This window comes from Enterobacter cloacae complex sp. XAL002 (genome assembly GCF_049236805.1).
Classification (GTDB): Bacteria; Pseudomonadota; Gammaproteobacteria; order Enterobacterales; family Enterobacteriaceae; genus Enterobacter; species Enterobacter intestinihominis.
This window is the reverse complement of sequence record NZ_JBMKJN010000016.1, coordinates 57,672-114,726: the sequence shown is the minus strand read 5'-3', so window position 1 is coordinate 114,726 and position 57,055 is coordinate 57,672. Positions and strand designations below refer to the sequence as shown.

Annotated in this window: 55 protein-coding genes (2 of these 55 only partly in view); 40 read left to right on the top strand and 15 right to left on the bottom strand. The window is 56.0% G+C overall.

The window, feature by feature from the left end; all coding sequences use genetic code 11:
* Positions 1-412 carry the 5' portion of a thioredoxin TrxC gene (gene trxC, locus ACOT0L_RS16300; protein ID WP_003860733.1) on the bottom strand. It extends 8 nt beyond the left edge of the window, so the window shows 412 of its 420 coding nt (coding positions 1-412); it begins with the start codon at positions 410-412; its stop codon lies off the left edge, out of view.
* Between the two features lie 204 nt (positions 413-616).
* Between trxC and ACOT0L_RS16295 the strand changes: the two genes are divergently transcribed.
* Positions 617-1,702, top strand: a complete 1,086-nt coding sequence (locus tag ACOT0L_RS16295; protein WP_023300740.1) for a tRNA/rRNA methyltransferase — start codon at positions 617-619, stop codon at positions 1,700-1,702.
* 39 nt (positions 1,703-1,741) lie between these two features.
* Here ACOT0L_RS16295 and ung read toward each other — a convergent pair whose 3' ends face one another.
* On the bottom strand, positions 1,742-2,431 hold the full coding sequence (ung, locus tag ACOT0L_RS16290; RefSeq protein WP_038416527.1) for a uracil-DNA glycosylase: 690 nt from the start codon (positions 2,429-2,431) through the stop codon (positions 1,742-1,744).
* Positions 2,432-2,745: 314 nt separating this feature from the next.
* Here ung and grcA point away from each other — a divergent pair, with 314 nt between their 5' ends.
* Positions 2,746-3,129, top strand: a complete 384-nt coding sequence (gene grcA, locus ACOT0L_RS16285) for an autonomous glycyl radical cofactor GrcA (RefSeq protein ID WP_022649048.1) — start codon at positions 2,746-2,748, stop codon at positions 3,127-3,129.
* A 52-nt stretch (positions 3,130-3,181) separates the two neighbouring features.
* Here the strand turns inward: grcA and srmB are convergent, their stop codons facing one another.
* Complete coding sequence (gene srmB / locus ACOT0L_RS16280; protein WP_022649047.1) at positions 3,182-4,510, bottom strand: ATP-dependent RNA helicase SrmB; 1,329 nt, start codon at positions 4,508-4,510, stop codon at positions 3,182-3,184.
* Between the two features lie 132 nt (positions 4,511-4,642).
* On the opposite strand from srmB, the gene trmN reads away from it, so the two are divergent.
* A complete protein-coding gene (gene trmN / locus ACOT0L_RS16275; protein WP_058677483.1) occupies positions 4,643-5,380 on the top strand; it encodes a tRNA(1)(Val) (adenine(37)-N(6))-methyltransferase TrmN in 738 nt (245 codons plus the stop codon).
* Here trmN and nadB read toward each other — a convergent pair.
* Entirely contained in the window at positions 5,365-6,984 is a 1,620-nt protein-coding gene (nadB, locus tag ACOT0L_RS16270; protein WP_023300738.1) for an L-aspartate oxidase, read from the bottom strand. The genes trmN and nadB overlap by 16 nt on opposite strands.
* Before the next feature lie 425 nt (positions 6,985-7,409).
* Between nadB and rpoE the strand changes: the two genes are divergently transcribed.
* From rpoE to acpS, 11 genes are all read left to right on the top strand, one after another.
* A complete protein-coding gene (gene rpoE, locus ACOT0L_RS16265) occupies positions 7,410-7,985 on the top strand; it encodes an RNA polymerase sigma factor RpoE (protein ID WP_006176728.1) in 576 nt (191 codons plus the stop codon).
* Between the two features lie 31 nt (positions 7,986-8,016).
* Positions 8,017-8,667, top strand: a complete 651-nt coding sequence (gene rseA, locus ACOT0L_RS16260) for an anti-sigma-E factor RseA (RefSeq protein WP_022649044.1) — start codon at positions 8,017-8,019, stop codon at positions 8,665-8,667.
* Positions 8,667-9,620: a sigma-E factor regulatory protein RseB gene (gene rseB, locus ACOT0L_RS16255; protein ID WP_022649043.1), complete on the top strand. Its 954-nt coding sequence runs from the start codon at positions 8,667-8,669 to the stop codon at positions 9,618-9,620. Before rseA ends, rseB begins: the two co-directional genes overlap by 1 nt.
* Positions 9,617-10,093, top strand: a complete 477-nt coding sequence (rseC, locus tag ACOT0L_RS16250) for a SoxR-reducing system protein RseC (RefSeq protein WP_022649042.1) — start codon at positions 9,617-9,619, stop codon at positions 10,091-10,093. The genes rseB and rseC overlap by 4 nt, the downstream gene beginning before the upstream one ends.
* Before the next feature lie 185 nt (positions 10,094-10,278).
* Positions 10,279-12,084 carry a translation elongation factor 4 gene (gene lepA / locus ACOT0L_RS16245; protein ID WP_022649041.1) on the top strand — a complete coding sequence of 602 codons (1,806 nt, stop codon included), beginning with the start codon at positions 10,279-10,281 and terminating at the stop codon, positions 12,082-12,084.
* Between the two features lie 15 nt (positions 12,085-12,099).
* Entirely contained in the window at positions 12,100-13,074 is a 975-nt protein-coding gene (lepB, locus tag ACOT0L_RS16240) for a signal peptidase I (RefSeq protein ID WP_022649040.1), read from the top strand.
* Between the two features lie 223 nt (positions 13,075-13,297).
* Entirely contained in the window at positions 13,298-13,978 is a 681-nt protein-coding gene (gene rnc, locus ACOT0L_RS16235; protein WP_023300736.1) for a ribonuclease III, read from the top strand.
* The gene (gene era, locus ACOT0L_RS16230) at positions 13,975-14,880 is read left to right on the top strand and encodes a GTPase Era (protein WP_022649038.1); all 906 of its coding nucleotides are present in this window, start codon (positions 13,975-13,977) and stop codon (positions 14,878-14,880) included. Before rnc ends, era begins: the two co-directional genes overlap by 4 nt.
* A 17-nt stretch (positions 14,881-14,897) precedes the next feature.
* Positions 14,898-15,605 carry a DNA repair protein RecO gene (recO, locus tag ACOT0L_RS16225; protein ID WP_015572142.1) on the top strand — a complete coding sequence of 236 codons (708 nt, stop codon included), beginning with the start codon at positions 14,898-14,900 and terminating at the stop codon, positions 15,603-15,605.
* A 75-nt stretch (positions 15,606-15,680) separates the two neighbouring features.
* Positions 15,681-16,412 carry a pyridoxine 5'-phosphate synthase gene (gene pdxJ / locus ACOT0L_RS16220; RefSeq protein ID WP_015572143.1) on the top strand — a complete coding sequence of 244 codons (732 nt, stop codon included), beginning with the start codon at positions 15,681-15,683 and terminating at the stop codon, positions 16,410-16,412.
* Positions 16,412-16,792: a holo-ACP synthase gene (gene acpS, locus ACOT0L_RS16215; RefSeq protein WP_015572144.1), complete on the top strand. Its 381-nt coding sequence runs from the start codon at positions 16,412-16,414 to the stop codon at positions 16,790-16,792. Before pdxJ ends, acpS begins: the two co-directional genes overlap by 1 nt.
* Here acpS and ACOT0L_RS16210 read toward each other — a convergent pair.
* Both ACOT0L_RS16210 and ACOT0L_RS16205 read right to left on the bottom strand, forming a co-directional pair.
* Positions 16,789-17,049, bottom strand: a complete 261-nt coding sequence (locus ACOT0L_RS16210; RefSeq protein ID WP_023300734.1) for a YfhL family 4Fe-4S dicluster ferredoxin — start codon at positions 17,047-17,049, stop codon at positions 16,789-16,791. The two genes, acpS and ACOT0L_RS16210, sit on opposite strands and share 4 nt — an antisense overlap.
* Before the next feature lie 56 nt (positions 17,050-17,105).
* Positions 17,106-17,954, bottom strand: a complete 849-nt coding sequence (locus tag ACOT0L_RS16205; protein ID WP_023300733.1) for a MurR/RpiR family transcriptional regulator — start codon at positions 17,952-17,954, stop codon at positions 17,106-17,108.
* 118 nt (positions 17,955-18,072) lie between these two features.
* On the opposite strand from ACOT0L_RS16205, the gene murQ reads away from it, so the two are divergent.
* From murQ to tadA, 4 genes are read left to right on the top strand one after another with little or no spacing between them, the layout of a single operon-like run.
* Positions 18,073-18,969, top strand: a complete 897-nt coding sequence (gene murQ / locus ACOT0L_RS16200; protein WP_023306721.1) for an N-acetylmuramic acid 6-phosphate etherase — start codon at positions 18,073-18,075, stop codon at positions 18,967-18,969.
* Between the two features lie 9 nt (positions 18,970-18,978).
* Positions 18,979-20,343 carry a PTS transporter subunit EIIC gene (locus tag ACOT0L_RS16195; protein WP_023306720.1) on the top strand — a complete coding sequence of 455 codons (1,365 nt, stop codon included), beginning with the start codon at positions 18,979-18,981 and terminating at the stop codon, positions 20,341-20,343.
* A gap of 3 nt (positions 20,344-20,346) precedes the next feature.
* Positions 20,347-20,982, top strand: coding sequence for a phosphatidylglycerophosphatase C (yfhb, locus tag ACOT0L_RS16190; RefSeq protein WP_022649033.1), 636 nt, complete (start codon positions 20,347-20,349; stop codon positions 20,980-20,982).
* A 24-nt stretch (positions 20,983-21,006) separates the two neighbouring features.
* Positions 21,007-21,546, top strand: a complete 540-nt coding sequence (tadA, locus tag ACOT0L_RS16185) for a tRNA adenosine(34) deaminase TadA (protein ID WP_023300729.1) — start codon at positions 21,007-21,009, stop codon at positions 21,544-21,546.
* Here tadA and mltF read toward each other — a convergent pair.
* Entirely contained in the window at positions 21,434-22,984 is a 1,551-nt protein-coding gene (gene mltF, locus ACOT0L_RS16180) for a membrane-bound lytic murein transglycosylase MltF (protein WP_023300728.1), read from the bottom strand. The two genes, tadA and mltF, sit on opposite strands and share 113 nt — an antisense overlap.
* Before the next feature lie 267 nt (positions 22,985-23,251).
* Between mltF and purL the strand changes: the two genes are divergently transcribed.
* The 5 genes from purL to glnB all read left to right on the top strand — a co-directional run bounded on the left by purL (position 23,252) and on the right by glnB (position 31,607).
* Positions 23,252-27,139 carry a phosphoribosylformylglycinamidine synthase gene (gene purL, locus ACOT0L_RS16175; protein ID WP_126503534.1) on the top strand — a complete coding sequence of 1,296 codons (3,888 nt, stop codon included), beginning with the start codon at positions 23,252-23,254 and terminating at the stop codon, positions 27,137-27,139.
* 532 nt (positions 27,140-27,671) lie between these two features.
* Positions 27,672-29,105 (top strand): two component system sensor histidine kinase QseE/GlrK, encoded by a 1,434-nt coding sequence (qseE, locus tag ACOT0L_RS16170; RefSeq protein WP_113788122.1) that lies wholly within the window; start codon positions 27,672-27,674, stop codon positions 29,103-29,105.
* Positions 29,102-29,854 (top strand): two-component system QseEF-associated lipoprotein QseG, encoded by a 753-nt coding sequence (gene qseG, locus ACOT0L_RS16165; protein WP_023300725.1) that lies wholly within the window; start codon positions 29,102-29,104, stop codon positions 29,852-29,854. Before qseE ends, qseG begins: the two co-directional genes overlap by 4 nt.
* Positions 29,851-31,188: a two-component system response regulator GlrR gene (gene glrR, locus ACOT0L_RS16160; protein ID WP_015572150.1), complete on the top strand. Its 1,338-nt coding sequence runs from the start codon at positions 29,851-29,853 to the stop codon at positions 31,186-31,188. The genes qseG and glrR overlap by 4 nt, the downstream gene beginning before the upstream one ends.
* 80 nt (positions 31,189-31,268) lie before the next feature.
* The gene (gene glnB / locus ACOT0L_RS16155) at positions 31,269-31,607 is read left to right on the top strand and encodes a nitrogen regulatory protein P-II (protein ID WP_003860685.1); all 339 of its coding nucleotides are present in this window, start codon (positions 31,269-31,271) and stop codon (positions 31,605-31,607) included.
* 80 nt (positions 31,608-31,687) lie between these two features.
* Here glnB and hmpA read toward each other — a convergent pair whose 3' ends face one another.
* Positions 31,688-32,878 (bottom strand): NO-inducible flavohemoprotein, encoded by a 1,191-nt coding sequence (gene hmpA / locus ACOT0L_RS16150; protein ID WP_126503536.1) that lies wholly within the window; start codon positions 32,876-32,878, stop codon positions 31,688-31,690.
* Between the two features lie 87 nt (positions 32,879-32,965).
* Between hmpA and ACOT0L_RS16145 the strand changes: the two genes are divergently transcribed.
* Entirely contained in the window at positions 32,966-33,196 is a 231-nt protein-coding gene (locus ACOT0L_RS16145) for a hypothetical protein (protein ID WP_122974144.1), read from the top strand.
* Positions 33,183-34,436: a serine hydroxymethyltransferase gene (glyA, locus tag ACOT0L_RS16140; protein ID WP_003860678.1), complete on the top strand. Its 1,254-nt coding sequence runs from the start codon at positions 33,183-33,185 to the stop codon at positions 34,434-34,436. Before ACOT0L_RS16145 ends, glyA begins: the two co-directional genes overlap by 14 nt.
* 53 nt (positions 34,437-34,489) lie before the next feature.
* On the opposite strand, the gene ACOT0L_RS16135 is transcribed toward glyA, so the two are convergent.
* A complete protein-coding gene (locus ACOT0L_RS16135) occupies positions 34,490-34,912 on the bottom strand; it encodes a DoxX family protein (RefSeq protein ID WP_038416512.1) in 423 nt (140 codons plus the stop codon).
* 172 nt (positions 34,913-35,084) lie between these two features.
* On the opposite strand from ACOT0L_RS16135, the gene ACOT0L_RS16130 reads away from it, so the two are divergent.
* Entirely contained in the window at positions 35,085-36,224 is a 1,140-nt protein-coding gene (locus ACOT0L_RS16130) for a 3-phenylpropionate MFS transporter (protein WP_003860673.1), read from the top strand.
* Here the strand turns inward: ACOT0L_RS16130 and csiE are convergent, their stop codons facing one another.
* Positions 36,225-37,502 (bottom strand): stationary phase inducible protein CsiE, encoded by a 1,278-nt coding sequence (csiE, locus tag ACOT0L_RS16125; RefSeq protein WP_048966854.1) that lies wholly within the window; start codon positions 37,500-37,502, stop codon positions 36,225-36,227.
* 125 nt (positions 37,503-37,627) lie between these two features.
* Between csiE and ACOT0L_RS16120 the strand changes: the two genes are divergently transcribed.
* On the top strand, positions 37,628-38,266 hold the full coding sequence (locus ACOT0L_RS16120) for a DUF1007 family protein (protein ID WP_022649022.1): 639 nt from the start codon (positions 37,628-37,630) through the stop codon (positions 38,264-38,266).
* The gene (locus ACOT0L_RS16115; protein ID WP_063841727.1) at positions 38,257-39,237 is read left to right on the top strand and encodes a nickel/cobalt transporter; all 981 of its coding nucleotides are present in this window, start codon (positions 38,257-38,259) and stop codon (positions 39,235-39,237) included. The genes ACOT0L_RS16120 and ACOT0L_RS16115 overlap by 10 nt, the downstream gene beginning before the upstream one ends.
* 60 nt (positions 39,238-39,297) lie before the next feature.
* On the opposite strand, the gene suhB is transcribed toward ACOT0L_RS16115, so the two are convergent.
* On the bottom strand, positions 39,298-40,101 hold the full coding sequence (gene suhB, locus ACOT0L_RS16110) for an inositol-1-monophosphatase (RefSeq protein WP_022649020.1): 804 nt from the start codon (positions 40,099-40,101) through the stop codon (positions 39,298-39,300).
* 132 nt (positions 40,102-40,233) lie between these two features.
* Between suhB and trmJ the strand changes: the two genes are divergently transcribed.
* The 11 genes from trmJ (at position 40,234) to sseB (ending at position 49,098) form a co-directional block, all read left to right on the top strand.
* Positions 40,234-40,959, top strand: a complete 726-nt coding sequence (gene trmJ / locus ACOT0L_RS16105; protein ID WP_032622388.1) for a tRNA (cytosine(32)/uridine(32)-2'-O)-methyltransferase TrmJ — start codon at positions 40,234-40,236, stop codon at positions 40,957-40,959.
* A gap of 236 nt (positions 40,960-41,195) precedes the next feature.
* Complete coding sequence (gene iscR, locus ACOT0L_RS16100) at positions 41,196-41,687, top strand: Fe-S cluster assembly transcriptional regulator IscR (RefSeq protein ID WP_003860665.1); 492 nt, start codon at positions 41,196-41,198, stop codon at positions 41,685-41,687.
* A gap of 117 nt (positions 41,688-41,804) precedes the next feature.
* The gene (gene iscS, locus ACOT0L_RS16095) at positions 41,805-43,019 is read left to right on the top strand and encodes a cysteine desulfurase (protein WP_006176692.1); all 1,215 of its coding nucleotides are present in this window, start codon (positions 41,805-41,807) and stop codon (positions 43,017-43,019) included.
* Positions 43,020-43,043: 24 nt separating this feature from the next.
* Positions 43,044-43,430, top strand: coding sequence for a Fe-S cluster assembly scaffold IscU (gene iscU / locus ACOT0L_RS16090; protein ID WP_003860661.1), 387 nt, complete (start codon positions 43,044-43,046; stop codon positions 43,428-43,430).
* Positions 43,431-43,443: 13 nt separating this feature from the next.
* Positions 43,444-43,767 carry an iron-sulfur cluster assembly protein IscA gene (iscA, locus tag ACOT0L_RS16085; protein ID WP_003860659.1) on the top strand — a complete coding sequence of 108 codons (324 nt, stop codon included), beginning with the start codon at positions 43,444-43,446 and terminating at the stop codon, positions 43,765-43,767.
* 198 nt (positions 43,768-43,965) lie between these two features.
* Positions 43,966-44,481, top strand: a complete 516-nt coding sequence (hscB, locus tag ACOT0L_RS16080) for a co-chaperone HscB (RefSeq protein WP_022649017.1) — start codon at positions 43,966-43,968, stop codon at positions 44,479-44,481.
* A gap of 14 nt (positions 44,482-44,495) precedes the next feature.
* The gene (hscA, locus tag ACOT0L_RS16075; RefSeq protein WP_126503538.1) at positions 44,496-46,346 is read left to right on the top strand and encodes a Fe-S protein assembly chaperone HscA; all 1,851 of its coding nucleotides are present in this window, start codon (positions 44,496-44,498) and stop codon (positions 46,344-46,346) included.
* Between the two features lies 1 nt (position 46,347).
* A complete protein-coding gene (gene fdx / locus ACOT0L_RS16070; RefSeq protein ID WP_003860652.1) occupies positions 46,348-46,683 on the top strand; it encodes an ISC system 2Fe-2S type ferredoxin in 336 nt (111 codons plus the stop codon).
* Position 46,684: 1 nt separating this feature from the next.
* Positions 46,685-46,885 (top strand): Fe-S cluster assembly protein IscX, encoded by a 201-nt coding sequence (gene iscX / locus ACOT0L_RS16065; RefSeq protein ID WP_003860650.1) that lies wholly within the window; start codon positions 46,685-46,687, stop codon positions 46,883-46,885.
* A gap of 53 nt (positions 46,886-46,938) precedes the next feature.
* Positions 46,939-48,225 carry an aminopeptidase PepB gene (gene pepB, locus ACOT0L_RS16060; RefSeq protein WP_108367209.1) on the top strand — a complete coding sequence of 429 codons (1,287 nt, stop codon included), beginning with the start codon at positions 46,939-46,941 and terminating at the stop codon, positions 48,223-48,225.
* Positions 48,226-48,321: 96 nt separating this feature from the next.
* The gene (sseB, locus tag ACOT0L_RS16055) at positions 48,322-49,098 is read left to right on the top strand and encodes an enhanced serine sensitivity protein SseB (RefSeq protein WP_058646163.1); all 777 of its coding nucleotides are present in this window, start codon (positions 48,322-48,324) and stop codon (positions 49,096-49,098) included.
* 17 nt (positions 49,099-49,115) lie between these two features.
* Here the strand turns inward: sseB and ACOT0L_RS16050 are convergent, their stop codons facing one another.
* The 4 genes from ACOT0L_RS16050 to ACOT0L_RS16035 all read right to left on the bottom strand — a co-directional run bounded on the left by ACOT0L_RS16050 (position 49,116) and on the right by ACOT0L_RS16035 (position 53,745).
* Positions 49,116-49,886 carry a MurR/RpiR family transcriptional regulator gene (locus ACOT0L_RS16050; RefSeq protein WP_023306706.1) on the bottom strand — a complete coding sequence of 257 codons (771 nt, stop codon included), beginning with the start codon at positions 49,884-49,886 and terminating at the stop codon, positions 49,116-49,118.
* Complete coding sequence (gene sseA, locus ACOT0L_RS16045; protein ID WP_023300716.1) at positions 49,886-50,731, bottom strand: 3-mercaptopyruvate sulfurtransferase; 846 nt, start codon at positions 50,729-50,731, stop codon at positions 49,886-49,888. The genes ACOT0L_RS16050 and sseA overlap by 1 nt, the downstream gene beginning before the upstream one ends.
* An 89-nt stretch (positions 50,732-50,820) precedes the next feature.
* Entirely contained in the window at positions 50,821-52,188 is a 1,368-nt protein-coding gene (locus ACOT0L_RS16040; RefSeq protein ID WP_126503540.1) for a 6-phospho-alpha-glucosidase, read from the bottom strand.
* A 12-nt stretch (positions 52,189-52,200) separates the two neighbouring features.
* Positions 52,201-53,745, bottom strand: a complete 1,545-nt coding sequence (locus ACOT0L_RS16035) for a PTS transporter subunit EIIC (RefSeq protein WP_038416508.1) — start codon at positions 53,743-53,745, stop codon at positions 52,201-52,203.
* Between the two features lie 286 nt (positions 53,746-54,031).
* Here ACOT0L_RS16035 and ACOT0L_RS16030 point away from each other — a divergent pair, with 286 nt between their 5' ends.
* Positions 54,032-57,055, top strand: partial view of an alpha-2-macroglobulin family protein gene (locus ACOT0L_RS16030; RefSeq protein WP_126503542.1) — the 5' portion only. Its footprint extends 1,929 nt past the window's final position; only the first 3,024 of its 4,953 coding nucleotides appear in the window; it begins with the start codon at positions 54,032-54,034; the stop codon falls past the right edge of the window.

The window sequence follows — 57,055 nt, the reverse complement described above, 5'->3', positions numbered from 1 at the left end:
ATTCGTTTAACCAGCTGTCGAAAGGCGCCTTCGGTACTGCACCATTGAGCATGTCGATCACTTCCCCATTTTTGAAAATCATAATGGTTGGAATGCTGCGAATGCGAAAACGGGCGCTGAGTTCACGTTCCGCTTCGGTATTCACTTTAACAAAACGCATTTTCCCGCTGCGCTCTTCAGCCACGTCTTCGAAGATGGGCGCAAAGTTACGGCAGGGGCCGCACCACGGTGCCCAGAAATCGACCACAACCGGCAGATCGTCCTTGAGGAGTTTGTCCAGCGTAGCACCCGTCGCGTTAATGACATCGCCATCAAATAATTCGTGGCCACAACGCCCGCATTTCGCACCGTCATCCATCCGATCGTCCGGAATGCGGTTTAAAGCCTGACAGTTGGCACATACGGTATTCATAACTAACCTCTGATAGAGCCGTGGAACAACGGCAGAACGCCGATAATGTTTCTGATATGTTACATATTATCAGTGAGCCTGTATAAATCGACAACGCGTTTTATTCAATGGGAACAATAGTCACAGGCTTTTGTACGAAATTATGGCTATGAGCTTGCACATCGGGTAATCTGCGCGCTTCGCGCAGCGCTGGTGGAGAAAAGCATGAACGACGAAATGAAAAACAAAAGCGGCAAGGTCAAAGTGATGTATGTCCGCAGTGATGATGACTCTGATAAACGCACCCAAAATCCGCGTACCGGAAAAGGTGGCGGGCGTCCGGCGTCTTCTCGTGCAGACGGTGGCCGTCGCCCCGCCCGCGATGACAGAAATAACCGCGGCGATGACCGCAAACGTGATGACCGTAAGCGTGACGATCGCAAACGCGATGATTTTGTCCGCGACGGTGGATCGCCATGGCGTACCGTTTCGCGCGCGCCCGGTGAAGAGGCGACCGAAAAAGCCGATCACGGCGGTATCAGCGGAAAAAGCTTTATCGATCCGGAAGTGCTGCGTCGTCAGCGTGCGGAAGAGACCCGTGTCTACGGTGAGAACGCCTGTCAGGCCCTGTTCCAGAGCCGCCCGGAGTGTATCGTTCGCGCATGGTTTATCCAGAGCGTGACCCCGCGCTTTAAAGAAGCGCTGCGCTGGATGGCGGCGAACCGTAAAGCCTACCACGTGGTTGACGATGCCGAGCTGACAAAAGCGTCCGGGACTGAACACCACGGCGGCGTCTGCTTCCTGATCAAAAAACGTAACGGCACCACCGTGCAGCAGTGGGTCAGCCAGGCGGATGCCGATGACTGTGTGCTGGCGCTGGAAGATGTGGGTAACCCGCATAACCTGGGCGCTATGATGCGTAGCTGCGCGCACTTTGGCGTGAAAGGCGTTCTGTTGCAGGATGCCGCGCTGCTGGAATCCGGTGCGGCAATCCGTACCGCGGAAGGCGGTGCTGAGCATGTTCAGCCGATCACCGGCGACAGCGTGCTGGAGGCCCTTGAGCAATTCCGTAACGCGGGCTACACCATTGTCACCACCTCAAGCCGTGCCGCTACGCCGCTGTTTAAAGCGACGTTGCCGCGCAAAATGGTGCTGGTGTTAGGTCAGGAGCGCGATGGTCTGTCTGATGCGGCACTCTCCAGCGCTGACATGAGCGTTTCTATCGACGGCACTGGCAACGTTGAAAGCCTGAACGTATCCGTTGCGACCGGCGTGCTGCTGGCCGAATGGTGGCGTCAGAACAAGGCATAAGCCTTATATGTGCCGGGCCTGACCCGGCACATTCAAACCCTACTCACTCTCTGCCGGTAACACAGGCATCCAGTCAATCGGCTTTTCGCCACGCTTTTCCAGCCACTCATTCGTCAGAACAAAATGGTTACTGCCAAAGAAACCGCGATGCGCAGACAGCGGCGACGGGTGCGGTGCTTTCAGTACGTGATGGCGCTGACGATCGATAATCGCCCCTTTCTTTTGGGCATGTGAACCCCAGAGTAAAAACACGACGCCTTCACGATGCTCATTGATTAGGCTGATAACCTTATCGGTAAAGGTTTCCCATCCCAGACTGGCGTGGGAGTGTGCCTGACCCGCCCGGACGGTTAATACGGTATTCAGCAACAGCACGCCCTGGCGCGCCCAGCTTTCCAGATAACCGTGATTAGGGCGGGTGAAACCCGGAATCGTTCCTTCCAGCTCTTTATACATATTCAGCAGAGAAGGGGGAATGGCCACGCCCGGACGCACGGAAAATGCCAGTCCGTGAGCCTGCCCGGGACCATGGTACGGATCCTGCCCCAGTATAACCACCTTCACGTCGCTCAGTTCGGTGTAGCGAAAGGCGTTAAATACATCTTTCTGCGGTGGATAAATTATCTGGCCGGCCTGCCGTTCAGCCGCAACGGTACTGAGGGTATTAATAAAATAGGGCTGCTGCTTCTCTTCTGCCAGCACGTCATGCCAGGTTAAAGGTGTTGTCATCTCGCTCTCCTGCGAATTTCATTCTCTGCCTAGCTTACCTGCTAATGCCTGGTGAGCAAAATTACCCGCGGAAAAGCGGCTAAGTGTCTCAATTTATGTTGAAAACCAGGCAGGGTAAGTTGAATTGGTAAATCATTAAAATTGATTTAAAACAAAAAATTCAGACCACACTCTTTATGTGGTTAGTGATTTTGTTGATTTAAATCAATAAATCACCCGGGTCTGAATGTTATATATACACACAACAAACAATGGTTTTACCAATTGGCCGCAAAAGGCCAGCATCAGTTAATGTAGCCTAAGGGAGGCAACACATGATTACAGGTATCCAGATTACTAAAGCTGCAAATGACGATCTGCTGAACTCTTTCTGGCTGCTGGACAGCGAGAAAAACGAAGCGCGCTGTGTAGTAGCGAAAGCAGGTTTTGCGGAAGACGAAATCGTTCCGGTGAGCAAACTGGGCGAAATTGAATACCGTGAAATTCCAATGCAAGTGCAACCAGAAGTGCGCGTGGAAGGTGGTCAGCACCTGAACGTTAACGTCCTGCGTCGTGAAACGCTGATGGATGCTGTTGAGAACCCAGAAAAATACCCGCAGCTGACCATCCGTGTGTCTGGCTATGCGGTGCGTTTCAACTCTCTGACTCCGGAACAGCAGCGCGACGTTATCGCCCGTACCTTTACTGAAAGCCTGTAAGGTTTCAGCTTCGGGGGTGGAATAAAAAAGCCGGGAATGTCCCGGCTTTTTTTTACTCTTCAGTTTTTGTCTCTGGCGCAGCAGAACTTGGCTTACGGCGCTTACCAATATTTTTGGTATCGCGGTGGCGCTGCTTCACGCGCGGCTTCTCTTTTTCTTTCTCTTTTCTCTCAGCACGTTTCGCGAGCGCTTTCTTGGACGGTTTACCCGTCATTTTTTCACTCGGTGCACGTGTCGTCGGACGAAGTTCGTCAATCACACGAGCTTTTAGCGGCTCATCAACGTAGCGGCCAATTTTTTGGAGCAGCAGATGGTCGTGCGCTTCTACCAGAGAAATAGCAATCCCTTTGCGGCCCGCACGGCCGGTACGACCAATACGGTGCAGGTAAGTATCACCGCTGCGCGGCATATCAAAGTTGATCACATGGCTCACGTCCGGGATGTCGATCCCGCGCGCGGCAACGTCGGTTGCAACCAGCACATTCACGCGACCATCGGTCAGGCGCTTAATCCCTTCGGTACGCTTAACTTGTGCCATTTCACCTTCGAGATAGCAGTTGTTGATGCCAGCGTTGCGCAGCATTTCTGCCAGCTCATGCACGCGCTCGCGTTTACGTACGAAGACGATGGTACGGGTTGCTTCTTCCTGCTTCAGCAGATGTTTCAGCAACTCAACCTTATGCTCAAGGTTATCTGCTCGGTAGTACCACTGGTGGATCTTCTTACGCTCACGCGTCGATGGCGTAGCGGACACTTCCACCGGATCTTCCAGCAGACGTTCGGCGAAATCTTTAATGGCATCCCCTTCAAGGGTTGCCGAGAACAGCATTGTCTGGTTACGCCAGCGCGTTTCACCCGCGATGTGTTCGATATCCTGGGCAAAGCCCATGTCCAGCATGCGGTCAGCTTCATCGAGAATCAGCGTTTCCACCGCCCGGCAGTCGAAGTTCTCTTCTTTGATGTATTGCAGCAGACGGCCTGTCGTCGCGACAACGATATCCTGGTTTTCGCTGAACACTTCGGCGTGGTTCATATACGCTACGCCGCCAGTGATGGTCGCGATATCCAGATGGGTGTTCGCCGCCAGCTCACGCGCGTGTTCGGCAACCTGCATCGCCAGTTCACGGGTCGGGGTCAGGATCAAAATGCGCGGCGGCCCTGATTTTTTACGCGGAAAATCGAGCAAATGCTGCAACACAGGCAGCAAGTAGGCTGCTGTCTTCCCCGTGCCGGTTGGCGCAGAACCGAGCACATCGCGGCCCTCAAGCGCAGGCGGAATGGCCGCGGCCTGAATGGCGGTCGGGCGTGTAAAGCCTTTACTCTCAAGAGCATTGAGCAGGCTTTCATCGAGTTCAAGTTCGGAAAAAGTCGTTACAGTCATGTTCTACCTCTGTGTGGGGCGCTGATTATAGACGTTACGGCTGTAATCTTCATCTGTTTGTATGGATATCGCTTTTCGACCACTTCGCTTTCCCCTATGCTACTCCAGTTTCACACAGAAGGTTGCCCTGACATGTCTCAACTCAAAGCGCAGTTGCGCCGCGATGGTTTTACGTTTAAACAATTTTTTGTGGCGCACGATCGTTGCGCAATGAAAGTCGGTACAGACGGTATTTTACTGGGTGCATGGGCCCCTGTCGCAGGTGTAAAACGCATTCTGGATATTGGTACGGGCAGCGGACTTCAGGCGCTGATGCTGGCGCAGCGTACCGAAGAACACGTCACTATCGACGCCGTTGAGCTTGATCCTCAGGCGGCCCAGCAGGCAAGCGAAAACGCTGCCGATTCTCCGTGGGCAGAACGGATCAGGGTGGAATGTGCCGATGTCCTGACCTGGGCACTGGAGCAGACTGCGCGTTACGATTTGATCGTCAGCAATCCGCCGTATTTCACGCCAGGTGTGGAGTGTGGAACGCCGGAACGCGAGCAGGCACGTTACACCGGCTCGCTCGATCACAAGGCGCTACTGACCAGCGCGGCGGAACTCATCTCGGAAGAGGGATTTTTCTGCGTGGTCTTGCCCGAAAGCACGGGTAACACCTTCATTGAGATCGCTCGGGATATCGGCTGGAGTTTGCGTCTTCGTACCGATATTTCGGATACGGAAGGTCGCTTACCGCACCGTGTGTTGCTGGCGCTCTCGCCGAAAGAGGGGGAGTGCTTTACCGACAGGATGGTTATTCGCGGGCCAGACCAGCGTTATTCCGAAGATTACACTGCCCTGACCCAGGCCTTTTATCTGTTTATGTGAACCTGCGGCGTCAACACCGACGGGCCGGACGTTTCCAGCGGGTCGGGATAGTCCAGCGTATAATGCAGGCCACGACTCTCTTTGCGCATCATCGCACAGCGTACAATCAGCTCGGCAACCTGCACAAGGTTGCGCAGCTCCAGCAGATTATTGGAAACGCGGAAGTTGGCGTAATATTCATCAATTTCCTGCTGTAACATCATGATGCGGCGTAACGCGCGTTCCAGACGCTTCGTTGTGCGTACAATCCCGACATAATCCCACATGAGAAGCCGCAGCTCGTGCCAGTTATGCTGGATAACCACCAGTTCGTCCGGGTTCTCTACCCGACTTTCATCCCATGCTGGCAGGTGCGTTGTTGGACGTGCATAGGGCATGCGTTTGGTTATATCTTCCGCAGCCGACCACCCATACACAAGACACTCCAGCAATGAGTTTGATGCCATGCGATTCGCACCATGCAGGCCGGTGTAACTGACCTCGCCGATCGCATACAAACCATCCACGTCGGTACGACCATGATCGTCAACCATCACCCCGCCACAGGTATAGTGGGCGGCAGGCACAATCGGCACCGGATCGCGGGTTAAATCGATACCCAGACTCCGCAGCTTTTCATAAATCATCGGGAAGTGCTGGCGAATAAAGTCTGCCGGTTTATGGCTAATGTCCAGATACATACAGTCCACGCCAAGCCGCTTCATCTCGTGGTCAATGGCGCGGGCCACGATATCCCGCGGGGCAAGTTCACCTCGGGGGTCGAAGTCCGGCATAAACCTGGAACCGTCCGGTCGCTTGAGATACGCGCCTTCGCCGCGCAACGCTTCAGTTAACAGGAAGTTACGTGCCTGCGGGTGGAACAGGGCGGTAGGATGGAACTGATTAAACTCCATATTCGCTACGCGGCAGCCTGCGCGCCAGGCCATGGCGATACCGTCTCCGGAGGCGATATCCGGGTTAGTCGTGTACTGGTAAACCTTGGAGGCGCCGCCGGTCGCCAGCACAACGGCTTTAGCCTGGCAGGTTTCCACCTTCTCTTTATTCCGATTCCACACCCATGCGCCGACAACACGGCGCGTGCCGGGCAGGCCAATTTTATCGGAAATAATCAGGTCGACGGCGTTACTGCGCTCCAGCACCCGAATATTGGGATGGCTGAGGGCTTTGCTGACCAATGTGGTTTCAACCGCTTTTCCTGTTGCATCAGCAGCGTGCAGAATACGGCGATGGCTGTGCCCGCCTTCACGGGTCAGATGATAGCTCTCTTCACCATTAGGCTGAACCTGCGTATCAAACAGCACGCCCTGGTCGATAAGCCATTGCACGCAGTGGCGGGCATTGCTGGCGACAAACTCTGCGGCATGCTCATCCACGATCCCGGCACCGGCAATCAGAGTGTCTTCTACGTGTGAGGCAATGCTGTCCGTTTCATCAAACACGGCGGCAATACCGCCTTGTGCATAGAAGGTGGAACCTTCGCTCATCGGCCCTTTACTCAGCACGATTACGTTCTGATGTTCCGCCAGGCGCAGCGCGAGGGAGAGGCCAGCAGCACCGCTGCCGATAATCAGTACATCACAATGGAGTTCAGGCGTTGTATTCATGATGTTTGTTTAATTTACTAAACATGGTCTGGGCAGAATAGCATTGTGATGCGAGTTATCGCACGTTTTTTTTGAAGCGTGTTGCAATGACTAAACGGATGGCCGGAAGTTAAATCATCGCTAAATGACTGGAATTATTTTGCGAAGCAGATCGTTAGCTTCAGATTTTGTGGTGAAATAAAGCCTGTGTTGCGTTACTCTTCTGACGATAAAGTTAATGATTCTTGTCAGAAAGCGGGTGCGTATCGTGAACAGACTTATAATGAGAGAAAATGAACGGTCTGCGGCGCGATGAACAAAAACAAAGGCGTTACGGAACTTATTGAAGAACAGACGCTCTAATTCGGTGCTTGCTCAAAGTGCAATGTTGTTAGAGTGGCGTTTCGATAACGCGTGGAATTTGGTTTGGGGAGACATTACCTCGGATGAGCGAGCAGTTAACGGACCAGGTCCTGGTTGAACGGGTCCAGAAGGGAGATCAGAAAGCTTTTAACCTACTGGTGGTGCGCTACCAGCATAAGGTAGCGAGTCTGGTTTCCCGCTATGTACCGTCAGGCGATGTTCCTGATGTGGTACAAGAGTCTTTTATTAAGGCCTATCGCGCGCTGGATTCATTCCGGGGGGATAGTGCTTTTTATACCTGGCTGTATCGTATTGCAGTCAATACGGCTAAGAATTATTTGGTTGCTCAGGGGCGTCGTCCGCCTTCAAGTGATGTTGACGCTATCGATGCAGAAAACTTCGAAAGTGGCGGCGCGCTGAAAGAAATTTCGAACCCTGAGAACTTAATGTTGTCAGAAGAACTGAGACAAATCGTTTTTCGCACGATCGAGTCGCTCCCGGAAGATTTACGCATGGCAATTACGTTACGGGAGCTGGATGGCCTAAGCTATGAAGAGATAGCCGCCATCATGGATTGTCCGGTCGGCACGGTTCGTTCACGAATTTTCCGTGCGCGAGAAGCTATTGATAATAAAGTTCAACCGCTTATCAGGCGTTGACGATAGCGGGATACTGGAAAAGGTATTAGGCATGCAGAAAGAAAAACTTTCCGCTTTAATGGATGGTGAAATGCTGGATAGTGAGCTGCTCGATGAGTTGTCTCATTCTCCCGAAATGCAACAGACCTGGGAAAACTATCATCTTATCCGCGACACTCTGCGGGGTGATACCAGCGATGTTCTCCATTTCGATATCTCAGCACGCGTTATGGCGGCCATTGAGAACGAACCTGTTCATCAGACCACGCCGCTTATTCCTGAAGCGCAGCCTGCACCTCACCAATGGCAGAAAATGCCGTTCTGGCACAAGGTGCGTCCATGGGCCAGCCAGCTCACCCAGATGGGAGTCGCTGCGTGTGTATCGCTTGCAGTTATCGTTGGGGTCCAGCACTATAATACCCAGTCTGAAGCCAGTCAGCAGCCTGAAGCGCCAGTGTTCAATACGCTGCCGATGATGGGTAAAGCCAGTCCGGTTAGCCTGGGCGTACCGGCAGATGCCTCCGCAAGCGGCGGACAGCAACAGCAGGTACAGGAGCAGCGTCGTCGCATTAATGCGATGTTGCAGGATTACGAGTTGCAGCGTCGTCTGCACTCCGAGCAGCTTCAGTTTGAGCAGGCCCAAACCCAGCAGGCTGCTGTGCAGGTGCCAGGAAACCAAACTTTAGGAACGCAATCGCAGTAATGAAGCAACTTTGGTTCGCCATGTCTTTGATGGCGGGTAGCCTGTTCTTCTCTGCTAACGCCTCGGCTGATGTTTCATCCGGGGCGTTGTTGCAGCAAATGAATCTGGCCAGCCAGTCACTCAATTACGAGTTGGCATTTATTAGCATCAATAAGCAGGGTGTCGAATCGTTACGCTATCGCCACGCCCGCCTTGATAATCAGCCGCTCGCCCAGCTTTTACAGATGGATGGCCCGCGTCGGGAAGTGGTCCAGCGTGGGAACGAAATCAGCTATTTCGAGCCAGGCCTTGAGCCGTTTACGCTCAATGGTGACTACATCGTTGATTCCCTGCCATCGCTCATTTACACCGATTTTAAACGTCTCGCCCCCTACTATGATTTTATCTCGGTGGGGCGAACGCGTATTGCCGACAGGTTGTGCGAAGTGATCCGCGTAGTCGCGCGGGATGGGACACGTTACAGCTATATCGTCTGGATTGACGCAGAGACGAAGCTGCCGATGCGCGTTGATCTGCTCGATCGCGACGGTGAAACGCTGGAGCAGTTCCGCGTGATCTCCTTCGACGTGAACGGTCAGGTTGGCAACAGTATGCAGAATCTGGCCAAAGCCAGCCTGCCGCCTTTGCTTTCCGTACCTGCCGGCGATTCTGTCAATTTCAACTGGGTACCTTCCTGGATCCCGCAAGGATTCAGCGAAGTATCCAGCAGCCGTCGCCAGCTGCCGACTATCGAAACACCGGTTGAGTCGCGCCTCTATTCCGATGGGCTATTTAGCTTCTCGGTGAATATCAATCGCGCTACGGCGAACAGTTCCGAACAGATGCTCCGTACCGGTCGCCGGACGGTTAGCACGACGGTACGCGATAATGCGGAAATTACCATTGTTGGTGAATTACCGCCGCCAACAGCAAAACGTATTTCAGACAGCATTAAATTCAGGGCTGCGCAATGATTAAAGAGTGGGCGACGGTCGTATCCTGGCAGGATGGCGTAGCGCTTGTCAGCTGTGACGTTAAAGCATCATGCAGCAGCTGCGCTTCGCGAGCCGGTTGCGGCAGCCGCGTATTGAATAAGCTGGGGCCGCAAACGTCGCACACTATTGCTGTGTCGAGCGATCAGCCGCTGGTGGCAGGGCAAAAAGTGGAGCTCGGCATCGCTGAAGGCAGCCTGCTCACTTCCGCCATACTGGTTTACCTTTCTCCGCTCGCCGGACTTTTCGTGATGGGCGGGGTTTTCCAGATGCTGTTCGGCACAGATTTGGCCGCCATGTGCGGTGCCGCCTTGGGCGGTGTGGGCGGGTTCTGGCTTGCTAAAGGCGTTTCCCCAAGGCTTACCGCCCGGGAAGCCTGGCAGCCCGTCATTCTCAGCGTTGCACTGGCACCCGACCAACTTCGTGTTGAGACGCTCTCTTCTGAGGCCCGGTGATCTGCCGGGCTTTATTATTATTTACATCGCAATAAAGTAAACGCCGTCTCTTCGCGCTATACCTGACTCTAAGTGCATTTCCAGCAGACGAGGTTGTAGTGTAGAATGCTGCGTTTTCGCACTGAAAAACGTCAGGCTAAGAACAGCGGCCTCCAGGAATTCGTAAGGCATAATTATTTAACTATATGAAGAACATACGTAACTTTTCGATCATTGCTCACATTGACCACGGTAAGTCGACGCTGTCTGACCGTATTATCCAGATTTGCGGTGGCCTGTCTGATCGTGAAATGGCAGCCCAGGTTCTGGACTCCATGGACCTGGAACGCGAACGCGGTATTACCATTAAAGCCCAGAGCGTGACGCTCGACTATAAGGCTTCCGATGGTGAAACCTACCAGCTGAACTTTATCGACACCCCAGGGCACGTTGACTTCTCTTATGAAGTGTCACGCTCGCTGGCGGCCTGCGAAGGCGCGCTGCTGGTGGTGGATGCCGGGCAGGGCGTAGAGGCCCAGACGCTGGCAAACTGCTATACCGCCATGGAAATGGATCTCGAAGTGGTGCCGGTTCTGAATAAAATCGACCTGCCAGCCGCCGATCCTGAGCGCGTAGCGGAAGAAATTGAAGACATCGTCGGTATCGATGCGACCGATGCAGTGCGCTGCTCGGCAAAAACCGGCGTAGGTGTTCCGGATGTACTGGAACGTCTGGTGCGTGACATTCCGCCGCCGGAAGGTGACCCGGATGCGCCGCTCCAGGCGCTGATCATCGACTCCTGGTTTGATAACTACCTGGGCGTTGTCTCGCTGGTGCGTATTAAAAACGGCACCATGCGTAAAGGCGACAAAATCAAGGTCATGAGCACCGGGCAGGTCTACAACGCTGACCGCCTCGGCATCTTCACGCCAAAACAGGTTGACCGTACCGAACTGAAATGCGGCGAAGTGGGTTGGCTGGTCTGTGCAATTAAAGACATCCTCGGCGCGCCAGTGGGCGATACCCTGACCGGCGCACGTAACCCGGCAGATAAAGCGCTGCCAGGCTTCAAAAAGGTGAAACCGCAGGTTTATGCGGGTCTGTTCCCGGTCAGCTCCGACGATTACGAAAACTTCCGCGATGCGCTCGGAAAGCTGAGCCTCAACGATGCTTCCCTGTTCTATGAGCCAGAAAGCTCAACGGCGCTGGGCTTCGGCTTCCGCTGTGGCTTCCTCGGTCTGCTGCACATGGAGATCATTCAGGAACGTCTGGAGCGTGAATACGATCTGGATCTGATCACCACCGCCCCGACGGTTGTCTACGAAGTAGAAACCACGTCGAAAGAGGTGATCTACGTCGACAGCCCTTCCAAGCTCCCGCCGCTGAATAATATTCAGGAACTGCGCGAGCCTATCGCAGAGTGTCACATGCTGCTGCCGCAGGAGTTCCTCGGCAACGTGATCACCCTGTGTATTGAGAAGCGTGGCGTGCAGACCAACATGGTGTACCACGGTAACCAGGTGGCGCTGACCTATGAAATTCCGATGGCGGAAGTGGTGCTCGACTTCTTCGACCGTCTGAAGTCTACCTCCCGTGGCTATGCGTCACTGGACTACAACTTCAAACGCTTCCAGGCCTCCAACATGGTTCGCGTGGACGTGCTGATCAACGGCGAGCGTGTTGATGCCCTGGCGCTAATCACCCACAACGATAACGCACCGTACCGCGGTCGTGAGCTGGTTGAGAAGATGAAAGAGCTGATCCCGCGTCAGCAGTTTGACATTGCGATTCAGGCGGCCATTGGTAACCACATCATTGCCCGTTCAACCGTGAAGCAGCTGCGTAAAAACGTTCTGGCTAAGTGCTACGGCGGCGACGTCAGCCGTAAGAAAAAGCTGTTGCAGAAGCAGAAAGAAGGTAAGAAGCGTATGAAGCAGGTCGGTAACGTTGAGCTGCCGCAGGAAGCATTCCTTGCCATCCTTCATGTTGGTAAAGACGGAAACGGTAAATAACCTTAAGGAGTTGGCATGGCGAACATGTTTGCCCTGATCCTGGTCATCGCTACCCTGGTAACAGGTCTGTTATGGTGCCTGGATAAGTTTATCTTCGCCCCAAAACGCCGTGAACGTCAGGCTGCCGCGCAGGCAGCCACGGGCGATACGCTGGACGCGAAAACCCTGAAAAAAGTCGGCCCAAAACCGGGCTGGCTGGAAACAGGGGCATCGGTCTTCCCGGTGCTGGCGATTGTGCTGGTGGTGCGTTCATTTATTTATGAACCGTTCCAGATCCCGTCAGGATCGATGATGCCAACGCTGCTGATCGGTGATTTCATTCTGGTTGAGAAGTTTGCCTATGGCATCAAAGATCCGATCTACCAGAAAACGCTGATCGAAACGGGTCATCCGAAACGTGGCGACATCGTGGTGTTTAAATATCCGGAAGATCCACGGCTGGATTATATTAAACGCGCGGTAGGTCTGCCGGGCGATAAAGTAACCTACGATCCGATAGCGAAGGAAGTGAGGATTCAGCCAGGCTGTAGCTCTGGAACTGCATGTGAAAATGCGCTGCCAGTCACTTACTCCAACGTTGAGCCAGGTGATTTTGTGCAGACCTTCGCCCGCCGTAATGGCGGTGAAGCGACCAGCGGATTCTTCCAGGTGCCAAAAGGTGAAACCAAAGAGAACGGTATTCGTCTGGTTGAACGCAAAGAGACGCTGGGCGATGTCACTCACCGCATTCTGACCGTGCCAATTGCACAGGATCAACTGGCAATGTACTACCAGCAGCCAGGCCAGCAGCTGGCGACCTGGATTGTGCCGCCGGGACACTACTTCATGATGGGTGATAACCGCGATAACTCCGCGGACAGCCGTTACTGGGGCTTTGTGCCGGAAGCGAATCTGGTCGGTAAAGCAACCGCTATCTGGATGAGTTTCGAGAAGCAGGAAGGCGAGTGGCCGACCGGCGTTCGCCTGAATCGTATTGGCGGAATTCATTAATTTTCGTCAAAAATAACACGTAGCGGCTTTTATTCGCCGCTACGTGAATTATTTCAGCGATAAATCTCTTTGAACTAACGACATCCCCTGTCGTTGCGTATAGAATATTCCCCCGAAGTTTAAGGTTGGCCCTGCAAGGGTGCCACGGCACACGAAACCGCGTTGGTTTTCTCAGGTCGGTTTCGTGTGCTGCATTTTTGACGCATTCATTTATTGGTATCGCATGAACCCCATCGTAATTAATCGGCTTCAACGGAAGCTGGGCTACACTTTTCATCATCAGGAGTTGTTGCAACAGGCATTAACCCATCGCAGTGCCAGCAGCAAACATAATGAGCGTCTCGAGTTTTTAGGCGACTCTATTTTAAGTTTCGTGATTGCAAATGCGCTTTATCATCGTTTTCCGCGTGTGGACGAAGGTGATATGAGCCGCATGCGTGCCACGCTGGTGCGCGGCAACACCCTCGCTGAAATCGCACGCGAGTTTGAGCTGGGTGAGTGTCTGCGTCTGGGGCCGGGTGAGCTGAAAAGTGGTGGGTTCCGTCGTGAATCCATTCTTGCCGATACGGTCGAGGCTTTAATCGGTGGCGTGTTCCTGGACAGCGATATCCAGACCGTAGAAAAGATGATCCTGAACTGGTATCAGACCCGTCTGGACGAAATCAGCCCGGGCGATAAACAAAAAGATCCGAAAACGCGTCTGCAAGAATATTTGCAGGGTCGTCACCTCCCGCTGCCATCCTATCTGGTGGTGCAGGTACGTGGCGAAGCGCACGATCAGGAATTTACCATCCATTGCCAGGTCAGTGGCCTGAGTGAACCGGTGGTCGGCACGGGTTCAAGCCGTCGTAAGGCTGAACAGGCTGCCGCCGAACAGGCGTTAAAAATGCTGGAGCTGGAATGAGCGAAGAAAAAACGTATTGCGGATTTATTGCCATCGTCGGACGTCCGAACGTTGGTAAATCCACCCTGTTGAATAATCTGCTTGGACAGAAGATTTCCATTACCTCGCGTAAGGCGCAGACCACGCGTCACCGCATCGTCGGTATCCATACTGAAGGCGCTTATCAGGCGATCTACGTCGATACCCCGGGCCTGCACATGGAAGAGAAGCGTGCCATCAACCGTCTGATGAACAAGGCGGCGAGCAGCTCCATTGGCGATGTAGAGCTGGTGATTTTCGTTGTGGAAGGCACCCGCTGGACGCCGGACGACGAAATGGTCCTGAACAAGCTGCGTGACGGCAAAACGCCGGTGATCCTCGCGGTCAATAAAGTGGACAACGTGCAGGAAAAAGCCGATCTGCTGCCGCATCTGCAATGGTTGGGCAGCCAGATGAACTTCCTGGACATCGTCCCGCTGTCTGCGGAAACAGGTCTGAACGTCGATACCATCGCGGGTATCGTGCGTAAACATCTGCCGGAAGCGACTCATCACTTCCCGGAAGACTACATCACCGATCGCTCTCAGCGTTTTATGGCGTCTGAAATCATCCGTGAGAAGCTGATGCGTTTCCTGGGCGCTGAACTGCCGTACTCTGTGACGGTGGAGATCGAGCGTTTCCAGAGCAACGAGCGTGGCGGCTACGATATTAACGGTCTGATCCTCGTTGAGCGAGAAGGGCAGAAGAAGATGGTGATCGGCAATAAAGGTGCCAAGATCAAAACTATCGGAATCGAAGCCCGTAAAGACATGATGGACATGTTTGAAGCACCGGTTCACCTGGAACTGTGGGTGAAAGTGAAATCTGGCTGGGCCGATGATGAGCGTGCGCTGCGCAGCCTCGGTTACGGCGAAGATCAGTAACCTAAGACGACGAGCATATGGATGGATGGCAGCGCGCCTTTGTCCTGCATAGTCGTCCCTGGAGCGAAACCAGCCTGATGCTGGACGTCTTCACGGAAGAGTCCGGTCGCGTGCGCCTTGTTGCCAAAGGCGCACGTTCCAGACGTTCTAATCTGAAAGGTGCCTTGCAGCCTTTCACCCCGCTGCTGGTCCGCTTTGGCGGGCGAGGGGAAGTCAAAACCCTGCGCAGTGCTGAAGCCGTCTCCCTGGCGCTTCCTCTTTCTGGTATCACGCTCTACAGCGGTTTGTATGTCAACGAACTCATTTCACGGGTTCTTGAACATGAGACCCGCTTCTCTGAACTTTTCTTTGATTACCTGCACTGTATTCAGGCACTTGCTGGCGCAACCGGCACCCCTGAGCCTGTGCTGCGTCGTTTCGAACTGGCGCTGCTCGGGCACCTTGGTTACGGCGTTGATTTTCTGCACTGTGCGGGAAGCGGAGACGAGGTAGAAGACACCATGACCTATCGCTATCGTGAGGAAAAGGGCTTTATTGCCAGTGTCGTCGTCGATAACAGCACTTTTACCGGGCGCCAGCTCAGAGCACTGTATGAACGCGAGTTCCCGGACGCCGACACCCTGCGTGCGGCAAAACGCTTTACCCGAATCGCGCTCAAGCCGTATCTTGGGGGCAAACCTTTAAAGAGCCGCGAATTATTCAGGCAGTTTATGCCGAAACGCTAATGTTTTACCCCTCACCCCAGCCCTCTCCCGGAGGGAGAGGGAGAAGGTAAATGACCAAAAATACCGAGGATTGTCATGGCTGAATTACTGTTAGGCGTCAATATCGATCACATCGCCACGTTACGTAATGCACGCGGTACCGCGTATCCCGATCCGGTTCAGGCGGCATTTATCGCTGAGCAGGCTGGCGCCGACGGCATTACCGTCCACCTGCGTGAAGATCGTCGCCACATCACTGACCGCGACGTGCGCATCCTGCGTCAGACGCTGGATACCCGCATGAACCTGGAGATGGCGGTGACAGAAGAGATGCTGGCGATTGCCTGCGAGACTAAACCGCATTTCTGCTGCCTGGTGCCGGAAAAGCGTCAGGAAGTGACCACCGAAGGCGGTCTCGATGTGGCCGGGCAGCTCGACAAAATGCGCGATGCCTGCAAACGCCTGGCGGATGCCGGTATCCTGGTATCTTTATTTATCGACGCTGATTTCACCCAGATTAAAGCCGCTGCCGATGTGGGTGCGCCGTATATTGAAATTCACACCGGCTGCTATGCCGATGCCGAAAACGACGCAGCGCAGGCGAAAGAGCTGGAGCGAATCGCCAAAGCGGCAACCTACGCCGCGAGCCTGGGACTGAAGGTTAACGCCGGACACGGCCTGACCTATCACAACGTAAAAGCCATTGCTGCCCTGCCGGAAATGCATGAGCTGAACATTGGCCACGCCATTATTGGTCGTGCGGTGATGAGCGGCCTGAAAGAGGCGGTGTCCGAGATGAAGCGCCTGATGCTGGAAGCGCGTCAGTAATGGCTATTCTGGGCTTAGGCACCGACATCGTCGAAATAGCCCGCATTGAAGCGGTGATCGCCCGCAGCGGCGATCGCCTCGCAAGACGCGTGCTGAGCGATAACGAATGGGCTATCTGGGAGGCGCATCAACAGCCGGTGCGCTTTCTGGCAAAGCGCTTCGCGGTAAAAGAGGCGGCGGCGAAAGCGTTCGGCACGGGCATTCGTAACGGCCTGGCGTTCAACCAGTTTGAAGTGTTTAACGATGAGCTGGGTAAGCCACGTCTGCGTTTATGGGGCGAGGCGCTTAAGCTGGCGGAAAAGCTGGGCGTGGCGCACATGCACGTAACGCTTGCAGATGAACGCCACTATGCCTGTGCTACGGTGATTATTGAGAGTTAAATTTTGTCCGCATGGTGCATCAGGACAAACTTATCCCACAACTGTTCTTCGTTCTCGACGTGTGCCGGATCTTTTAAGATCGTATTGGGAATTGGGCACACCTTCTGGCAGGTCGGCGTTTCATAGTGGCCGATGCATTCGGTGCAGCGGTCGCTGTTAATCTCATAAATGCTGTCGCCCATCGAAATCGCCTGGTTCGGGCATTCGGGTTCGCACATATCGCAGTTGATGCATTTTTTGGTGATTAACAGCGCCATCAGGAAATTCTCAGAAACATCACAAACAGGGCGGGCATTATACGCTCATTCGTTGTTCAAACCAGTTTTTTTACCAGCTCTTCGCTGTGCCGAATACGTTCTGGCGCACGCTCCAGATCCTGCTGAACCAGCGCCATAAACAGCAGGTCCGTCAGCATCATCTGCGCACTCGTCGACGAAATCGCCGCGCTGCGAGTGGCCTGTTCCTCGGCAATGGTATACAGGCAGCGGGTTGCCCGTTGCTGGAGCGCATTCGGGCTAAATCCGGTAATCGCCAGAATTTTTCCCCCTACGCGCAGGGCTTCGTCGGTGGCCATATTAATTTCACGTCGCTCGCCGGAATAGGAGATGGCCAGCAGTAAATCGTCAGGATCCATGGCCTGCACGGTCGCCAGCAGCGCGTGCATATCCTGTTCAACGATGGCGTTATAGCCGATTTTTGTCAGCTTCCAGCCAAAGTTACGCGCAACCAGTCCGGAGGCGCCGATCCCGGTCAACACAATGCGCCGCGCGTCGCGAAGCATGGCTACGCTTTCCAGCAGCTTCTCTTCCGTGTTCACATCCAGCGTGGCATGCATTGCCGCCACGTTCTCCTTGATCAGCTTTTCGCCCACCAGACGCATCGGATCGTCGCCACGGATCTGGTTATGCACCGGCATTGACTGCGGATTCGGGTTGCTCACCAGTGCTTCACTGATCGCCAGCTTTAGCGCCGGAAAGCCCTTATAGCCTATTTTCTGGGCGAATTTCACCACGCTCGACTGACTCACTCCGGCTTCGCCTGCCAGCTGCTGGGAGCTGAGGTGTCGCGCGCGATCGGGCTGAGAAAGTAAAAAATCCGCCAGCTTTTTATCACTCTGGGCAAACCCTGCGTAGCGCTGACGAATACGAATTAAACAGTTCATACGGTCTCCTGGCGAAAATGTGATTACCCGCGCAAATACGAATTTTGCTCGCCTGAATGAATTTTATATTCCATTATAGTGCGTTTATTATGAATTAAAAATTCCAGAGGTAAATAACATGAATCTTGGCTCTCTTGTTTCTGAAACGCGTAACCCGCAAACCATGGATCTTGATGCACTGTCCACGCTGGAGCTGGTAAACCGCTTTAATCAACAGGATACCCTCGTCGCGCTGGCAGTCAAAGAGACATTGCCTGAGGTAGCAAAAGCCGTAGACGCCGCTGCCGACGCTCTCAAAGCAGGAGGACGCATTATTTATATGGGAGCGGGAACCAGCGGGCGCCTCGGGGTGCTGGATGCCTCAGAATGTCCGCCGACTTTTGGCGTTCCGCACGGGCTGGTCGTTGGCCTGATTGCCGGTGGCCCCGGCGCGCTGCTGAAAGCGGTAGAAGGGGCAGAAGACAATAAACAGCTTGGGGAAGATGATCTCAGGGCGCTAAACCTGACCGCGCAGGATCTGGTGGTCGGGCTGGCGGCTTCTGGTCGTACGCCGTACGTCATTGGTGGACTGGAATATGCCAGACAGACCGGGTGCACCACAGTGGCCATCTCCTGTAACCCGGGCTCGCCGATTGCGCAGGTGGCCGCCATTGCCATCTCTCCGGTCGTCGGGCCGGAAGCGCTCACCGGCTCCACACGGCTGAAGTCGGGTACCGCGCAGAAGCTGGTGCTCAATATGATCTCCACCGGCGCGATGGTGAAATTTGGCAAGGTCTACCAAAACCTGATGGTGGATATGCAGGCCACTAACATCAAGCTGGTGGACAGAGCGTGTCGCATGGTGATGGAAGCGACAGGCGCCAGTCGTGAAGAGGCGGAAAAGGTGCTTCAGCAGACCGATCACGATGTAAAACCCGCCATTCTGATGATATTAACCGGGCTGGATGCAGCCGCGGCCAGAGCCAGACTCGAAGCCCATCACGGGTTTTTACGGGCGGCATTAGAACACCAATAAGAGGCGTGTATGGACAAAACAGCAGCGCTCGCCAGCGACATCCTGCTCGGGATCGGTGGGGAAAAAAATATTCAGCGTCTTGAGAACTGTATGACGCGTGTTCGCGTCGAGGTGCATAACGACGAACAGCTTGATTTGACGCGCCTTAAGCAGCTTCCCGGCGTGAGCGGGTACGTTAAGCAGGGGCAACAGCACCAGTTGATTGTCGGTCCGGGCAAAGCGGCGCAGGTGGTAGATGCCATGCGCGCCCTGATGACGGGCGGTGAAACGGCTCCCGCCTTTGACGATGCGGAACGCACCAAAGCGCAGGCGAAAGCCAAATACAAAGCCCCTATGAGCGATGCGCTGCGCCAGCTGGCAAACGTCTTTATTCCGCTGATCCCGGCGTTTATCGCGTCGGGGCTGATCACCGGGATTATCAATATTCTTAAGCGTCCGGATATTGTCGGGGATTTTGCCACGCAGTATCCGAACCTGCTGGGTATTCTGGCGATTTTCGGCAGCGCGGTGTTTGCCATCATGAACATTCTGGTGGGGGTGAACACGGCCAAAGTGTTTGGCGGCTCGCTGGCGATGGGCGGCGTTATGGCGGGTATCCTCTCCAGCCCGCAGCTGGCGCAGATTACGCTGTTTGGCGAGGCGCTTCAGCCTGGCCGCGGCGGGGTGATTGCCGTGCTGCTGGTGGTCATTCTGATGTGCTGGATCGAGAAAAAGCTGCGCGCGGTGCTGCCAGGCTCGATTGAGCTGATCCTCAACCCGCTGCTGACCACATTGATTACCGGGAGCGTGGCGATTGTGGCGCTGCAACCGTTAGGCGGCGCCATCTCTGAAGCCATCGCCCACGGCGCGTCTCTGGCTATCGATCGCGGTGGGTTATTGGTGGGGGCTGTGCTGTCCGGAACCTTCCTGCCGTTAGTGCTGACCGGTTTGCATCAGGGGCTAGTGCCGATTCACGTCGAACTGGTACAGGCGCACGGCTATAACGCCCTGCTGCCGATCCTGTCGATGGCGGGCGTTGGGCAGGTCGGCGCGGCCATCGCGGTGCTGATGAAAACCCGCAACGCACGTCTGAAAAAGGTCATTAAAGGGGCGTTGCCGGTCGGGTTGCTCGGTATCGGCGAGCCGCTGATTTTCGGCGTTACGCTGCCGCTGGGCAAGCCGTTCCTGGCCGCCTGTCTCGGTGGCGCGGTGGGCGGGGCGTTGATTAGCTACTGGAAAGTGGCGACCGTTATCACCTTCGGGATTTCCGGTTTACCGCTGGCATTAACCATCGTGACCGGAAAAGTGATGCTCTATCTGTTAGGCTATCTGGTAGCGGTGATCGCCGGGTTCCTGTTTACCTGGCTATTAGGATTCAACGACCCAGAGGAGTAAGGTTTGGCAAATCACGAGCGTCGCGTTGTCTTTTTTGATCTGGATGGAACGCTGCATCAGCAGGATATGTTCGGCACCTTTATGCGCTACCTGCTGCGGCGCCAGCCCCTTAACGCGTTGCTGGTATTGCCCCTGTTACCTGTTATTGGCATCGCGCTACTGGTGAAAGGCCGTTCAGCGCGCTGGCCGATGAGCCTGCTGCTCTGGGGATGCACGTTTGGTCATAGCGAAGCGCGTCTTAAGCAGCTTGAACAGGATTTTGCCCACTGGTTTCGCGGGCACGTCGCCGCGTTTCCCGTGGTCCAGGCGCGCCTGACCAGCTATCTCGACGCCAACGATGCCGATATCTGGCTGATTACCGGCTCCCCGCAGACGCTGGTAGAACAGGTCTATTATGATACGCCCTGGCTGCCGCGCGTAAACCTTATCGCCACGCAGATCGCGCGCGGCTACGGCGGCTGGGTGCTTACCCTGCGCTGCCTCGGACATGAAAAAGTGGTGCAGCTGGAGAAACGCATCGGTACGCCGCTGCGTCTGTACAGCGGCTACAGCGACAGCAAGCAGGACAACCCGCTTCTCTATTTTTGCCAGCACCGCTGGCGCGTCACGCCTCTGGGCGAACTTCAGCAACTCGAATAGTCTTATCTGTACCGGCTGTGTATAATGCCGCCCGCTTTTCGACTGGAGTATCAGCCCTTGTCCAACCCTGAACACAATCATGAATACTGGATGCGCCACGCGCTGGCGCTGGCTCAGCGCGCCTGGGAAGAGGGCGAAGTTCCCGTGGGCGCGGTGCTGGTCCATAACAATCAGGTAATTGGTGAAGGGTGGAACCGTCCGATTGGCCGTCACGATCCTACCGCGCATGCTGAAATTATGGCGCTGCGTCAGGGCGGACTGGTGCTGCAAAACTATCGTCTGCTTGATACCACCCTGTACGTCACCCTTGAACCGTGCGTGATGTGCTCCGGGGCGATGGTGCATAGCCGAATCGGTACGCTGGTGTTTGGCGCGCGGGATGAAAAAACGGGCGCTGCTGGTTCACTGATGGACGTGCTTGGGCATCCGGGGATGAACCACCAGGTGAAAACTATCGGTGGGGTACTTGCACCAGAATGTTCGGGTCTGTTAAGTGACTTTTTTCGAATGCGTCGGCTGCAGAAAAAGCAACAAAAGGCAGAATTGAAACCGCAGGGTGATTAAGCTCGTCCGGTGCGACCACCGGATAGCTTTCAGCCAGCTGTTGCGCCTCGGCCGCCTCTTTTTCTTTCTCCAGCAGATATCCCACCAGGCTTATCTGATACTTACGAATATTTTCCACGTAGGCATACGCTTCATGCCCGCGCGCATAGCCGTACGTCAGCTTCTGGTACCACTGTTTCTGGCTAAGCAGCGGCAGGCGCTGTTTTACATCTGACCAGCTGTCCGGGTTACCTTTGGTTTTTGCCGTCAGCGTCCGCGCGTCGAGCATATGGGCATAACCCATGTTATAGGCGGCCAGCGCAAACCAGATCCGCTCCCCTTCAGGGACCGTCTCCGGCACTTTCGCCATCATATCCTGTAAATATTGCGCGCCGCCGCTGATGCTCTGTTCCGCATCGGTTCGATCGCTAATGCCGAGGCTCTGCGCGGTATTTTTGGTCAGCATCATCAACCCGCGCACGCCCGTGGGGGAGGTGGCCTGAGCATCCCAGTGCGATTCCTGGTAGGAAATTGCCGCCAGTAACTTCCAGTCAATCTCCTGAGCGTACTTCTCGAACAGCGGTTGCAGGTCCGGCAGCACGCTATCCACCGCGCGCAGGAAGGAGCGGGTGTCAACGTAATCAAAATCGTCACCGTGACCGAGATATTTCTCTTCCAGACGCGCCAGGGTGCCGTCTTCATTGATGGAATTAAAGAAATCGAGCATAGCCGCAGAGACGGTTTGATCGTCGTCCAACTGGGTAAACCAGGTTACCGGCTGTTCATCGGTCACATCCAGCGCCACGGCGATTTCAGGATGAACGCGCTGGAAAAGGCTGATCGCCACCGAATCAGCAATGGTATAGGCCAGCTTTTTATCTTTTACCTGCTCCAGCAATTCGGTAGTGCCGAGTTTAGGATCGACCGTCCAGCTGAGGTTCGGGTATTTTTTCTCTTTCAACGCCCGCAGATCGTCAATCACCACATGGCCTGGCGCAATGGTCAATTGCTGGTCGGTAATGTCGGCCAGTGAGCGCGGGCGCAAGCTACCCACACGATAAACCACCTGCTGCGACACGGAGTAATAGGTCGGGCCCGGCTGATAATTTTTGCTGCGTTCGCTGTTGTACACCAGACCTGCGGCGAGAATATCGGCACGGTCATGGTCTAAATCATCAAACAGCTGGTTGATGTTCTGCCGCACGGTGACTTTCAGCTTCACGCCCAGATAGTCCGCAAACAGCTGTGCCAGTTCGTAATCAAGACCAATGGTTTTACCGTTGATATCGTCGTATATAAGCGGAGAGGAGAGGGTACTGACGCGCAACTCCCCCCGCTCCTGAATGGCGGCGATACGGTTTTCGGCTTTGCCGAACCAGGGGATAGACGGCCAGAGGGCCACTGCCAGCAGCAACGTAACAATGCCGATGAGCAGATAATTAATCTTTAATTTTTTCAATTAGTTAATTCTCTGCGACGCCGGTTGCCTCAGTGTGCTGTAGTCATGTTAAGAGTAGAGTTTGCCATTGATTGAGCGGCATTTTGCGCAAAGTAGCGCCAGTTGGCAACCAATTAGAGAGACAGGTCACATCTATTGTTAAACAAAAAGGATGATTTTATTTCGACGCAAACGGTTTCGTCGGCGCTCAGGATTCTCTATAATGACGCCCGTTTTCCCCCCTTGCGCACACTGTAAGCGCCCCGGCGCTTCGAAGACGAGAGACTTATGATGGAAATTCTGCGTGGTTCGCCTGCACTGTCTGCCTTCCGTATTAATAAACTGCTGGCACGTTTTCAGGCGGCCGACCTTCCGGTAAGCAATATTTACGCTGAGTATGTCCATTTTGCTGACCTGAATGCCCCCCTGAATGCAGAGGAGCGCGTACAGCTGGAACGTCTGCTTAAATATGGCCCAAGCCTGAGCAGCCATACGCCGACCGGCAAATTAATCCTCGCCACGCCACGTCCTGGCACCATCTCCCCCTGGTCTTCCAAAGCCACCGACATCGCTCACAACTGCGGCCTGAGCCAGATTAACCGTCTGGAGCGCGGCGTGGCGTACTATGTGGAAGCGTCAACCCTGAGCGACGCGCAGTGGCAGGCCGTCACAGCGGAGCTGCACGACCGCATGATGGAGAGCGTGTTTGACTCTCTGGATGATGCGCAGAAACTGTTCTCCCACCATCAGCCTGCGCCGGTACAGAGCGTGGATCTGCTGGGGCAGGGGCGTCAGGCGCTGATCGACGCAAACCTGCGTCTTGGTCTGGCGCTCGCAGAAGATGAAATCGACTACCTTCAGGATGCATTCGTTAAGCTGAATCGCAACCCGAACGACATCGAACTGTATATGTTCGCGCAGGCCAACTCCGAGCACTGCCGCCACAAAATTTTCAACGCCGACTGGATTATCGACGGCGAACAGCAGCCGAAGTCGCTGTTCAAAATGATCAAAAACACCATGGAGCAAACCCCTGACCACGTGCTGTCTGCCTATAAAGACAACGCCGCGGTGATGGAAGGTTCCGAGGTGGGCCGCTTCTTCGCCGACCGCGAAGCAGGGCGCTATGACTTCCACCAGGAGCCTGCGCATATCCTGATGAAAGTGGAAACCCACAACCACCCGACGGCCATCTCTCCGTGGCCGGGTGCGGCGACCGGCTCCGGCGGTGAAATCCGTGACGAAGGTGCGACCGGTCGCGGCGCGAAACCAAAAGCGGGTCTGGTCGGTTTCTCCGTTTCCAACCTGCGTATCCCGGGCTTTGAACAGCCGTGGGAAGAAGATTTCGGCAAGCCAGAGCGCATTGTGACCGCGCTGGATATCATGACCGAAGGCCCGCTGGGCGGCGCGGCGTTCAACAATGAATTTGGTCGTCCGGCGCTGAACGGTTACTTCCGTACCTACGAAGAGAAAGTGGACAGCCACAACGGCGAAGAGCTGCGCGGCTACCACAAACCCATCATGCTGGCGGGCGGGATCGGCAACATTCGCGCCGATCACGTGCAAAAAGGTGAGATCGTCGTGGGCGCGAAGCTGATCGTGCTCGGCGGCCCGGCAATGAACATTGGTCTGGGCGGTGGTGCAGCCTCGTCTATGGCTTCCGGCCAGTCTGATGCGGATCTCGACTTCGCGTCCGTGCAGCGCGACAACCCGGAAATGGAGCGCCGCTGTCAGGAAGTGATCGACCGCTGCTGGCAGCTCGGCGATGCCAACCCGATTCTGTTCATCCACGACGTGGGCGCGGGTGGACTCTCTAACGCCATGCCGGAACTGGTGAGCGACGGCGGTCGCGGCGGGCGCTTCAACCTGCGCGATATCCTGAGCGATGAGCCAGGCATGAGCCCGCTGGAAATCTGGTGTAACGAATCCCAGGAGCGCTACGTGCTGGCGGTTGCTGCCGATCAGCTGCCGCTGTTTGACGAGCTGTGCCGCCGCGAGCGCGCGCCGTATGCCGTCATCGGTGAAGCGACCGAAGAGCAGCACCTGACTCTCAGTGATACCCATTTCGACAACCAGCCGATCGATCTGCCGCTCGACGTGCTTCTCGGCAAAACGCCGAAGATGACCCGCGACGTTACAACCCGCAAAGCGGCGGGTAAAGCGCTGGATCGTCAGGGCATTATTGTGGCGGAAGCGGTTAACCGCGTGCTGCACCTGCCTGCGGTGGCGGAGAAAACCTTTCTGGTCACCATCGGCGACCGTACCGTGACCGGTATGGTGTCACGCGATCAGATGGTCGGCCCGTGGCAGATCCCGGTCGCTAACTGCGCCGTGACCACCGCGAGCCTCGACAGCTACTACGGCGAAGCGATGGCGCTGGGTGAACGCACCCCGGTGGCTCTGCTGGACTTCGCCGCTTCTGCCCGTCTGGCGGTCGGTGAAGCGCTGACCAATATCGCCGCGACGCAGATTGGCGACATCAAACGCATCAAACTTTCCGCGAACTGGATGGCCGCTGCCGGCCACCCTGGCGAAGACGCGGGCCTGTACGAAGCGGTAAAAGCGGTGGGTGAAGAGCTGTGTCCTGCGCTCGGCCTGACCATTCCGGTGGGCAAAGACTCCATGTCGATGAAAACCCGCTGGCAGGAAGGCAGCGAGCAGCGCGAGATGACTTCGCCTCTGTCGCTGGTGATCACCGCGTTTGCGCGCGTGGAAGACGTGCGTCATACCGTTACGCCGCAGCTTTCCACTGAAGATAACGCCCTGCTGCTGATTGACCTCGGCAAAGGCCATAACGCGCTGGGTGCCACCGCGCTGGCACAGGTTTACCGCCAGCTCGGCGAAAAGCCAGCCGACGTGCGGGACGTCGCACAGTTGAAAGGCTTCTACGACGCAATTCAGGCGCTGGTGGCGCAGCGTAAGCTGCTTGCCTACCATGATCGTTCCGATGGCGGCCTGCTGGTGACGCTGGCAGAGATGGCCTTCACCGGCCACTGCGGCGTTGAAGCAAACATTGCAACGCTTGGTGAAGACCGCCTGGCGGTGCTGTTTAACGAAGAGCTGGGTGCCGTCATTCAGGTACGCGCCGCAGATCGCGACGCGGTGGAAGCGATTCTGGCGCAGCACGGTCTGGCAGACTGCGTGCACTATCTCGGTAAAGCGGTGCAGGGCGACCGTTTCGTGATTGAAGCCGACGGCCACCCGGTGTTCAGCGAAAGCCGCACCACGTTGCGTATGTGGTGGGCGGAAACCACCTGGCAGATGCAGCGCCTGCGTGACAACCCGGAATGTGCCGATCAGGAGCATAACGCGAAGGCGAACGACAACGATCCTGGCCTGAACGTGAAGCTCACCTTCGACATCAACGAAGACATTGCCGCGCCGTACATTGCGACCGGTGCGCGTCCGAAAGTGGCCGTGCTGCGCGAGCAGGGCGTTAACTCCCACGTTGAGATGGCAGCGGCCTTCCACCGGGCGGGCTTTGACGCCATCGACGTCCACATGAGCGACCTGCTGGCAGGGCGTACCGGGCTGGATGATTTCCAGGCACTGGTAGCCTGCGGGGGGTTCTCCTACGGTGACGTGCTGGGCGCGGGCGAAGGCTGGGCGAAGTCCATCCTGTTCAACAGCCGCGTACGTGACGAGTTTGAAACCTTCTTCCACCGTCCGCAGACGCTGGCGCTGGGGGTGTGTAACGGCTGCCAGATGATGTCTAACCTGCGCGAGCTGATCCCGGGCAGCGAAGCCTGGCCGCGCTTTGTGCGTAACCAGTCTGACCGCTTTGAAGCGCGCTTCAGCCTGGTAGAAGTAACCCAAAGCCCGTCCCTGCTGTTGCAGGGGATGGTCGGTTCGCAGATGCCAATCGCGGTTTCGCACGGTGAAGGTCAGGTTGAAGTCCGTGATGCGGCGCACCTGGCTCAGCTTGAAAGCAAAGGACTGGTGGCGCTGCGCTTTGTTGATAACTTTGGCAAGGTCACCGAAACCTATCCGGCTAACCCGAACGGTTCGGCAAATGGCATTACCGCGGTCACCAGCGAAAGCGGTCGGGTGACGATTATGATGCCGCACCCGGAGCGTGTCTTCCGTACCGTGAGCAACTCCTGGCACCCGGAAAACTGGGGCGAGGACAGCCCGTGGATGCGCATTTTCCGCAACGCACGTAAACAACTAGGTTAAGTTTCTACGCCCTGACTGTAGGCCCGGTAAGCGCGAGCGCCACCGGGCTTTTTTGTCTCTGTCGCAAAATCGCGACAACTCTCTGGTCTGAGTGTCTCCAAAAGGAGACATTTAACCTGTTGATTTATATGCGGCAGGACAGGTTCCCGTTAAGGTGTTGCTTAATAGCGACACTTAGCCTGGAAATCATTCACGTAACAATCAATACGTTTTGATAATAAAAATATTACTAATCATATGCATAGCATTAATTTTTGCAATCTGGCACGCGTGTTGCATAATAGTAACCAGTGGCTCATTCACCTTCTTATGTCAGCCCCTTCGGGACGTGCTACATAAACTTCGAATGACGCACAAAAAGGTGCCTGCCGTCCAACTACTGATTATTGCAATGCTTTATCAGGCCAGGGCGAAACGTCGAGTTAGGCACCGCCTTATTCCATGACAAAGCCGGGTTTTTACCCGGCTTTGTTGTATCTGAAGGGCAGACTCAGTTACGCTCTCCTCAAACCCGGATGAAGAGAGTAATGTGTTGAAACGCTGGCCCGCTTTCCCTCGCTCCCTGCGACAGCTCGTTATGATGGCCTTCCTGCTGATCCTGCTACCTTTGCTGGTTCTGGCCTGGCAGGCCTGGCAAAGCCTGAACGCGTTAAGTGCACAGGCGGCCCTGACTAACCGCACCACGCTTATTGATGCTCGCCGTAGCGAGGCGATGACCAACGCCGCGCTTGAGATGGAGCGTAGCTATCGCCAGTACTGCGTGCTTGATGATCGCACGCTGGAGAGGGTCTATCAGAACCAGCGTAAACGCTACAGCGAAATGCTGGACGCCCACGCCGGGGTGCTGCCAGATGACAAACTCTATCAGGCGCTGCGTCAGGATCTGAACGATCTGGCGCAGCTCCAGTGCAAAAACAGCGGTCCTGATGCCGCCGCCGCCGCCCGACTTGAAGCCTTCGCGAACGCCAATACGGAGATGGTTCAGTCCACCCGTACGGTTATCTTTTCCCGTGGTCAGCAGCTCCAGCAGGAGATTGCCGAGCGCGGCCAGTTCTTCGGCTGGCAGGCGCTGGTGCTGTTCCTCGTCAGCCTGGGGCTGGTGCTGCTCTTTACCCGCATGATCATCGGCCCCGTGAAGGGGATCCAGCGGATGATTAACCGCCTGGGGGAGGGTAAATCTCTCGGGGATACGGTCGTTTTTAAAGGCCCGCGCGAGCTGCGCTCGGTCGGTCAACGCATCATCTGGCTTTCAGAGCGCCTGGCGTGGCTGGAATCGCAGCGCCACCAGTTCCTGCGCCATATCTCACACGAACTCAAAACGCCGCTGGCCAGCATGCGTGAAGGTACGGAACTGCTGGCCGACGAAGTGGCGGGGCCGTTAACCCTTGAGCAAAAAGAGATCGTGGCGATTCTGGATGCCAGCAGCCGCAATTTACAAAAGCTTATTGAACAACTGCTGGACTATAACCGCAAGCTGGCGGATGGTGCTGTGGTGCTTGAAAGCGTTGAGATTGAACCGCTGGTGGACATGGTGATCTCCGCCCATAGCCTGCCAGCAAGAGCTAAAATGATGCATACCCAGGTGGAACTCAACGCGCCAGCCTGTCTTGCAGAACCGATGCTGTTAATGAGCGTACTGGATAATCTTTATTCCAATGCGGTGCACTATGGTACTGAATCCGGTACCATTTATATCAGAAGCAATAACAACGGTTCGCGGGTATTTATTGACGTAGCGAATACCGGAAGCCCGATTCCGGATGATGAAAAAACGATGATCTTTGAACCCTTCTTCCAGGGGAGTCATCAGCGAAAAGGTGCGGTAAAAGGAAGTGGTCTGGGGCTGAGTATTGCCCGCGACTGCATACGACGCATGCAGGGTGAGCTTAACATCGTGAGTGATGAACGCGCCGATGTCTGTTTTCGTATCGAACTGCCTCTTGAGCCGGAAAAATCAATGAAATGAATAACAACCTGGTGAGTATGTCACACGTCTTTTACCGCGCACTGCGCGCGGTGTTTTCCAGCAAAAATGTGCGCCTCAGCCTGCCCTGCTTACTGCTGGCAGGCTGTGTAACCCATGCACCGAAAAGTGCAATTAGCCACAAACAGGAAGATAAATGGCCGCAAAAACAGCTGGCTGATTTCCTTTCGACACGTTGCGATGATATCTGGAGCCTGTCGGGGCGTGATGTTGAATCCAATCCGCTGTTCTGGCTGCGCGGAATAGACTGCGCCCAGCGGCTGGCGCCCGCTGAGGCCCGTGCCCAGGCGGCGATGCTGGTGGACGATACCTGGCAGGACGCGTTTAAACGCGGGATCGTGATGGCGGATGCCAGAATCACGCCTGTCGAACGCCGCGCCAACGTGACGCGGCTGGATACTTACGTGATCAATATTCCTCCGCAGGTGCGCCCGGTCTATCAGCTCTGGCGGGACGGACAAACCCTGCAATTACAGCTGTCTGAAGAGCGTTTCCGCTACAGCAAATTGCAGCAGTCAAGCGACAGCGAGCTTGATGCGCTTCGCCAGCAGCAGGAGTCGCTGCGCGAGCAGCTGGAAACCACCACCCGCAAGCTCGAAAATCTGACCGATATCGAAAGACAGCTCTCGACGCGTAAGCCGGCAGGCAGCTATCTGCCCGATGGGTCGAAAGGCAACTCTGCCACGACGCCAGACAGTGAGATGCCGAAACAAGAGGATGTGAAGCCATGACAAGCCGTAAACCTGCCCATCTGTTACTGGTGGATGACGATCCCGGACTGTTAAAGCTGCTGGGGATGCGTCTGGTCAGCGAAGGCTACAGCGTGGTCACCGCTGAAAGCGGGCAGGAGGGGCTGAAGGTGCTCAGCCGTGAGAAAATCGATCTGGTGATCAGCGATTTGCGCATGGATGAAATGGATGGCCTGCAACTGTTCACGGAGATCCAGAAGCAGCAGCCCGGGATGCCGGTGATTATCCTCACCGCTCACGGATCTATTCCTGATGCGGTGGCCGCGACGCAGCAGGGGGTATTCAGCTTCCTCACCAAACCGGTGGATAAAGACGCCCTCTATAAAGCGATCGACAGCGCCCTTGAGCACGCAGCGCCATCCGGCGACGACGCCTGGCGTGAATCCATCGTGACGCGTAGCCCTGTGATGCTGCGCCTGCTGGAACAGGCGCGGATGGTGGCGCAATCCGACGTTAGCGTGCTGATCAACGGTCAGAGCGGGACCGGGAAAGAGATCCTCGCCCAGGCGATCCACAACGCCAGCCCGCGCAGTAAAAATGCTTTTATTGCCATTAACTGTGGCGCGTTGCCGGAACAGCTGCTTGAATCAGAGCTCTTCGGCCATGCCCGCGGCGCCTTTACCGGCGCGGTGAGCAGCCGTGAAGGGCTGTTCCAGGCGGCTGAGGGCGGCACGCTGTTTCTTGATGAAATTGGCGATATGCCCGCGCCGCTGCAGGTCAAATTGCTGCGCGTGTTGCAGGAGCGGAAAGTACGTCCGCTCGGCAGCAACCGCGATATCGATATCAACGTGCGTATTATTTCCGCCACCCACCGTGATTTACCCAAGGTGATGGCGCGCAACGAGTTCCGCGAAGATCTCTACTATCGACTGAATGTCGTCAACCTGAAAATCCCGGCGCTGGCCGAGCGTGCGGAAGATATCCCGCTGCTGGCAAATCACCTTTTGCGCCAGGCCGCTGACCGCCACAAACCGTTTGTGCGCGCGTTCTCCACCGATGCGATGAAACGCCTGATGACCGCAAGCTGGCCGGGTAACGTACGCCAGCTGGTGAACGTGATTGAGCAGTGCGTGGCGCTGACGTCATCGCCGGTGATCAGCGATGCGCTGGTGGAGCAGGCGCTCGAGGGGGAAAACACGGCCTTACCGACGTTTGCGGAAGCGCGAAATCAGTTCGAGCTGAACTATCTGCGCAAGCTGCTGCAAATCACCAAAGGCAACGTGACCCACGCGGCGCGCATGGCCGGGCGTAACCGTACCGAGTTCTATAAATTGCTCTCACGCCACGAGCTGGAAGCGAACGATTTTAAAGAGTAATACCGCAAAATTCGCCTGAATATGATACTGTGAGCAACCGATTACGAGGCTGCTTACTGGCAAGAGTTTAAGGACCCACCATGAAAAAAATTGATGCGATTATTAAACCTTTCAAACTGGATGATGTACGTGAAGCGCTGGCAGAAGTAGGCATCACCGGGATGACCGTAACTGAAGTGAAAGGTTTTGGTCGTCAGAAGGGCCACACCGAGCTATACCGTGGCGCAGAGTACATGGTGGACTTTCTGCCGAAAGTGAAAATCGAGATCGTGGTGAGCGATGATATCGTCGATACCTGTGTGGATACCATCATCCGCACGGCGCAGACCGGTAAAATTGGCGACGGGAAAATCTTCGTCTTTGACGTGGCGCGCGTGATCCGTATCCGTACCGGCGAAGAAGACGACGCGGCGATTTAACATTCTTGCCGGGTGGCGCTGCGCTTACCCGGCCTACAGAACCCTTCGCAGGTCCGTGCAAGCGCAGCGCCGCCGGGCGATTACAGCACTTTATGCGGGCCGAAACATTCGTAATGAATGTTGTCTTTGTTCACGCCCAGGTCTACCAGCTGCTTCGCGGCATACTGCATAAACGCTACCGGTCCACACACGTAGAACTGCATCCCCGGTGCGCTAAACGCACCTTCGTGCTGCCCTAAATTCATCAGGCCTTCGCTGTCAAAACGTGCCGCTGCGCGGTCAGCTTCCGTGGGTAAACGATACCAGGTATGCGCGGTAAAGTGTGGCAGACCCGCTCCGAGCGCTTTCACTTCATCTGCAAAGGCGTGCACATCACCGTTTTCGGCCGCGTGGAACCAGTTAACCTGCGCGCTGTGGTTTGATTTTGCCAGCGTATCCAGCATCGCCAGCATTGGCGTTTGACCAACACCTGCGGAAATCAGCGTCACCGGGGTACCCGATTCCACCGCCATAAAGAAATCACCCGCTGGCGCGGCCAGATGAACGATATCACCCACGCTGGCGACGTTATGCAGCCAGCTGGATACCTGACCGCCTTCCTCACGTTTAACCGCAATGCGATAGCCTTTGCCGTCTGGCTTGCGGGTCAGGGAGTACTGGCGAATCTCCTGGTGCGGGAAGCCTTCAGGCTTCAGCCAGACGCCCAGATACTGCCCCGGCTGGTAATCGGCAACTGGCTGGCCGTCCACCGGCTCAAACTCAAAGCTGGTGATCAGTGCGCTGCGCGGGGTTTTCTCAACAATGCTGAAAGCACGCGTGCCTTCCCAGCCGCCATTCTTGCTGGCGTTTTCGCTGTAGATCTGCGCTTCACGGTTGATGAACACGTTTGCCAGCACGCCGTATGCCTTACCCCAGGCATCCAGCACTTCCTGGCCCGGGCTGAACATTTCGTCCAGGGTTGCCAGCAGGTGACTGCCCACGATGTTGTACTGCTCAGGTTTGATCTGGAAGCTGGTGTGCTTCTGCGCGATTTTTTCCACCGCAGGCAGCAGAGCCGGCAGGTTTTCGATGTTGCTGGCATAGGCGGCAATAGCGTTAAACAGTGCTTCGCGCTGATCGCCGTTACGCTGGTTGCTCATGTTGAAAATCTCTTTGAGCTCCGGGTTATGCGCGAACATGCGATCGTAGAAATGAGCGGTCAGTTTAGGACCCGTTTCAACCAGCAGGGGGATCGTGGCTTTCACGGTAGCGATGGTTTGGGCGTCGAGCATAGCAGCTTCCTTCTGATGTTACTTTAATGATGTATTTTATATGCATCTTATAAAAATACCCCTGCAATGTAAATGGTTCTTTGCATCATGAAAAATATGCATCACAAAGCTGAAAAGAAATCCGTTGAAAATGGCGAGAGCTTTATTGCTCAAACCCTTGCGTGGCGTGGAGGTAAACGTTTGCGTAAAATCGTTTGTCAAGACCTGTTATCGCAGAACTATTCAGTTATACTGTTGCCCGTCGTCCAACAGGACTGCCTTTTCAGGCCAAAAATTTACTTGTTAGCTGAGTCAGGAGATGCGGATGTTAAAGCGTGAAATGAACATTGCCGATTATGATGCCGAACTGTGGCAGGCTATGGAGCAGGAAAAAGTACGTCAGGAAGAGCACATCGAACTGATCGCCTCCGAAAACTACACCAGCCCGCGCGTGATGCAGGCGCAGGGTTCTCAGCTGACCAACAAATATGCTGAAGGTTATCCGGGCAAGCGCTACTACGGCGGTTGCGAATACGTTGATATCGTTGAGCAACTGGCGATTGACCGTGCGAAAGAACTCTTTGGCGCTGACTACGCGAACGTCCAGCCGCACTCTGGCTCTCAGGCTAACTTCGCTGTTTACACCGCGCTGTTGCAGCCGGGCGATACCGTTCTGGGTATGAACCTGGCGCAGGGCGGCCACCTGACTCACGGCTCTCCGGTTAACTTCTCTGGCAAACTGTACAACATCATCCCTTACGGTATTGATGAGTCCGGTAAAATTGACTACGAAGACATGGCGAAGCAGGCCAAAGAGCACAAGCCGAAGATGATCATCGGTGGCTTCTCTGCTTACTCCGGCATCGTTGACTGGGCAAAAATGCGTGAAATCGCTGACAGCATCGGCGCGTACCTGTTCGTCGACATGGCGCACGTTGCCGGTCTGATTGCCGCTGGCGTTTACCCGAACCCGGTTCCACATGCGCACGTTGTGACCACCACCACCCACAAAACCCTGGCGGGTCCACGCGGTGGCCTGATCCTGGCGAAAGGCGGTGACGAAGAGCTGTACAAAAAGCTGAACTCCGCCGTGTTCCCAAGCGCCCAGGGCGGCCCGCTGATGCACGTTATCGCCGCGAAAGCCGTCGCGCTGAAAGAAGCGATGGAGCCAGAGTTCAAGGTTTATCAGCAGCAGGTTGCTAAAAACGCCAAAGCGATGGTGGAAGTGTTCCTGAACCGTGGTTACAAAGTGGTCTCTGGCGGGACTGAAAACCACCTGTTCCTGCTGGATCTTGTCGACAAGAACCTGACCGGTAAAGAAGCTGACGCAGCCCTCGGCCGCGCCAACATCACCGTGAACAAAAACAGCGTGCCAAACGATCCGAAGAGCCCGTTCGTGACGTCCGGTATCCGTATCGGTTCTCCGGCCGTAACTCGCCGTGGCTTTAAAGAAGCGGAAGTGAAAGAGCTGGCGGGCTGGATGTGTGACGTTCTGGACAACATCAATGACGACGCGGTTATCGAGCGCGTTAAAGGTAAAGTTCTGGACATCTGCGCACGCTTCCCGGTGTACGCATAATTCTCTGCGTTTCAGAACTGAAAAAGGCCGCTCATGCGGCCTTTTTTTATGGGCTAACGTCGGTCGAGGGAGATGGCCCCCGGCCCGGTAATCGCCAGCAAAATAAAGGCGCCAGCGATACTCACATTTTTATAGAAGTTAATCATATTTGGCAGGACCGCATCGCCCGTCATATCCCAGTAGTGGTGTCCAATCACCGCCGTTCCCAGCGTATAGAAGACAAAGATCACCGCGAGGGGGCGGGTGAAAAAGCCCAGAACGATCAGAATCGCGGCGGGGATTTCCATTACCACCGCAATAATCGCGGCCAGCATGGGCATGGGGGCGCCGAGCGACGTCATGTACTGAACGGTGCCGCTAAACCCCGTCAGCTTGGGATAACCGAAAATAATAAACAGGACCACGATAGCAATGCGGGCAATTAAAAGCAGGAGAGAACGAGAGGATCCGAAATCGAAATAACGTAAGCTGTTCATGGCAAACGACCTCTTCAGGCGATGTCTTATAAACGTAATACAGTTTTACCGCTCTCGCCATACGCTGTACGGCTGGTGATGATGTTAATTTTTAGTTAATTTATAGCGCGCTAACGACTTGCTAAAGTCAGGGATTAACGCCAGACTATCGCCTCCATTTCGGGAGGGATTCATGGTCTTGCATTCCACGCGCTGGCTGGCGCTCAGCTATTTCACCTATTTCTTTAGTTACGGTATTTTTTTGCCTTTCTGGAGCGTCTGGCTCAAGGGAATTGGTCTGACGCCTGAGACCATCGGCATCCTGCTGGGCGCGGGGCTGGTGGCACGTTTCCTGGGTAGCCTGCTGATAGCACCCCGCGTCAGCGATCCCTCTCTGTTGATTAAAGCGGTGCGAATTCTGGCCCTCCTGACGCTGGTCTTTGCGGCCTGCTTCTGGGTCAGCCACCAGTTTGCCTGGCTGATGGTGGTGATGGTTGGCTTTAATCTGTTCTTCTCCCCGCTGGTGCCGCTGACGGATGCCCTGGCGAACACCTGGCAAAAGCAGATCACCATGGACTATGGACGCGTGCGCCTGTGGGGATCGATTGCCTTCGTGATTGGCTCTGCGCTGGTCGGGAAACTGGTCAGCCTCTATGACTATCGCGCCATTCTGGCCCTGTTAACGCTCGGCATCGCCTCGATGCTGCTCGGTATGTTGCTGCGTCCGTCGGTGATGCCGCAGGGCGAAAGCCGCCATCAGGAGAGCGCTGGCTGGCCCGCCTGGCGCTCGCTGGTGGCGCAAAGCTGGCGTTTCCTGGCCTGCGTCTGTCTGCTTCAGGGGGCGCATGCGGCCTATTACGGCTTCAGCGCCATCTACTGGCAGGGGGCGGGCTACTCGGCTTCTGCGGTAGGCTACCTGTGGTCGCTCGGCGTGGTTGCGGAGGTCATTATCTTCGCGCTGAGCCAAAAACTGTTCCGTCGTTTCGGGGCGCGTGACCTGCTGCTGCTTTCCGCCGTTTGCGGCGTAGCGCGCTGGGGCATCATGGGCTGGACGACGGAGCTGCCGTGGCTGATTGTGGCGCAAATTCTGCACTGCGGAACCTTCACCGTCTGCCATCTGGCGGCGATGCGCTATATCGCGGCGCGAGAGGGTGGGGACGTTATTCGTCTTCAGGCAGTCTATTCAGCGGTGGCGATGGGCGGCAGTATTGCGGTGATGACCGTATTTGCCGGTTTCCTCTATCAGCACCTGGGCCACGGTGTGTTCTGGGTGATGGCGCTGGTCGCTTTGCCGGCCATTGTCATCCGCCCTAAAGTCGCTGCTCGCACGTAACTAGGATTCGAGCATAACGCGAATATGTTCCTGCTGCTGCGTGTTCAGGGTCTCAACGGCATGAATGAGCGGCGGCGAGAACAGCGGCAGGGCGGTTGGATAAGGCGTAATAACCAGCGCCGCCTCGCGGGGGGCGCCCTCCTTCTTAAACGCTTCCAGGCTAAGATAACGAATATTGAGCGGCAGCAGCGTTAGCTCGCGAAGCTGCTGCTCAATTAACTCCTCGCAGGCTTTATCTTCCCCCGTTAACAGGACCACCTGTTTTTCATGAAGATCGGTTTCCTGCATCAGCCAGGCACCAAAAATCACCGCCACCAGAGCCATCTCTTCACCGGAGAATCGCAGGCCAAATTCGGCTTCGAGCTCAAACAGCGCCTCTTTAGTGGTGCGCAGCAGCCGGGGGTATAGACGGTGGATCTCTTCCGGCAGATTGTTGTCGATGCCAATGTCAAATAAGGAGCGGTCCAGCGCCTGAGCCAGATGAATATACAGCTGATCGGTCAGCCCTTGCTCATCGCTGAAGTTCATCCCGGTTTGCGCCCGGAAACGGGCAATCATACGCACGATGGCCCGACGCAGGCGCTGATCCTGCTGGTGTTTATCCAGTACCGGGTCGGGTGTGCGGAGCATCATAAACAGCAGCGCCAGGAACAGCTGTTCATCACAGTGCGTTCCCTGCGGGACGCGCCGTTTCCAGTGACGGACAATTTCCTGCGCCGTAAAGTATTCCCCTCTCGATTGCGTCCAGCTGCGCTGAACGGGTGAAAACTCCGGCGTATTGCCCAGATGATGCTGAATCAGACAATATTGCAGATAAAGCTGTAAAAACTGTACGTCGCGGGACTCAAACTGGCGCTGAAGCTTGCGCGCGCAAAAGTTGATAAGCGCCCGAAGGTTCGCATCGTCATAAAGCGGGCGGGCAATGCCGTGCTGTTTGAGCGCGGTTTTTAAGGCAGGGGTAAACTGTTGGGCGACAAAATGTGGACACAGCCGAAGCGCCCTGCGCAGCCAGTGCAGCAGGCACAAACGCTGATTCAGGGCGGAGCCCTCAATTCGGTAACAACCGTCATGGTGCGTGACGATATCAAGCCGATGATAGCGCTGGATTTCATCGCGCGTCTCGGCTATATCTTGCCGTGCCAGGACGTCGTCCACGCCATTGGCAGCGATTATGCTCTGTGCGGTGACGGCAGCATCGGGCAGGTAAAGCATCAAAAGCACCTGGCAACGGCGCTGCGAACTGGAAAGCACAGATGGAATTTCAAGCGTCGTCATCATCTGTCGGGTATCCAGTGTGAATGTTTGATAAGAATAGCTAAAGGATGGGCGCTGAAAAGCGCGCCGGCAGGCCTTTCATTCAGGATTGCTGGCGAACATCACAGAATTTTTGACGTGAGGAATTGATGCAAACAGTTAAACAAAGCGTGACAGCGTTATTTTTGGCGGTTATCACCTCCGCCGCCAGCGCACATCCTCACAGCTTTATCAGCCTGAAAACCGAACTGGTGACGGACGGCACACAGCTTAGCGGCCTGAAGATGCGCTGGACGATGGATGAAATCACCTCCGCCGACCTGCTGTACGATGCCGGAAACGCAAAGCCCGGCGACGAGATCTGGAAAAAGCTGGCGGCGGAAGTCATGGCCAACGTGCTGGGTCAGCACTACTTCACCGAGTTCTGGCACAACGGACAAAAGGTGAAATTTCTTAACCGTCCCACGGAGTACGGTATGACCCGCGACGGCCATCAGGCGGTGCTGACGTTTATCCTTCCGCTGGCGCACCCTCAGCCGCTGGCCGGGCAGAAGTACAGGTTTTCCACGTTTGACCCAACCTACTATGTCGATATGCATTACGCCCAGGACAGCGACGTACAGTTGCCAGAAATATTGCAAAAAAGCTGCAAAATTGCCGTGCACACGCCGACGCCCAGTGAAGAGACGCTGAACTTTGCCGTTTCCCTTGATAAAGAAGATGCGCCTCCAGAAGACATGGAATTAGGAAAACAGTTTGCGCAGGAGGTGACGTTACAATGTCAGTGATCTCCTCTCCCGTCAGTAAGCCGCGTCGCTGGCTGCACCTCTGGCCTCTGGCGCTCTTTTTGCTGTTTGCGTCTGGCGGCGCGCTCTGGCTGTGGCAGGCATGGCCGCAGGTGATGATGAAAAGTATCCTCTGGCAGCGGGAAGTTAATCAGCAGATGAGCGGGCTGCTGAAAGCCGTGGCGGAAAATCCGTCCAAAGCGGGCGGCTCTCTTCTGGCGTTCAGCTTTATCTATGGCGTGCTGCATGCCCTGGGGCCGGGGCACGGCAAAATCGTTATCACGACCTGGCTTGCCACCCATCCGTCGAAGCTGAAATCGAGTATCGGCCTGACGCTGGCTTCCTCTTTACTTCAGGGCGGTGTGGCAATTGCGCTGGTCGTGGTCGTCCTTTCGCTGCTACAGCTCCCGGCCCGCCAGCTGCATATGAGCAGCTTCTGGCTGGAGAAGGGAAGTTACGCGCTGGTAGGCGTGTTGGGGCTGATCCTCTGCCTGAGGGCGCTGAAAAAATTGCGCGCGTTGCTGCAAAAACCAAAATTCAAAATCTTTACGCCGCATCACCTTCACCATGAAAACTGCGGGTGCGGGCATCAGCATCTGCCGACGCAGGAACAATTACAGAATGGTGACGACTGGCGTGCGCGCCTGATGATTGTTCTCTCAATGGGGATGCGTCCGTGCTCGGGCGCAATCATGGTGCTGTTGTTCAGCAAAGTGATAGGTGTATTTGGCTGGGGCATGATCTCGGCGCTGGCGATGGCGGCGGGAACATCTCTGACTATCTCTTCGTTAGCCTTGCTGGTGCACAGCTTCCGTCAGCTGGCGGTAAAACTCAGCGGCAATAAAACGCCGGTATTGTGGCGACAGGTTGGCTGGACGACGCTTGCGCTGGCGGGCGGGGTGATTCTGCTGGTGGCTGCGGTCACGATGTGGATAAGTGCGGTGCCGGTGGGAAGGGGGTTGCGGCCTTTTTAGCCATACCTGAGGGGTTTGTAGGCCCGGTAAGCGTAGCGCCACCGGGCTTAACAGACTGGATTAACGCTTCAGCGCATCGCTCAGTTCTTCACGCATGTTTGCCAGCATGGCTTTAACAACGCGCGGGTTACCTGCAACGATGTTGCCGGTAGACATATAGTTATGGCCGCCGGTGAAGTCACAAACAATCGCGCCAGCTTCACGTGCGATCAGCTCGCCCGCAGCGAAGTCCCACGGCTTCAGTGACAGCTCAAAGTAACCGTCAACGCGGCCGGTCGCCACGTAGGCCAGATCCAGTGCAGCAGAGCCGGTGCGACGGAAGTCCGCGCATTCGGTGAACAGTTTGCCGAGGATATTCATATAAGTGGTTGCGTGCTGCTTCGCCTTGAACGGGAAGCCGGTCGCCAGAATCGTGCCGTCCAGATCGCGTGCATTGCTGCAGCGCAGACGGTAGCCGTTCAGCTGCGCGCCCTGACCGCGGGTCGCGGTGAACAGTTCGTTACGCATTGGATCGTAAACAACGGCGACTTCAGTACGGCCTTTGATGCGTACTGCGATAGACACAGAGAAGTGTGGCAGGCGCTTAACGAAGTTGGTGGTGCCATCCAGTGGATCGATAACCCATTGAACATCCTGATCGGTACCTTCATGTTCACCGCTTTCTTCGGTGATGATGGTGTGCTGCGGGTAAGATTTGCGGATCGTTTCGATAATAATCGCTTCTGCGGCTTTATCGACGTTAGTCACGAAATCATTGCTGCCTTTCTGGCTGGTTTCTACGGAGTCTGGGGTTTCGTAGTGTTTGGCAATTACATTACCCGCCTTGCGCGCTGCGCGCACGGCGATGGTCAGCATCGGATGCATCGGTCTCTCTCACTGGATGTTAAAGAACAGGAAAATCGGCGCAGAGTATAGCAGCGGGATCGGATTATGTCTCTCGTTTATGATAATATGCCCGAATATTCTTCAGACACTGAATCCAGACATCTAAAAATTATGCTGCAAAACATTCGAATCGTGCTGGTCGAAACATCGCACACCGGCAACATGGGCTCTGTGGCCCGCGCTATGAAAACCATGGGCTTAACGAACCTGTGGCTGGTTAATCCGCTGGTGAAACCAGACTCTCAGGCTATTGCGCTGGCGGCCGGCGCCAGCGACGTGATCGGGAATGCACAGATTGTGGACACCCTGGACGAAGCCCTGGCCGGTTGCAGTCTGGTGGTGGGGACCAGCGCGCGCTCCCGTACGCTGCCCTGGCCGATGCTGGACCCGCGCGAATGCGGCCTGAAAAGTATCTCAGAAGCGGAACAGGCGCCGGTTGCGCTGGTGTTTGGTCGTGAACGCGTTGGCCTGACCAACGAGGAACTACAGAAGTGTCACTACCACGTGGCGATTGCCGCAAACCCGGAATACAGCTCGCTGAACCTGGCGATGGCGGTGCAGGTGATTGCCTACGAAGTACGCATGGCATGGCTGGCGACGCAGGAGAAACAGGTCGAACCTAAAGAAGAGACGGCCTACCCGCTGGTGGACGATCTTGAGCGCTTCTACGGCCACCTGGAGCAGACGCTGCTCTCTACTGGCTTTATCCGCGAAGGTCACCCGGGACAGGTGATGAACAAGCTGCGCCGTATGTTCACCCGCGCGCGTCCGGAAAGCCAGGAGCTGAACATCCTGCGCGGGATCCTGGCGTCTATTGAGCAGAAGAATAAAGAGTAGTGCCGTGTGTTCGCCGGGTGGCGCTTCGCTTACCCGGCCTACAAAGCCCGTAGGCCCGTGCAAGCGCAGCGCCGCCGGGCAAAAAATACGGCACAGAAGGTTAAATACCTGACTAAAACAGTCAAGTAAATAGTTGACCAATTTAGTCAGGAATGTCAGACTTGGCCCTGCTATGCAATACCCCCATTTTACAATAAAAAACCCCGGGCAGGGGCGAGTTTGAGGTTAAGTAAGACATGAGACTGACATCTAAAGGGCGTTATGCCGTGACCGCGATGCTGGACGTTGCGCTCAACTCCGAAGCGGGCCCGGTTCCGTTGGCTGATATTTCTGAACGACAGGGGATCTCCCTCTCTTATCTGGAACAGCTGTTCTCCAGACTGCGTAAAAATGGACTGGTGTCCAGCGTTCGTGGCCCGGGCGGCGGTTATCTGCTGGGTAAAGACGCGGGCAGTATTGCGGTTGGCGAAGTGATTAGCGCAGTTGACGAATCCGTTGATGCGACCCGTTGCCAGGGCAAAGGCGGCTGCCAGGGCGGCGATAAATGCCTTACCCACGCGCTGTGGCGCGATCTGAGCGACCGTCTGACCGGCTTCCTGAATAATATCACCCTGGGTGAGCTGGTTAATAACCAGGAAGTTCTGGATGTTTCTGGTCGTCAGCACAGTCAGGATTCACAACGCAGCACCCGCACGCAGGACGCCATCGACGTTAAACTGCGCGCGTAATTAAAAAGATAAGTATTCAGAATCAGGCCGGGGTGGTCACACCCCGCGTACTCGGTCGTACATCCAGCCGGTTGCCTGATTCCTTGCATTGAAGCGATGTACGGAGTTTATAGAGCAATGAAATTACCGATTTATCTCGACTACTCCGCAACCACGCCGGTGGACCCGCGTGTTGCCGAGAAAATGATGCAGTGTCTGACCCTGGACGGAAACTTTGGTAACCCAGCTTCCCGTTCACACCGTTTTGGCTGGCATGCTGAAGAGGCGGTTGATATCGCCCGTAATCAGATTGCTGACCTGGTCGGTGCCGACCCGCGTGAAATTGTTTTCACCTCCGGTGCGACCGAATCCGACAACCTGGCGATCAAAGGTGCAGCCAACTTTTATCAGAAAAAAGGCAAGCACATCATCACCAGCAAAACCGAACACAAAGCCGTGCTGGACACCTGCCGTCAGCTGGAGCGTGAAGGGTTCGAAGTGACTTACCTGGCGCCGCAGAGCAACGGGATCATCGACCTGAAAGAGCTCGAAGCGGCGATGCGTGATGACACCATTCTGGTTTCCATCATGCACGTTAACAACGAAATCGGTGTTGTGCAGGACATCGCCACCATCGGCGAAATGTGCCGTGCGCGCGGCATCATCTACCACGTGGATGCGACCCAGAGCGTGGGCAAACTGCCTATCGACCTGAGCCAGCTGAAAGTGGACCTGATGTCCTTCTCCGGTCACAAAATCTATGGCCCGAAAGGCATCGGCGCGCTGTACGTTCGTCGTAAGCCACGTATCCGCATCGAAGCACAGATGCACGGCGGCGGTCACGAGCGCGGCATGCGTTCCGGTACTTTGCCTGTTCACCAGATTGTGGGCATGGGCGAAGCGTATCGCATCGCGAAAGAAGAGATGGAAAGCGAGATGGCACGCCTGCGTACGCTGCGTAACCGTCTTTGGGACGGCGTGAAGGATATGGAAGAAGTCTATCTGAACGGCGATCTCGAGCAGGGCGCGCCGAACATCCTCAACGTCAGCTTCAACTATGTTGAAGGCGAGTCGCTGATCATGGCGCTGAAAGACCTGGCCGTTTCTTCCGGTTCTGCCTGTACGTCTGCAAGCCTGGAGCCATCCTACGTGCTGCGTGCGCTGGGCATGACTGACGAGCTGGCGCACAGCTCTATCCGTTTCTCTTTAGGTCGTTTCACTACCGAAGAAGAGATTGACTACACCATCAAACTGGTTCGTAACTCCATCGGCCGTCTGCGCGACCTTTCTCCACTGTGGGAAATGTTCAAGCAGGGCGTGGATCTGAACAGCATTGAATGGTCACATCACTAATCGGTACATAAGGAGAATTCAATCATGGCATACAGCGAAAAAGTTATCGATCATTACGAGAACCCGCGCAACGTTGGCTCTTTTGACAACAGCGACGAATCTGTCGGTAGCGGTATGGTTGGCGCGCCAGCGTGTGGCGACGTGATGAAGTTGCAGATTAAAGTCAACAATGAAGGTATCATTGAAGACGCGCGCTTCAAGACCTACGGCTGCGGTTCTGCTATCGCCTCCAGCTCCCTGGTCACCGAGTGGGTGAAGGGCAAGTCTCTGGACGAAGCACAGGCAATCAAAAACACGGACATTGCTGAAGAACTCGAACTGCCGCCGGTGAAAATTCACTGTTCAATTCTGGCAGAAGACGCGATCAAAGCCGCCATTGCGGATTACAAAAGCAAACGTGAAGCAAAATAATTGAGGTTTGAGTATGTCGATTACCCTTAGCGACAGCGCTGCCGCGCGAGTAAGCTCTTTTCTGGCGAACCGTGGTAAAGGCTTTGGCCTGCGACTGGGCGTACGTACCTCCGGCTGTTCTGGTATGGCTTACGTACTGGAGTTTGTTGACGAACCGGCGTCTGATGACACCGTGTTTGAAGACAAGGGCGTGAAGGTGGTGGTCGATGGCAAAAGCCTGCAATTTCTCAACGGCACTCAGCTGGACTTTGTAAAAGAAGGCCTGAACGAAGGGTTCAAATTTACGAACCCGAACGTCAAAGACGAGTGTGGTTGCGGCGAAAGCTTCCACGTTTAACCGCGTTCCGCTGTTATACCGATTAATTCGTGTTGCAGAAAGGCGGCAAGCGAGTGAATCCCCGGGAGCTTACTTAAGTAAGTGACTGGGGTGAACGAGCGCAGACAACGCATCTGCAGCGCGAAGTAAGAAGGTATAACCCCACCGTGGCTGTGCTACGCGTGGGGTTTGTTCTAACAGCCTACCCCTGAGATTGTTATGGATTACTTCACTCTCTTCGGACTACCCGCTCAATACCCGATTGATCTCCAGGCGCTGACGATCCGTTTTCAGGATCTCCAGCGTCAGTACCATCCGGATAAATTCGCCAGCGGGACGCAGGCAGAGCAGCTGGCTGCGGTATCACACTCCGCAACCATCAACCAGGCCTGGCAAACGCTGCGTCATCCGCTGGCGCGTGCAGAATATCTGCTCTCGCTCCACGGTTTTGATCTGGCGAGCGAACAGCATACCGTGCGCGACACCGCGTTTCTGATGGAGCAGCTGGAGCTTCGCGAAGAGCTGGATGAAATTGAACAGGCTAAAGACGAAGCGCGTCTGGAACGTTTTCTCCAGCGCGTAAAGGGCATGTTCGATACCCGCCATCAGCAGATGGTTGAGCAACTGAACAACGAGACCTGGGACGTGGCGGCAGACACTGTGCGCAAACTCCGTTTTCTCGATAAACTGCGAAGCAGTGCTGAACAACTCGAAGAAAAGCTGCTCGATTTTTAATTTCGGAAGCAATTATGGCCTTATTACAAATTAGTGAGCCAGGCTTAAGCGCCGCACCGCACCAGCGTCGTCTGGCGGTCGGTATTGACCTGGGCACCACCAATTCTCTCGTGGCGACCGTGCGTAGCGGCCAGGCGGAAACGCTGGCTGACGAGCAGGGCCGCCATCTGCTGCCTTCCGTGGTCCACTACCAGCAGCAGGGTCACGCGGTCGGCTTTGATGCCCGCGCCAATGCCGCGCGCGATCCGGCTAACACCATCAGCTCGGTTAAGCGCATGATGGGCCGCTCGCTGGCGGATATCCAGACCCGTTATCCGCATCTGCCGTACCAGTTACAGGCCAGCGAAAACGGCCTGCCGATGATTGCGACATCTGCCGGTCTGCTGAACCCGATTCGTGTTTCTGCTGACATCCTCAAAGCGCTGGCGGCGCGCGCGACGGCGACGCTCGGTGGCGATCTGGACGGCGTGGTAATCACCGTTCCGGCCTACTTTGACGATGCACAGCGTCAGGGCACCAAAGACGCCGCGCGTCTGGCGGGCCTGCACGTGCTGCGTCTGCTGAACGAACCGACAGCGGCAGCCATTGCCTACGGCCTCGATTCCGGTCAGGAAGGGGTGATTGCGGTTTACGATCTCGGCGGCGGGACGTTTGATATCTCTATCCTGCGCTTAAGCCGCGGTGTGTTCGAAGTGCTGGCCACCGGCGGGGATTCCGCGCTCGGCGGCGATGACTTCGACCATCTGCTGGCGGACTACATCCGCGAGCAGGCGGGCATCAGCGATCGCAGCGATGCGCGCGTCCAGCGTGAACTGCTGGATGCGGCCATCGACGCCAAAATCGCCCTGAGCGATGCGCAGTCCGTCAGCGTGAACGTCGCAGGCTGGCAGGGTGAGATCACCCGCGACCAGTTCAGCGAACTGATTGCGCCTCTGGTTAAGCGTACCCTACTGGCCTGCCGTCGCGCATTGAAAGATGCGGGCGTTGAGGCTAACGAGGTGCTGGAAGTGGTCATGGTTGGCGGCTCAACCCGCGTGCCGCTGGTACGTGAGCGCGTAGGGGAATTCTTTGGCCGCACGCCGCTAACCTCTATCGACCCGGACAAAGTGGTTGCCGTGGGTGCCGCTATCCAGGCCGATATCCTGGTCGGCAACAAGCCGGACAGCGAAATGCTGCTGCTGGACGTCATCCCGCTGTCTCTGGGTTTAGAAACCATGGGCGGCCTGGTGGAGAAAGTTATTCCCCGTAACACCACCATTCCGGTGGCGCGCGCACAGGAGTTCACCACCTTCAAAGACGGCCAGACCGCGATGTCCATCCACGTGATGCAGGGCGAGCGCGAGCTGGTGCAGGACTGCCGCTCTCTGGCGCGCTTTGCGCTGCGCGGAATTCCGGCGCTGCCGGCGGGCGGGGCGCATATTCGCGTCACCTTCCAGGTGGATGCGGACGGTCTCCTGAGCGTGACGGCGTTGGAAAAATCCACCGGCGTCGAATCGTCCATTCAGGTGAAGCCGTCCTACGGCCTGACCGATGGCGAAATCGCCTCCATGATTCAGGACTCAATGAGCTACGCCGAGCAGGATGTGAAGGCGCGTATGCTGGCGGAACAAAAAGTGGAAGCCGCACGCGTGCTGGAAAGCCTGAACGGCGCGCTTGCTGCCGATGCCGCGCTGTTAAGCGCCGCTGAGCGCCAGGTGATTGACGAGGCTGCTGCGCGCTTAAGCGCCGTGGCCGAAGGCAATGACGCTGACGCAATAGAAGAAGCCATTAAAAACGTTGATAAACAAACCCAGGACTTCGCTGCTCGCCGCATGGACAAATCTGTCCGCGTCGCGCTGAAAGGCCAGTCCGTGGACGAGGTTTAATATGCCAAAGATTGTTATTTTGCCTCATGCGGACCTCTGTCCGGATGGCGCTGTTCTGGAAGCGAAGACCGGTGAAACCATTCTCGATGTAGCCCTGCGTGCAGGTATCGAAGTGGAACACGCCTGTGAAAAATCCTGTGCCTGCACCACCTGCCACTGCATCGTGCGTGAAGGTTTTGATTCTCTCGCCGAGAGCACCGAAGACGAAGACGACATGCTGGACAAAGCATGGGGTCTGGAGCCAGACAGCCGCTTAAGCTGCCAGGCCGCGGTGACCGATGAAGATCTGGTCGTGGAATTCCCACGCTACACCATCAACCACGCACGCGAGCATTAATATGGGACTGAAGTGGACAGACAGCCGTGAAATCGGCGAAGCGCTCTACGACGCGAACCCGGATCTCGATCCGAAGACCGTACGATTCACCGACATGCATCAGTGGATCTGCGATTTAGAGGATTTTGACGACGATCCAAACGCATCCAATGAAAAAATTCTGGAGGCGATTCTGTTAGTCTGGTTAGATGAAGCAGAGTAAATCACTTAACGGGCTGCCTTCAGGCGGCCCGTTTGCTAATAAGGACAAATAAAATGACCGAAGCGATGAAGATTACGCTCTCCACGCAGCCAGCCGACGCACGCTGGGGCGAGAAAGCCACCTGGAGCATCAATAACGACGGTATTACCCTGCACCTGACGGGTAACGATGATTTGGGCCTGATCCAGCGCGCCGCGCGTAAAATTGACGGCCTGGGCATTAAGCATGTCACTCTGACTGGCGAAGGCTGGGACACAGACCGCAGCTGGGCTTTCTGGGCGGGTTACAAAGGCCCGAAAGGCACCCGTAAAATTGAGTGGGCGAACCTCGATGAAGCCGGTCAGAAAGAGCTGGAAAGCCGCCTGAAAATTATCGACTGGGTGCGCGACACCATCAACGCCCCGGCGGAAGAGTTGGGGCCTGAGCAGCTGGCGCAGCGCGCGGTTGACCTGCTGTGCGGCGTGGCGGACGACAAGATGACCTACCGCATCACCAAAGGTGAAGACCTGCGCGAACAAAATTACATGGGTATCCACACCGTGGGTCGTGGCTCCGAGCGTCCTCCGGTCCTGCTGGCACTGGATTTCAACCCAACCGGCGATAAAGAAGCGCCGGTCTTTGCCTGTCTGGTCGGGAAAGGTATCACCTTCGATACCGGCGGTTACAGCCTGAAGCAGAGCGCGTTCATGGATTCCATGAAGTCCGACATGGGCGGCGCGGCGACCATTACCGGCGCGCTGGCGTTCGCCATCACCCGTGGTCTGAACAAGCGCGTGAAGCTCTACCTGTGCTGCGCGGATAACATGGTGAGTGGCAATGCCTTCAAGCTGGGCGACATCATTCGCTACCGCAACGGTAAAAATGTTGAGGTGATGAACACCGATGCCGAAGGCCGTCTGGTGCTGGCCGATGGCCTGATCGACGCCTCTGCGCAGAAGCCGGAGCTGATTATCGACATGGCGACCCTGACCGGCGCGGCGAAAACTGCCCTTGGCAACGATTACCATGCGCTGTTCAGCTTCGACGACAAGCTGGCCGCTCGCCTGCTGGCCAGCGCGGCGGCGGAAAACGAGCCGTTCTGGCGTCTGCCGCTGGCCGAGTTCCACCGCAGCCAGCTGCCGTCTAACTTCGCCGAGCTGAACAACACCGCGAGCGCGGCGTACCCGGCGGGAGCCAGCACAGCAGCAGGCTTCCTGTCTCACTTCGTTGAGAACTACCATGAAGGCTGGCTGCACATTGACTGCTCCGCTACCTACCGTAAAGCGGCGGTTGAGCAGTGGTCCGCAGGCGCAACCGGTCTGGGTGTGCGTACCGTGGCGAACCTGCTGACGGCTGAGTGATCTTTTTTGCCGGGTGGCGCTACGCTTACCCGGCCTACAAAACCCGTAGGCCCGTGCAAGCGTAGCGCCGCCGGGCAATTGTGAAGTAGCCAAACTATGTCAGAAACCAAAAACGAATTAGAAACCCTGCTGGAGCAGGCGGCGACCGAGCCCGCCCACCGTCCGGCCTTTTTCCGCACGCTGCTGGAATCCACCGTCTGGGTGCCGGGCACCGCAGCAGAAGGGGAGCAGGTTGTCGAAGACAGCGCCCTGGATCTGCTGCACTGGGAGAAAGACGACGGCACGTCGGTGATCCCGTTCTTTACCTCGCTCGAGGCCTTGCAGGAAGCGGTAGAAGACGAACAGGCGTTCGTGGTGATGCCGGTGCGCACGCTGTTCGAAATGACCCTGGGGCAGACGCTGTTCCTCAACGCCAAACTGCCGACAGGGAAAGAGTTCACTCCGCGTGAAATCAGCCATCTGATTGGTGAAGAAGGCAACCCGCTCAGCACCCAGGAGGTGCTGGAAGGGGGCGAAACGCTGCTACTGTCTGAAGTGGCCGAGCCGCCCGCGCAGATGATTGACTCCCTGACCACGCTGTTTAAAACCATCAAGCCGGTAAAACGCGCGTTCCTCTGCTCCATCAAAGAGAGCGCTGACGAAAAGCCTGTTCTGCTGATTGGGATTGAGGCCGATGGCGATATCGACGAGATCATCCAGGCGGCGGGAAGCGTAGCGACCGACACGCTCCCGGGCGATGAGCCGATTGATATCTGTCAGGTGAAGAAAGGTGAGCAGGGCATCAGCCACTTTATTACCGAGCACATCACCCCGTTCTACGAGCGTCGCTGGGGCGGCTTCCTGCGCGATCTCAAGACCAACCGCATTATCTGATTACGGCGGGGTGACCTTCACCCCGTTGCTTCCAGCAACAGTAAATCCATCAGCAGCACCAGATTCGACTCAAACGACGTCACCCCTGCGGCTTCAGCGGCGAAATGTACCGCTTCGTCATAGAGGGCAAAATGCACGTCGGCCATACCTGCCAGCGTATTGGCCGACGCGCGGGTAAACGCGACGATCGTCATGCCGACGTTTTTGGCGATCCGCGCTTTATCCAGCACCTGCTCCGTTTCGCCGCTGCGCGAAACGGCAATAAATACCTGATAGCGTGCGGCGTTGCTGAGAAAAATATTCCGGCTGTCCCCCGGTCCGGAGATGAACGCGGTTTTTCCCAGCACCTGCAACTTCTTGGTCAGGTACTCGGCAAAAAGATATGAAAACCCGGCGCCGTAGAGAAAGAAGCTCTCTTTCTGGCGCAGCAGGCTGGCAAACTGCTGGCGTTTGTCCTGGGTAACCCACTGGAAGGTCTGCTGATAGTTGGCAATAAACCGGGCAAAAAGCGCGGGCATTTCTGCATGTTGCGCAGACTGTACGGTGATATGCGGCGTGTCAGAAAGCAGCTGCTTGCAGTGCCAGATAAACTCGCTAAAGCCGCTGAAGCCCAGCTTCTGGCACAGCCGCATAATCGTCGCGGTGGAGACAAATGTCGCCAGCGCCAGCTCGCGCACCGTGATATTGCCCACCAGCAGCGGATGCTCAGTGAGGTGGGCGAGGACGCGATACTCAGCGCGGGTCAGTGACGACCCGCGTGTTAACAGCGTTGCCAGGCGGTTATCCATTATTTCGCCGGTTCAACCGGTAGATCGTCCCGTGCACCCCATTCACTCCAGGCGCCGTCATACAGCGTCACGTCATTCGCGCCAAGGGTTGCCAGTGCCAGGATCACCACGCAGGCCGTCACGCCGGAGCCGCAGCTGGCAATAACCGGACGATGCAAATCCACGCCCTGACGTTCAAAAATGGCACGCAATTCATCGGTGGTTTTCAGCTCGCCTTCAAACACCAGATCGCCCCACGGCACGTTCAGCGCCCCCGGGATATGTCCGCGTTTCAGTCCCGGACGCGGCTCATCCGCTTCAGCGTTGAAGCGTGGAGCGGGACGCGCATCGACGATTTGGGCCGTGTTTTCGTGGCTCACGACCAGCACGTCGGTCAGGCGTTTCACCACGTGTGCGTCGAACGTGGCATCGAATTCGCCTTCCGGCAGCGTCACGTCGCCCTGCTGAAGCGGCAGCTCGTCGCGCTTCCAGCCCGCAAGCCCGCCCGCCAGAATCGACACTTTTTCCACGCCGAAGTTTTTCAGCATCCACCACGCCCGCGGGGCGGAGAAGAGGTTACCTTCATCATAAACAACAAGGTGTTTGTCTTTGCTGATGCCGAGCTCGCGCATCGCCACGGAAAACGCTTCCGGACGAGGCAGCATGTGCGGCAGGGGAGAGGTGTGATCGGAGAGGGCTTCGATATCGAAAAAAACCGCGCCAGGCAGGTGCCCTGCGCGATATTCAGCGGGAACGTCACGATGCTCCTGGCCCGGAGGGGCCATGCGCGCGTCGATAATCTGAACTTCCGGGTCGTCGCCGTGCTCAATCAGCCAGTCGGCGGCGACAAAATATGAGGTGGACATGGTTGCCTCCATTCTTTTCCGTAAAAAAGGATTGTCGGTGTTTTTTCTGACACCGACAAGTTAACCACGTTCAACTCGCGAGCAAGCCCCTATTTTTTCACCGCTTCACCGTCCTGCCATGCCTTTTGCAGCGCAGGCCAGTAGTCGCGGTTGGCTTCGATCATCTCATCCAGAATCGCTTTCGCGTGCTCCATGGTCGGCACGGTGCGGTTCAGGGTAAACGCCTGCAACGCTTTCTCGTAGCTGCCTTCGATGGTTGCCTCCACCAGCAGCTGTTCAGAAGCGAGCTGCTGTTGCAGGAGCGTCTGGTGGAACAACGGCACCTGACCCACGCGGACAGGCTCCGGCCCTTCGGAGGTGATATAGGCAGGTACTTCCACCACCGCATAGTACGGCAGATTGGTAATCGCCCCGCGGTTTTCCACCATCACCAGATGACGTTGGCGCAGGTTGAATGCCAGCGAGCAGGCGACATCGACGATAAATTCGCCGTGAACACCTACGTGGAAGGCGTCCGGTAAGATCCCGCTGCGCTGGTACTCTTCGGCGGCGGCAAACAGCTTTTTCTCACGTCCGTTCATCACTTCGTTGGCACGGGTATAGTCCGGGTTCTGATGCTCCACAATCTGGTTCGGCATCAGGTAGTACTGTAGATACGGGTTCGGCAGGTACTCCGGGAAGTTATCCATAATCGGCTTGATGTTGCGCCAGGTTTTCACCCATGACGGATCCGAGTGCTGCGGGTCGGTTTTGGCCGCGTCTTCCGTCAGCAGGCCAAACATCGCGATATGTTTACGCAGCTCCGGCAGCTTGTCCTCGCCGTCCACCAGCACGCGGGTAAACCAGCCGAAGTGGTTGAGGCCAAAATAGTCCACCTCCAGTTTATGACGGTCCACGCCCAGAATGGCGCCCATATTGCGCATCGCGGCGACAGGCATATCGCAGATGTTCAGCACGCGTGCGTTGGGGCGCAGGCGACGCACGCCCTCAGCGACGATCGCCGCCGGGTTGGAGTAGTTCACGATCCACGCTTTCTCGTGCGCGTAGCGTTCCACCCGATCGATCAGCTCTACCATCGGCAGGATCGTACGCAGGCCATATGCCAGCCCGCCGGGTCCGCAGGTTTCCTGACCGACCACTCCGTGGCGCAGCGGAATTTTTTCATCCTGCTCGCGCATTTTGTACTGTCCGACGCGCATCTGAGCAAAAACAAAATGCGCGCCGCTGAAGGCCACCTCCGGATCGCTGGTGACCGTGAATTTGATGCTCTGGCTGTGGTCGCGAATGACCTTTTCCACCACGGGCGCAATGGTGTTCTGGCGCGCCTCGTCGATGTCATACAGGCGAATCTCTGCCAGGGGGAAATCGTGCAGGCGTACCATCAGGCTTTTCACTATACCTGGCGTGTAGGTGCTGCCGCCGCCAGCAATCGACAGAATGAATGGGGGTGTTAACATCTTTAGCTCCTTTCAGAGAAACGTCTCAACGGCTTCTCGCATTTTTTTGACATGCAGCCCGTAGACCACCTGAACGTTGTTACCTTGTTTGATAATCCCTTTCGCGCCGGTCGCTTTCAGGCGCGGTTCGTCGATGATGGCGACGTCCTTCACCGTGACGCGTAAGCGGGTGTAGCAGTTATCAACCACCTGAATGTTTTCCCGACCGCCCAGACCGACGACGATCGATTCGCCCAGCCCGTCGTTATTTCCCTTCGCCTGGTATTCCTGTTTGCTGTAGAGGCGCGTCTCCCGATCGTCATCTTCACGACCGGGCGTTTTCATGTTGAAACGCAGGATCAGGAAGCGGAACACCACGAAATAAAGGGCGAACATGATCAGCCCGACCACGATGTACATGGGCCAGTTGGACTTTTCCGTGCCGAGCGGCAGGTTGTAGAGGATAAAATCGATAATTCCGTTGGCGCCGATGGCGTGAACGCCAAACAGGGTGAACAGCATCATGCCAATGCCGGTCAGCACCGCATGCACCACGAACAACAGCGGGGCGACAAACAGGAAAGAGAACTCGATCGGCTCGGTTACGCCGACCAGCAGCGAGGTCAGCGCCGCCGGGATCAGAATGGCTTTCGCAATCGCTTTACGCTCTGGCTTCGCGGTCATGTACATCGCCAGTGCGGCGGCGGGAAGGCCGAACATCTTGCTGATGCCGCGAGCATCCCACACCACGGTGCTGCTGAGCTGCTTCACGTCCGGGCAGGCCATCTCGGCGAAGTAGATATTGCGCGCGCCCTGGTAAGCCGTACCGCACACCTCCTGCGTACCGCCCAGTTCGGTATACAGGAACGGCGTATAGACCAGATGATGCAGGCCCGTCGGCACCAGAATGCGTTCAAGGAAACCGTAGATCGCCACCCCAAACGGACCGGACCCTTTGATCGCCAGCGCCAGGGCGCTTATTCCATGCTGTGCGTACGGCCAGAGTTCGCTCATGACCACGCCGAGCAGCATAGAGACTGGCAACATCACAATCGCGACAAAGCAGTGGCCGGAGTATATCGCCATCGCGCCGTTAAACTGGACACCGGAATATTTGTTGTACAGATAACCGGAGAGCGCCCCGGTCAGGATCCCGGCGAAAACGCCCATCTCCAGCACCTGGACGCCCAGAACCATGCTTTGTCCGGCGGCTTTCATCTGCTCTGCAGGGGCCAGTTCTCCCTGAAGCTGTAACGTCACGTTCATGGCATTGATAAACACGATAAAAGTCACCAGCCCAATCAGCGCCGCGTAGCCTTTGTCTCGGGTTGCCAGGCCAATGGGGATCCCGACGGCAAACACCAGCGCCAGGTTGACCAGCACCGACACGGCAGATTTGGCGATCAGCTGGCCGACACTCTGGATCAGCGGATGGCCGAGAAACGGCAGGTACTCGGCCAGATTGCCGTTACCCAGCACATTCCCAAAGGCGATAAACAGACCGACGATAGGTAAGATAAGTACAGGTCCGTAAAGTGATTTTCCGAAATTTTGTAGGGCGTTCACGGCTCGTTTCATGGCTTTCTCTCTTATTGAACCGCGCACTCGGGGTGCGTCATGGTCATAAAACTAGCAGGCATGATGCGAGCTTATCCAGCTATCTTCTTGTTTTAAAAACAAATGACGCGAAAGGTAACATGTTACGTTACGCTGTGTGATCGCGGTTCCACCCTCGCATGCGAGTACGATGCCATTCTGCGAGGCGCTTTCCAGATTATAAAATTGGACTTTTTGTATTAACGAAACTTGCGGATAATACTTATCCGGACGACGACCAACAGGCCCCTCAGGCCAGGGACATAGGATGAAACCGTTTCGCTTAGCTGCGATCTCTCTCGCGCTGCTCACCACCTTTACGCTTGCCGGCTGTGATAACAGCGATGACAAACCTCAGGCCGCTGCCCCCGCAGCGTCTACTACATCAGCACAGAAAACCCCGGCAAAACCGGATCCTGAAAAGCTGGCTAAGCTGGCCGCGCAGAGTCAGGGTAAGGCGTTGACGCTGCTGGATGCCTCTGAAGTGCAACTCGACGGTGCTGCGACACTGGTTCTGACCTTCTCTGTACCGCTGGATCCCAGCCAGGATTTTGCGAAAACGGTGCATGTGGTGGATAAAAAAAGTGGCAAAGTGGACGGCGCCTGGGAACTGGCCCCCAATCTGAAAGAGCTGCGCCTGCGCCATCTGGAGCCGAATCGTAATCTGGTCGTCACCGTCGAGCGTAATTTGCTGGCGCTGAACAAAGCGACATTCGGCATTGACTATGAAAAAGCGATCACCACCCGGGATGTTGAACCGACGGTCGGATTCGCCAGCCGCGGATCGCTGCTGCCGGGTAAAGTGGTGGAAGGGTTGCCGGTGATGGCGCTCAACGTCAACAATGTGGACGTGAACTTCTACCGCGTTAAGCCGGAGTCGCTGGCCTCGTTTGTCAGCCAGTGGGAGTACCGTAACTCGCTGACCAACTGGGAATCTGACAACCTGCTGAAGATGGCGGAACTGGTCTACACCGGCCGTTTCGACCTCAACCCGGCGCGCAACACGCGTGAAAAACTGCTCCTGCCGCTCAAAGATATTAAGCCGCTCCAGCAGTCTGGCGTCTATATCGCCGTGATGAATCAGGCTGGTCACTATAACTACAGTAACGCCGCGACGCTCTTTACCTTAAGTGATATTGGGCTGTCCGCTCACCGTTATCATAACCGCCTGGACATCTTCACCCAGAGTCTTGAAAACGGTGCGGCGCAGTCAGGCGTGACCATTACCCTTCTGAACGATAAAGGACAGACCCTGGCCGAGGCGAATAGCGACGCCGATGGTCATGCGAAACTGGAAACCGATAAAGAAGCCGCGCTGATCCTGGCCAGTAAAGATGGACAGACCACGCTTCTTGACCTCAAACTTCCGGCGCTGGATCTGGCGGAGTTTGATATCGCCGGTAACCCGGGTTACAGCAAACAGTTCTTTATGTTTGGCCCGCGCGATCTCTATCGTCCGGGTGAAACGGTGATCCTTAACGGCCTGCTTCGCGACAGCGATGGCAAACCGCTTCCCGAGCAGCCGGTAAAACTTGACGTGCTGCGTCCGGACGGCCAGGTAGCGCGTACGGTCGTTGTGCAACCTGAGAACGGCCTTTATCGCTTCAACTATTCGCTTGATAGCGGCGCCCAGACCGGCATGTGGCATATTCGCGCGAATACGGGGGATAACCAGCAGCGCATGTGGGATTTCCACGTCGAAGATTTTATGCCTGAGCGTATGGCGCTGAATCTGACCGGGCAAAAAACGCCGGTTTCCCCGCAGGAGGATGTGGACTTTAACGTTGTGGGCTATTACCTGTATGGCGCGCCGGCTAACGGTAATTCTCTGCAAGGCCTGCTTTTCCTGCGTCCGCTGCGTGACGCGGTGCCTGCACTGCCTGGCTTCCAGTTCGGTGATATTGCCGAGGAGAACCTGAGCCGCAGCCTGGATGAAGTGCAGCTTACGCTGGACGAACAGGGGCGCGGACAGGTTACCACCGAAAGTCAGTGGAAAGAGGTGCACTCGCCTCTGCAACTGATTTTGCAAGCCAGCCTGCTGGAATCAGGCGGGCGTCCGGTAACGCGACGCGCCGAGCAGGCTATCTGGCCTGCGGCTGAACTTCCGGGGATCCGCCCACAGTTCGCCAGCAAGGCCGTGTACGACTACCGCACCGATACCACCGTCAACCAGCCGATTGTCGACGAGAACGGCAACGCCAGCTTTGACATCGTCTATGCCGATGCCAGCGGGGCGAAAAAAGCGGTATCTGGTCTGCAGGTGCGTCTGGTCCGTGAGCGTCGCGACTACTTCTGGAACTGGTCCGAGAGCGAGGGCTGGCAGTCTCAGTTTGATCAAAAAGATCTCGTTGAGGGCGAGCAGGAACTTAACCTCAAGGCCGATGAAACCGGTAAAGTCACCTTCCCGGTGGAGTGGGGCTCATACCGTCTGGAAGTGAAAGCCCCTGATAACATGGTCAGCAGCGTGCGCTTCTGGGCGGGGTACAGCTGGCAGGATAACAGCGATGGCACGGGTGCTGCACGCCCTGATCGTGTGACGCTGAAACTGGACAAGCCATCCTATCAGCCAGGCGATACCATCAACCTGCATATTGCAGCGCCGGCCGCAGGCAAGGGCTATGCAATGATCGAATCCAGCGAAGGGCCACTGTGGTGGAAAGAGATCGACGTACCGGTTAACGGTCTGGATCTCGCCATTCCGGTGGATAAGGCCTGGAAACGTCACGATCTCTACCTCAGCACGCTGGTGGTTCGTCCTGGCGATAAATCTAAATCCGCCACGCCAAAACGCGCGGTTGGTCTGCTGCATCTGCCAATGGGGGACGAAAATCGTCGCCTGAGCATCGCACTTGATAACCCACAAAAAATGCGTCCGAACCAGACGCTTTCTGTGAAAGTGAAAGCCAGCGTAAAAGAGGGGGCTGTGCCACAGAAGGTGAACGTGCTGGTCTCGGCTGTTGATAGCGGCGTGCTGAACATTACCGACTACGTCACGCCGGATCCGTGGGAAGCTTTCTTCGGTCAGAAGCGCTATGGCGCGGACATCTATGATGTTTATGGCCAGGTGATTGAAGGTCAGGGACGTTTGGCCGCACTGCGCTTTGGCGGAGACGGCGATGAACTGAAACGCGGCGGTAAGCCACCGGTGAACCATGTCACCATTATTGCTCAGCAGGCGCAGCCGGTTAGGCTTGATGCCAACGGTGAAGGCACCATCACGCTGCCGATTGGCGATTTTAACGGCGAACTGCGTCTGATGGCGCAGGCCTGGACGGAAGACGATTTCGGCAGC

Coding starts and splice junctions, on each gene's coding strand:
- glyA (WP_003860678.1), top strand. CDS start 33,183: ATGTTAAAGCGTGAAATGAACATTGCCGATTATGATGCCGAACTGTGG.
- ACOT0L_RS16210 (WP_023300734.1), bottom strand. CDS start 17,049: ATGGCGCTGTTAATCACCAAAAAATGCATCAACTGCGATATGTGCGAA.
- nadB (WP_023300738.1), bottom strand. CDS start 6,984: ATGAATACAACGCCTGAACTCCATTGTGATGTACTGATTATCGGCAGC.
- ung (WP_038416527.1), bottom strand. CDS start 2,431: ATGACAACACCTTTAACCTGGCATGACGTGCTGGCAGAAGAGAAGCAG.
- glrR (WP_015572150.1), top strand. CDS start 29,851: ATGACAAGCCGTAAACCTGCCCATCTGTTACTGGTGGATGACGATCCC.
- acpS (WP_015572144.1), top strand. CDS start 16,412: ATGGCTATTCTGGGCTTAGGCACCGACATCGTCGAAATAGCCCGCATT.
- ACOT0L_RS16130 (WP_003860673.1), top strand. CDS start 35,085: ATGGTCTTGCATTCCACGCGCTGGCTGGCGCTCAGCTATTTCACCTAT.
- qseG (WP_023300725.1), top strand. CDS start 29,102: ATGAATAACAACCTGGTGAGTATGTCACACGTCTTTTACCGCGCACTG.
- ACOT0L_RS16145 (WP_122974144.1), top strand. CDS start 32,966: ATGAAAAATATGCATCACAAAGCTGAAAAGAAATCCGTTGAAAATGGC.
- ACOT0L_RS16115 (WP_063841727.1), top strand. CDS start 38,257: ATGTCAGTGATCTCCTCTCCCGTCAGTAAGCCGCGTCGCTGGCTGCAC.
- iscU (WP_003860661.1), top strand. CDS start 43,044: ATGGCATACAGCGAAAAAGTTATCGATCATTACGAGAACCCGCGCAAC.
- csiE (WP_048966854.1), bottom strand. CDS start 37,502: ATGATGACGACGCTTGAAATTCCATCTGTGCTTTCCAGTTCGCAGCGC.
- rpoE (WP_006176728.1), top strand. CDS start 7,410: ATGAGCGAGCAGTTAACGGACCAGGTCCTGGTTGAACGGGTCCAGAAG.
- hmpA (WP_126503536.1), bottom strand. CDS start 32,878: ATGCTCGACGCCCAAACCATCGCTACCGTGAAAGCCACGATCCCCCTG.
- rseA (WP_022649044.1), top strand. CDS start 8,017: ATGCAGAAAGAAAAACTTTCCGCTTTAATGGATGGTGAAATGCTGGAT.
- sseB (WP_058646163.1), top strand. CDS start 48,322: ATGTCAGAAACCAAAAACGAATTAGAAACCCTGCTGGAGCAGGCGGCG.
- trmN (WP_058677483.1), top strand. CDS start 4,643: ATGTCTCAACTCAAAGCGCAGTTGCGCCGCGATGGTTTTACGTTTAAA.
- pdxJ (WP_015572143.1), top strand. CDS start 15,681: ATGGCTGAATTACTGTTAGGCGTCAATATCGATCACATCGCCACGTTA.
- suhB (WP_022649020.1), bottom strand. CDS start 40,101: ATGCATCCGATGCTGACCATCGCCGTGCGCGCAGCGCGCAAGGCGGGT.
- iscR (WP_003860665.1), top strand. CDS start 41,196: ATGAGACTGACATCTAAAGGGCGTTATGCCGTGACCGCGATGCTGGAC.
- hscB (WP_022649017.1), top strand. CDS start 43,966: ATGGATTACTTCACTCTCTTCGGACTACCCGCTCAATACCCGATTGAT.
- trmJ (WP_032622388.1), top strand. CDS start 40,234: ATGCTGCAAAACATTCGAATCGTGCTGGTCGAAACATCGCACACCGGC.
- murQ (WP_023306721.1), top strand. CDS start 18,073: ATGAATCTTGGCTCTCTTGTTTCTGAAACGCGTAACCCGCAAACCATG.
- ACOT0L_RS16035 (WP_038416508.1), bottom strand. CDS start 53,745: ATGAAACGAGCCGTGAACGCCCTACAAAATTTCGGAAAATCACTTTAC.
- glnB (WP_003860685.1), top strand. CDS start 31,269: ATGAAAAAAATTGATGCGATTATTAAACCTTTCAAACTGGATGATGTA.
- tadA (WP_023300729.1), top strand. CDS start 21,007: ATGCCGCCCGCTTTTCGACTGGAGTATCAGCCCTTGTCCAACCCTGAA.
- rseC (WP_022649042.1), top strand. CDS start 9,617: ATGATTAAAGAGTGGGCGACGGTCGTATCCTGGCAGGATGGCGTAGCG.
- iscX (WP_003860650.1), top strand. CDS start 46,685: ATGGGACTGAAGTGGACAGACAGCCGTGAAATCGGCGAAGCGCTCTAC.
- ACOT0L_RS16295 (WP_023300740.1), top strand. CDS start 617: ATGAACGACGAAATGAAAAACAAAAGCGGCAAGGTCAAAGTGATGTAT.
- ACOT0L_RS16135 (WP_038416512.1), bottom strand. CDS start 34,912: ATGAACAGCTTACGTTATTTCGATTTCGGATCCTCTCGTTCTCTCCTG.
- rnc (WP_023300736.1), top strand. CDS start 13,298: ATGAACCCCATCGTAATTAATCGGCTTCAACGGAAGCTGGGCTACACT.
- rseB (WP_022649043.1), top strand. CDS start 8,667: ATGAAGCAACTTTGGTTCGCCATGTCTTTGATGGCGGGTAGCCTGTTC.
- ACOT0L_RS16050 (WP_023306706.1), bottom strand. CDS start 49,886: ATGGATAACCGCCTGGCAACGCTGTTAACACGCGGGTCGTCACTGACC.
- ACOT0L_RS16120 (WP_022649022.1), top strand. CDS start 37,628: ATGCAAACAGTTAAACAAAGCGTGACAGCGTTATTTTTGGCGGTTATC.
- srmB (WP_022649047.1), bottom strand. CDS start 4,510: ATGACTGTAACGACTTTTTCCGAACTTGAACTCGATGAAAGCCTGCTC.
- hscA (WP_126503538.1), top strand. CDS start 44,496: ATGGCCTTATTACAAATTAGTGAGCCAGGCTTAAGCGCCGCACCGCAC.
- sseA (WP_023300716.1), bottom strand. CDS start 50,731: ATGTCCACCTCATATTTTGTCGCCGCCGACTGGCTGATTGAGCACGGC.
- recO (WP_015572142.1), top strand. CDS start 14,898: ATGGATGGATGGCAGCGCGCCTTTGTCCTGCATAGTCGTCCCTGGAGC.
- purL (WP_126503534.1), top strand. CDS start 23,252: ATGATGGAAATTCTGCGTGGTTCGCCTGCACTGTCTGCCTTCCGTATT.
- pepB (WP_108367209.1), top strand. CDS start 46,939: ATGACCGAAGCGATGAAGATTACGCTCTCCACGCAGCCAGCCGACGCA.
- grcA (WP_022649048.1), top strand. CDS start 2,746: ATGATTACAGGTATCCAGATTACTAAAGCTGCAAATGACGATCTGCTG.
- ACOT0L_RS16205 (WP_023300733.1), bottom strand. CDS start 17,954: ATGAACTGTTTAATTCGTATTCGTCAGCGCTACGCAGGGTTTGCCCAG.
- fdx (WP_003860652.1), top strand. CDS start 46,348: ATGCCAAAGATTGTTATTTTGCCTCATGCGGACCTCTGTCCGGATGGC.
- lepA (WP_022649041.1), top strand. CDS start 10,279: ATGAAGAACATACGTAACTTTTCGATCATTGCTCACATTGACCACGGT.
- iscA (WP_003860659.1), top strand. CDS start 43,444: ATGTCGATTACCCTTAGCGACAGCGCTGCCGCGCGAGTAAGCTCTTTT.
- iscS (WP_006176692.1), top strand. CDS start 41,805: ATGAAATTACCGATTTATCTCGACTACTCCGCAACCACGCCGGTGGAC.
- era (WP_022649038.1), top strand. CDS start 13,975: ATGAGCGAAGAAAAAACGTATTGCGGATTTATTGCCATCGTCGGACGT.
- lepB (WP_022649040.1), top strand. CDS start 12,100: ATGGCGAACATGTTTGCCCTGATCCTGGTCATCGCTACCCTGGTAACA.
- ACOT0L_RS16195 (WP_023306720.1), top strand. CDS start 18,979: ATGGACAAAACAGCAGCGCTCGCCAGCGACATCCTGCTCGGGATCGGT.
- ACOT0L_RS16040 (WP_126503540.1), bottom strand. CDS start 52,188: ATGTTAACACCCCCATTCATTCTGTCGATTGCTGGCGGCGGCAGCACC.